The sequence below is a fragment of the Pseudomonas gingeri genome, assembly GCF_013386165.1.
GTDB lineage: Bacteria > Pseudomonadota > Gammaproteobacteria > Pseudomonadales > Pseudomonadaceae > Aquipseudomonas > Aquipseudomonas gingeri_C.
Genome location: NZ_JACAOS010000001.1, coordinates 512,418 through 568,509 on the forward strand (window position 1 = coordinate 512,418; position 56,092 = coordinate 568,509).

At 60.3% G+C, this 56,092-nt stretch carries 56 protein-coding genes, 2 tRNA genes and 1 pseudogene (2 of these 59 only partly in view); 38 read left to right on the top strand and 21 right to left on the bottom strand.

Going from position 1 to position 56,092, the window contains the following annotated elements; genetic code table 11:
* From HX866_RS02195 to rimO, 3 genes are all read right to left on the bottom strand, one after another.
* Positions 1 to 51, bottom strand: partial view of an rRNA pseudouridine synthase gene (locus HX866_RS02195; protein WP_177092933.1) — the 5' portion only. The gene continues 660 nt to the left of window position 1, outside the view; 51 of the gene's 711 nt are visible here — the first part of the coding sequence; its start codon is at positions 49 to 51; its stop codon lies off the left edge, out of view.
* Positions 52 to 126: 75 nt separating this feature from the next.
* Positions 127 to 576, bottom strand: coding sequence for a GNAT family N-acetyltransferase (locus HX866_RS02200; protein WP_177099640.1), 450 nt, complete (start codon positions 574 to 576; stop codon positions 127 to 129).
* 102 nt (positions 577 to 678) lie between these two features.
* Complete coding sequence (rimO, locus tag HX866_RS02205; protein ID WP_177099642.1) at positions 679 to 2,016, bottom strand: 30S ribosomal protein S12 methylthiotransferase RimO; 1,338 nt, start codon at positions 2,014 to 2,016, stop codon at positions 679 to 681.
* A gap of 300 nt (positions 2,017 to 2,316) precedes the next feature.
* On the opposite strand from rimO, the gene HX866_RS02210 reads away from it, so the two are divergent.
* Positions 2,317 to 4,218: a potassium transporter Kup gene (locus HX866_RS02210; RefSeq protein ID WP_177092930.1), complete on the top strand. Its 1,902-nt coding sequence runs from the start codon at positions 2,317 to 2,319 to the stop codon at positions 4,216 to 4,218.
* Positions 4,219 to 4,402: 184 nt separating this feature from the next.
* On the opposite strand, the gene HX866_RS02215 is transcribed toward HX866_RS02210, so the two are convergent.
* From HX866_RS02215 to HX866_RS02230, 4 genes are all read right to left on the bottom strand, one after another.
* The gene (locus tag HX866_RS02215; protein ID WP_177099644.1) at positions 4,403 to 5,683 is read right to left on the bottom strand and encodes a virulence factor family protein; all 1,281 of its coding nucleotides are present in this window, start codon (positions 5,681 to 5,683) and stop codon (positions 4,403 to 4,405) included.
* Positions 5,683 to 8,325, bottom strand: coding sequence for a bifunctional lysylphosphatidylglycerol flippase/synthetase MprF (mprF, locus tag HX866_RS02220; RefSeq protein ID WP_177092928.1), 2,643 nt, complete (start codon positions 8,323 to 8,325; stop codon positions 5,683 to 5,685). The genes HX866_RS02215 and mprF overlap by 1 nt, the downstream gene beginning before the upstream one ends.
* A gap of 278 nt (positions 8,326 to 8,603) precedes the next feature.
* A tRNA-Met gene (locus tag HX866_RS02225) sits at positions 8,604 to 8,680 on the bottom strand.
* Positions 8,681 to 8,875: 195 nt separating this feature from the next.
* Positions 8,876 to 8,952: transfer RNA gene (locus HX866_RS02230), tRNA-Met, on the bottom strand.
* Between the two features lie 294 nt (positions 8,953 to 9,246).
* Between HX866_RS02230 and dinB the strand changes: the two genes are divergently transcribed.
* Positions 9,247 to 10,308: a DNA polymerase IV gene (gene dinB, locus HX866_RS02235; RefSeq protein WP_177137892.1), complete on the top strand. Its 1,062-nt coding sequence runs from the start codon at positions 9,247 to 9,249 to the stop codon at positions 10,306 to 10,308.
* 166 nt (positions 10,309 to 10,474) lie between these two features.
* On the opposite strand, the gene HX866_RS02240 is transcribed toward dinB, so the two are convergent.
* From HX866_RS02240 to HX866_RS02255, 4 genes are all read right to left on the bottom strand, one after another.
* Positions 10,475 to 11,428, bottom strand: a complete 954-nt coding sequence (locus HX866_RS02240) for a hypothetical protein (RefSeq protein WP_177137894.1) — start codon at positions 11,426 to 11,428, stop codon at positions 10,475 to 10,477.
* 17 nt (positions 11,429 to 11,445) lie between these two features.
* The gene (locus tag HX866_RS02245) at positions 11,446 to 13,161 is read right to left on the bottom strand and encodes a proline--tRNA ligase (RefSeq protein ID WP_177092925.1); all 1,716 of its coding nucleotides are present in this window, start codon (positions 13,159 to 13,161) and stop codon (positions 11,446 to 11,448) included.
* Positions 13,162 to 13,278: 117 nt separating this feature from the next.
* Positions 13,279 to 14,823: an AmpG family muropeptide MFS transporter gene (locus HX866_RS02250; protein WP_177092924.1), complete on the bottom strand. Its 1,545-nt coding sequence runs from the start codon at positions 14,821 to 14,823 to the stop codon at positions 13,279 to 13,281.
* Positions 14,824 to 14,866: 43 nt separating this feature from the next.
* Positions 14,867 to 15,217, bottom strand: coding sequence for an MGMT family protein (locus HX866_RS02255; protein WP_177137895.1), 351 nt, complete (start codon positions 15,215 to 15,217; stop codon positions 14,867 to 14,869).
* Between the two features lie 171 nt (positions 15,218 to 15,388).
* On the opposite strand from HX866_RS02255, the gene HX866_RS02260 reads away from it, so the two are divergent.
* The 8 genes from HX866_RS02260 (at position 15,389) to HX866_RS02295 (ending at position 22,580) form a co-directional block, all read left to right on the top strand.
* A complete protein-coding gene (locus HX866_RS02260; protein ID WP_177124078.1) occupies positions 15,389 to 16,396 on the top strand; it encodes a DUF481 domain-containing protein in 1,008 nt (335 codons plus the stop codon).
* A 112-nt stretch (positions 16,397 to 16,508) separates the two neighbouring features.
* A complete protein-coding gene (locus HX866_RS02265) occupies positions 16,509 to 17,240 on the top strand; it encodes a HugZ family pyridoxamine 5'-phosphate oxidase (RefSeq protein ID WP_177137897.1) in 732 nt (243 codons plus the stop codon).
* Positions 17,241 to 17,305: 65 nt separating this feature from the next.
* Positions 17,306 to 17,779: an FxsA family protein gene (locus HX866_RS02270; protein ID WP_121137260.1), complete on the top strand. Its 474-nt coding sequence runs from the start codon at positions 17,306 to 17,308 to the stop codon at positions 17,777 to 17,779.
* A 250-nt stretch (positions 17,780 to 18,029) separates the two neighbouring features.
* A complete protein-coding gene (locus HX866_RS02275) occupies positions 18,030 to 18,323 on the top strand; it encodes a co-chaperone GroES (RefSeq protein ID WP_152740251.1) in 294 nt (97 codons plus the stop codon).
* A gap of 49 nt (positions 18,324 to 18,372) precedes the next feature.
* Positions 18,373 to 20,016, top strand: coding sequence for a chaperonin GroEL (groL, locus tag HX866_RS02280; protein ID WP_177099657.1), 1,644 nt, complete (start codon positions 18,373 to 18,375; stop codon positions 20,014 to 20,016).
* Between the two features lie 166 nt (positions 20,017 to 20,182).
* Positions 20,183 to 20,866, top strand: coding sequence for a two-component system response regulator ColR (gene colR, locus HX866_RS02285; protein WP_177092919.1), 684 nt, complete (start codon positions 20,183 to 20,185; stop codon positions 20,864 to 20,866).
* A complete protein-coding gene (locus HX866_RS02290) occupies positions 20,856 to 22,136 on the top strand; it encodes a sensor histidine kinase (RefSeq protein WP_177092918.1) in 1,281 nt (426 codons plus the stop codon). The genes colR and HX866_RS02290 overlap by 11 nt, the downstream gene beginning before the upstream one ends.
* A gap of 219 nt (positions 22,137 to 22,355) precedes the next feature.
* Complete coding sequence (locus tag HX866_RS02295) at positions 22,356 to 22,580, top strand: hypothetical protein (protein ID WP_177092917.1); 225 nt, start codon at positions 22,356 to 22,358, stop codon at positions 22,578 to 22,580.
* Between the two features lie 517 nt (positions 22,581 to 23,097).
* Here HX866_RS02295 and fdxA read toward each other — a convergent pair.
* From fdxA to HX866_RS02310, 3 genes are all read right to left on the bottom strand, one after another.
* On the bottom strand, positions 23,098 to 23,421 hold the full coding sequence (fdxA, locus tag HX866_RS02300; protein ID WP_100938647.1) for a ferredoxin FdxA: 324 nt from the start codon (positions 23,419 to 23,421) through the stop codon (positions 23,098 to 23,100).
* 142 nt (positions 23,422 to 23,563) lie between these two features.
* Positions 23,564 to 26,143 carry a DNA mismatch repair protein MutS gene (gene mutS, locus HX866_RS02305; protein WP_177092916.1) on the bottom strand — a complete coding sequence of 860 codons (2,580 nt, stop codon included), beginning with the start codon at positions 26,141 to 26,143 and terminating at the stop codon, positions 23,564 to 23,566.
* Between the two features lie 238 nt (positions 26,144 to 26,381).
* A complete protein-coding gene (locus tag HX866_RS02310; RefSeq protein ID WP_177092915.1) occupies positions 26,382 to 27,116 on the bottom strand; it encodes a carbonic anhydrase in 735 nt (244 codons plus the stop codon).
* 215 nt (positions 27,117 to 27,331) lie between these two features.
* On the opposite strand from HX866_RS02310, the gene HX866_RS02315 reads away from it, so the two are divergent.
* The 25 genes and pseudogenes from HX866_RS02315 (at position 27,332) to recX (ending at position 47,170) form a co-directional block, all read left to right on the top strand.
* On the top strand, positions 27,332 to 28,075 hold the full coding sequence (locus HX866_RS02315) for a LexA family transcriptional regulator (protein ID WP_177092914.1): 744 nt from the start codon (positions 27,332 to 27,334) through the stop codon (positions 28,073 to 28,075).
* Between the two features lie 603 nt (positions 28,076 to 28,678).
* The gene (locus HX866_RS02320) at positions 28,679 to 29,026 is read left to right on the top strand and encodes a phage holin family protein (protein ID WP_177092913.1); all 348 of its coding nucleotides are present in this window, start codon (positions 28,679 to 28,681) and stop codon (positions 29,024 to 29,026) included.
* A gap of 137 nt (positions 29,027 to 29,163) precedes the next feature.
* Positions 29,164 to 29,748 (top strand): phage tail terminator protein, encoded by a 585-nt coding sequence (locus tag HX866_RS02325; protein WP_177092912.1) that lies wholly within the window; start codon positions 29,164 to 29,166, stop codon positions 29,746 to 29,748.
* Positions 29,745 to 29,927, top strand: a complete 183-nt coding sequence (locus HX866_RS02330) for a DUF2635 domain-containing protein (RefSeq protein ID WP_040064837.1) — start codon at positions 29,745 to 29,747, stop codon at positions 29,925 to 29,927. The genes HX866_RS02325 and HX866_RS02330 overlap by 4 nt, the downstream gene beginning before the upstream one ends.
* A complete protein-coding gene (locus tag HX866_RS02335; RefSeq protein WP_177092911.1) occupies positions 29,927 to 31,423 on the top strand; it encodes a phage tail sheath subtilisin-like domain-containing protein in 1,497 nt (498 codons plus the stop codon). The genes HX866_RS02330 and HX866_RS02335 overlap by 1 nt, the downstream gene beginning before the upstream one ends.
* A 66-nt stretch (positions 31,424 to 31,489) precedes the next feature.
* Positions 31,490 to 31,837, top strand: a complete 348-nt coding sequence (locus HX866_RS02340; protein WP_177092910.1) for a phage tail tube protein — start codon at positions 31,490 to 31,492, stop codon at positions 31,835 to 31,837.
* Complete coding sequence (locus HX866_RS02345) at positions 31,834 to 32,130, top strand: phage tail assembly protein (RefSeq protein ID WP_177092909.1); 297 nt, start codon at positions 31,834 to 31,836, stop codon at positions 32,128 to 32,130. Before HX866_RS02340 ends, HX866_RS02345 begins: the two co-directional genes overlap by 4 nt.
* A 130-nt stretch (positions 32,131 to 32,260) precedes the next feature.
* Entirely contained in the window at positions 32,261 to 34,297 is a 2,037-nt protein-coding gene (locus tag HX866_RS02350) for a phage tail protein (protein WP_177092908.1), read from the top strand.
* Positions 34,287 to 35,573: a DNA circularization protein gene (locus HX866_RS02355; RefSeq protein WP_177092907.1), complete on the top strand. Its 1,287-nt coding sequence runs from the start codon at positions 34,287 to 34,289 to the stop codon at positions 35,571 to 35,573. The genes HX866_RS02350 and HX866_RS02355 overlap by 11 nt, the downstream gene beginning before the upstream one ends.
* A gap of 3 nt (positions 35,574 to 35,576) precedes the next feature.
* Positions 35,577 to 36,620 carry a phage baseplate assembly protein gene (locus HX866_RS02360; RefSeq protein WP_177092906.1) on the top strand — a complete coding sequence of 348 codons (1,044 nt, stop codon included), beginning with the start codon at positions 35,577 to 35,579 and terminating at the stop codon, positions 36,618 to 36,620.
* Between the two features lie 161 nt (positions 36,621 to 36,781).
* Positions 36,782 to 37,291: a phage baseplate assembly protein V gene (locus HX866_RS02365; protein ID WP_177092905.1), complete on the top strand. Its 510-nt coding sequence runs from the start codon at positions 36,782 to 36,784 to the stop codon at positions 37,289 to 37,291.
* Positions 37,291 to 37,689 carry a phage GP46 family protein gene (locus HX866_RS02370; protein ID WP_177092904.1) on the top strand — a complete coding sequence of 133 codons (399 nt, stop codon included), beginning with the start codon at positions 37,291 to 37,293 and terminating at the stop codon, positions 37,687 to 37,689. Before HX866_RS02365 ends, HX866_RS02370 begins: the two co-directional genes overlap by 1 nt.
* Positions 37,679 to 38,719, top strand: coding sequence for a baseplate J/gp47 family protein (locus HX866_RS02375; RefSeq protein WP_177092903.1), 1,041 nt, complete (start codon positions 37,679 to 37,681; stop codon positions 38,717 to 38,719). Before HX866_RS02370 ends, HX866_RS02375 begins: the two co-directional genes overlap by 11 nt.
* Entirely contained in the window at positions 38,707 to 39,306 is a 600-nt protein-coding gene (locus tag HX866_RS02380; RefSeq protein ID WP_177092902.1) for a YmfQ family protein, read from the top strand. The genes HX866_RS02375 and HX866_RS02380 overlap by 13 nt, the downstream gene beginning before the upstream one ends.
* A gap of 11 nt (positions 39,307 to 39,317) precedes the next feature.
* The gene (locus HX866_RS02385; protein ID WP_177092901.1) at positions 39,318 to 40,688 is read left to right on the top strand and encodes a gp53-like domain-containing protein; all 1,371 of its coding nucleotides are present in this window, start codon (positions 39,318 to 39,320) and stop codon (positions 40,686 to 40,688) included.
* Positions 40,689 to 40,701: 13 nt separating this feature from the next.
* Positions 40,702 to 41,130 carry a tail fiber assembly protein gene (locus HX866_RS02390; RefSeq protein WP_177092900.1) on the top strand — a complete coding sequence of 143 codons (429 nt, stop codon included), beginning with the start codon at positions 40,702 to 40,704 and terminating at the stop codon, positions 41,128 to 41,130.
* A 69-nt stretch (positions 41,131 to 41,199) separates the two neighbouring features.
* On the top strand, positions 41,200 to 41,658 hold the full coding sequence (locus HX866_RS34040) for a DUF2514 family protein (RefSeq protein WP_218179613.1): 459 nt from the start codon (positions 41,200 to 41,202) through the stop codon (positions 41,656 to 41,658).
* 6 nt (positions 41,659 to 41,664) lie between these two features.
* Positions 41,665 to 42,063, top strand: a pseudogene (locus HX866_RS02405) (phage tail protein); the annotation flags it as partial.
* An 11-nt stretch (positions 42,064 to 42,074) separates the two neighbouring features.
* The gene (locus HX866_RS34045; RefSeq protein WP_218179636.1) at positions 42,075 to 43,379 is read left to right on the top strand and encodes a hypothetical protein; all 1,305 of its coding nucleotides are present in this window, start codon (positions 42,075 to 42,077) and stop codon (positions 43,377 to 43,379) included.
* Between the two features lie 12 nt (positions 43,380 to 43,391).
* On the top strand, positions 43,392 to 43,763 hold the full coding sequence (locus HX866_RS02415) for a tail fiber assembly protein (RefSeq protein ID WP_177137900.1): 372 nt from the start codon (positions 43,392 to 43,394) through the stop codon (positions 43,761 to 43,763).
* A gap of 91 nt (positions 43,764 to 43,854) precedes the next feature.
* Positions 43,855 to 44,286, top strand: a complete 432-nt coding sequence (locus tag HX866_RS02420) for a lysozyme (protein ID WP_177137902.1) — start codon at positions 43,855 to 43,857, stop codon at positions 44,284 to 44,286.
* On the top strand, positions 44,283 to 44,792 hold the full coding sequence (locus HX866_RS02425) for a DUF2514 family protein (protein WP_177092896.1): 510 nt from the start codon (positions 44,283 to 44,285) through the stop codon (positions 44,790 to 44,792). The genes HX866_RS02420 and HX866_RS02425 overlap by 4 nt, the downstream gene beginning before the upstream one ends.
* A 253-nt stretch (positions 44,793 to 45,045) precedes the next feature.
* Positions 45,046 to 45,546: a CinA family protein gene (locus HX866_RS02430; RefSeq protein WP_177092895.1), complete on the top strand. Its 501-nt coding sequence runs from the start codon at positions 45,046 to 45,048 to the stop codon at positions 45,544 to 45,546.
* 83 nt (positions 45,547 to 45,629) lie between these two features.
* Entirely contained in the window at positions 45,630 to 46,694 is a 1,065-nt protein-coding gene (gene recA, locus HX866_RS02435) for a recombinase RecA (protein WP_177092894.1), read from the top strand.
* 8 nt (positions 46,695 to 46,702) lie between these two features.
* Positions 46,703 to 47,170 carry a recombination regulator RecX gene (recX, locus tag HX866_RS02440; RefSeq protein ID WP_177092893.1) on the top strand — a complete coding sequence of 156 codons (468 nt, stop codon included), beginning with the start codon at positions 46,703 to 46,705 and terminating at the stop codon, positions 47,168 to 47,170.
* A 101-nt stretch (positions 47,171 to 47,271) separates the two neighbouring features.
* On the opposite strand, the gene HX866_RS02445 is transcribed toward recX, so the two are convergent.
* Both HX866_RS02445 and HX866_RS02450 read right to left on the bottom strand, forming a co-directional pair.
* Positions 47,272 to 48,384, bottom strand: a complete 1,113-nt coding sequence (locus HX866_RS02445; RefSeq protein WP_177137904.1) for an LOG family protein — start codon at positions 48,382 to 48,384, stop codon at positions 47,272 to 47,274.
* A gap of 238 nt (positions 48,385 to 48,622) precedes the next feature.
* Positions 48,623 to 49,048 (bottom strand): PA3611 family quorum-sensing-regulated virulence factor, encoded by a 426-nt coding sequence (locus HX866_RS02450; protein ID WP_177092891.1) that lies wholly within the window; start codon positions 49,046 to 49,048, stop codon positions 48,623 to 48,625.
* A gap of 228 nt (positions 49,049 to 49,276) precedes the next feature.
* On the opposite strand from HX866_RS02450, the gene HX866_RS02455 reads away from it, so the two are divergent.
* On the top strand, positions 49,277 to 49,987 hold the full coding sequence (locus tag HX866_RS02455; protein WP_177092890.1) for a tRNA-uridine aminocarboxypropyltransferase: 711 nt from the start codon (positions 49,277 to 49,279) through the stop codon (positions 49,985 to 49,987).
* Positions 49,988 to 50,040: 53 nt separating this feature from the next.
* Positions 50,041 to 50,691, top strand: a complete 651-nt coding sequence (gene erdR, locus HX866_RS02460) for a response regulator transcription factor ErdR (RefSeq protein WP_177092889.1) — start codon at positions 50,041 to 50,043, stop codon at positions 50,689 to 50,691.
* Between the two features lie 32 nt (positions 50,692 to 50,723).
* On the opposite strand, the gene HX866_RS02465 is transcribed toward erdR, so the two are convergent.
* A complete protein-coding gene (locus tag HX866_RS02465) occupies positions 50,724 to 51,650 on the bottom strand; it encodes a LysR family transcriptional regulator (RefSeq protein ID WP_177092888.1) in 927 nt (308 codons plus the stop codon).
* 122 nt (positions 51,651 to 51,772) lie between these two features.
* Between HX866_RS02465 and fpr the strand changes: the two genes are divergently transcribed.
* Entirely contained in the window at positions 51,773 to 52,552 is a 780-nt protein-coding gene (gene fpr, locus HX866_RS02470; protein ID WP_003443014.1) for a ferredoxin-NADP reductase, read from the top strand.
* Between the two features lie 221 nt (positions 52,553 to 52,773).
* Here fpr and tsaA read toward each other — a convergent pair whose 3' ends face one another.
* The 4 genes from tsaA to HX866_RS02490 all read right to left on the bottom strand — a co-directional run.
* Positions 52,774 to 53,469, bottom strand: coding sequence for a tRNA (N6-threonylcarbamoyladenosine(37)-N6)-methyltransferase TrmO (tsaA, locus tag HX866_RS02475; protein ID WP_177137906.1), 696 nt, complete (start codon positions 53,467 to 53,469; stop codon positions 52,774 to 52,776).
* 10 nt (positions 53,470 to 53,479) lie between these two features.
* Positions 53,480 to 55,093: an NAD(P)/FAD-dependent oxidoreductase gene (locus tag HX866_RS02480; protein ID WP_177092886.1), complete on the bottom strand. Its 1,614-nt coding sequence runs from the start codon at positions 55,091 to 55,093 to the stop codon at positions 53,480 to 53,482.
* Between the two features lie 108 nt (positions 55,094 to 55,201).
* Positions 55,202 to 55,876 carry a COG3650 family protein gene (locus HX866_RS02485; protein ID WP_177093360.1) on the bottom strand — a complete coding sequence of 225 codons (675 nt, stop codon included), beginning with the start codon at positions 55,874 to 55,876 and terminating at the stop codon, positions 55,202 to 55,204.
* 97 nt (positions 55,877 to 55,973) lie between these two features.
* A protein-coding gene (locus tag HX866_RS02490; RefSeq protein ID WP_177099687.1) for a short chain dehydrogenase crosses the window boundary here: on the bottom strand, positions 55,974 to 56,092 show its final stretch. 481 nt of this gene lie beyond the right edge of the window; the window shows 119 of its 600 coding nt (coding positions 482-600); its start codon lies off the right edge, out of view; it ends in the stop codon at positions 55,974 to 55,976.

Consider the following 56,092-nt stretch of genomic DNA (forward strand, 5'->3'; position numbering starts at 1 on the left):
GCAGCCGACCAGCTCGATCAGGCGTTTGGAAAGGCGAGTGGGTTCAGACATGACGGCGGCCGTAAAAAAGGGGGGCGGCTATTGTACCTGCCTGGCGCCGGTTAAGCCCGGCAACATTTGTCGCACTCAGCGCTTCAGGCGCAGATGCAGCAACGGATAGGGCTGGCCCATGCCATCCATCTCCGAGCGCCCGATCACTTCGAAGCCCTGTTTGAAGTAAAAGCCGATGGCCTGGGGATTCTGTTCGTTGACGTCCAGCTCATCGGCGTTCAGGTGTTCGATGGCATAGCTGAGCAACTGCTTGCCGAGGCCCGTGCCTCGGGACTTGGGGGCGATGAAGAGCATTTCGATCTTGCCCGCCGCGACCCCGGCAAACCCGGTGATGCGCTGACGCGAGTCGCGGGTACAGATCAGCATGACCGCATCCAGGTAGTGGGTCAGCAGCATGTTCTTCAGCAATTCGATGTAGCTGTCCGGGAGGAAGTCATGGGTGGCGCGCACCGAGGCTTCCCAGAGTTCGGCCATTTCCGGGTAGTCGCCGGGCCTGGGGGTGTGGATGACCTGGAGCTGGCGCATGCAGCAGATTCCTTCCATCGCAGTGGTTCACACGCCAGACTATAGACGTAAAAAAGCCCCGCATCTCGTTGAAAGTGCGGGGCTTTTCAGTTTATTTACAGCTTAGAGGGTTTCGGCCCAGAGGTCGTATTCGTCGGCGTCGGTGACGCGGCACCAGACTTTGTCGCCAGGCTTGAGGTCGCCGGCACCTTCGATGAACACGTTGCCGTCGATTTCCGGGGCGTCGAAGAAGCAACGGCCGACCGCGCCTTGCTCGTCGACTTCGTCGATCAGCACTTCGATATCACGGCCGATGCGCAGTTGCAGGCGCGCGGTGCTGATGGCCTGCTGGTGGGCCATGAAGCGATCCCAGCGGTCCTGCTTGACGTCATCCGGGACCACGTCCAGGCCGAGGTCGTTGGCCGGTGCGCCTTCGACCGGCGAGTACTGGAAGCAGCCGACACGGTCGAGCTGGGCTTCGGTCAGCCAATTGAGCAGGTACTGGAAGTCCTCCTCGGTTTCACCGGGGAAGCCGACGATGAAGGTCGAACGGATGATCAGGTCCGGACAGATTTCCCGCCAGTTCTTGATCCGCGCCAGGGTCTTGTCTTCGAACGCCGGTCGTTTCATCGACTTGAGCACTTTCGGGCTGGCGTGCTGGAACGGGATGTCCAGGTACGGCAGGATTTTGCCGGCGGCCATCAGCGGGATCAGTTCGTCGACATGCGGGTACGGGTAGACGTAGTGCAGGCGCACCCACACACCCAGGCTGCTGAGGGCTTCGCACAGTTCGGTCATGCGGGTTTTCACCGGCGCGCCGTTCCAGAAACCGGTGCGGTACTTCACGTCGACGCCGTAGGCGCTGGTGTCCTGGGAGATCACCAGCAGTTCCTTGACCCCGGACTTGACCAGGCGCTGGGCCTCGTCGAGGACGTCGCCGACCGGACGGCTGACCAGCTTGCCACGCATCGACGGGATGATGCAGAAGCTGCAGCTGTGGTTGCAGCCTTCGGAAATCTTCAGGTACGCGTAGTGGCGCGGCGTCAGCTTGATGCCCTGTGGCGGTACCAGGTCGATCAGCGGGTTGTGATCCTGGCGCGGCGGCACGACTTCGTGCACGGCGTTGACCACCTGCTCGTACTGCTGCGGGCCGGTCACGGCCAGTACGCTGGGGTGCACCTTGCGGATGTTGCCTTCTTCGACGCCCATGCAGCCGGTGACGATCACCTTGCCGTTTTCCTTGATGGCTTCGCCGATCACTTCCAGGGACTCGGCCTTGGCGCTGTCGATAAAGCCGCAGGTGTTGACCACCACGACGTCGGCGTCCTGGTAGGTGGACACGACGTCATAGCCTTCCATGCGCAGTTGCGTAAGGATGCGCTCGGAGTCGACCAGAGCTTTCGGGCAACCCAGGGATACGAAGCCGACCTTGGGGTTGGCTGGCGCGGTAGGGGTGGACATGTCTAACCTCGGTATTAGGGTGTCGAGCCGCTTGGGACAAGGGCATCGCGTGGGCGCTGATGCGCCTCTGATCAAAAAGTGCGCAATTCTAGCGATGGCGGAGTCACTTGACCAGCTTTATGCAGGGAAATGCGACGAGTGCTGCGCTATGCTTCGCCCGATGCGAGTCACTGTCATTTTTTGTCTCAAATAACCGATGACATATAAATCGTCGGCAACTGTAAGAAAAACAGCGCATGCTGCGTGAAAAAGCATAGTGCTTCTTGAAAGAAGCCTTAGTCCGGGGTGTAGGAGTAGTTGATGGGTGGTCAGGCAGTGAGTGAGGGGCAGGTCGGGCACTCGACGGCAAAACCGTTGGGTATGCTGGTAGCGGCGGTAGGGGTGGTGTACGGCGACATCGGCACCAGCCCGTTATATACCCTCAAGGAGGTGTTCACTGGCGGTTACGGGGTACAGGTCAACCATGACGGTGTCTTCGGGATCCTGGCACTGATTTTCTGGTCGCTGATCTGGGTGGTCTCGATCAAGTACGTGTTGTTTATCCTGCGGGCCGACAACCAGGGCGAGGGTGGGATCATGGCCCTGACCGCGCTGGCGCGGCGGGCCTCGGCGTCCTATCCGAAATTGCAGTCGGTGCTGGTGATTCTCGGGCTGATCGGTGCGGCGCTGTTTTATGGCGACAGCATGATCACCCCGGCGATTTCGGTACTCTCGGCGGTCGAGGGTCTGGAAATCGCCTTCGACGGGCTGGAGCACTGGGTGGTGCCGCTGTCGCTGGTGGTGCTGGTGGCGTTGTTCCTGATCCAGAGACACGGTACCGCGAGCATCGGCAAGCTGTTCGGGCCGGTGATGGTGGCGTGGTTCGTGATACTCGGGGTGATGGGGGTCTACGGTATTTCCCTGCACCCTGAAGTGTTGAGCGCGCTGAACCCGATGTGGGGCGTGCACTTCTTTATCGTCCATCCGGGCATGGGTGTGGCGATTCTCGGTGCGGTGGTGCTGGCATTGACCGGTGCCGAAGCCTTGTATGCCGACATGGGCCACTTCGGTCGCAAGCCGATTGCCCGTGCCTGGTTCGCCCTGGTGCTGCCGGCGCTGGTGCTGAACTACTTCGGCCAGGGTGCCTTGCTGCTGGGTAACCCGGACGCGGCGCGCAACCCCTTCTACCTGCTGGCACCGGACTGGGCCTTGATACCCTTGGTGGTGCTGTCGACCCTGGCAACGGTGATCGCTTCCCAGGCGGTGATCTCCGGGGCGTTCTCGTTGACTCGCCAGGCGATCCAGTTGGGCTACATCCCGCGCATGCATATCCAGCACACCTCGAGTGCCGAGCAGGGGCAGATCTACATCGGTGCGGTGAACTGGACCCTGATGATCGGCGTGATCCTGCTGGTGATCGGTTTCGGTTCGTCCAACGCCCTGGCTTCGGCTTATGGCGTGGCAGTGACCGGGACCATGCTGATCACCAGTATCCTGGTGGCGGCGGTGATGTTGCTGCTGTGGAAATGGTCGCCGATCCTGACCGTGCCGATCCTGGTGGGCTTCCTGTTGGTGGACGGGCTGTTCTTCGCCGCCAACGTACCCAAGATCGTCCAGGGCGGTGCCTTTCCTGTATTGGCGGGGATCGTGCTGTTTATCCTCATGACCACCTGGAAACGCGGCAAGGAGCTGCTGATGGACCGCCTCGACGAGGGTGGCCTGCCGTTGCCGATCTTTATCGGCAGTATTCGCGTGCAGCCGCCCCATCGGGTGCAGGGTACGGCGGTGTTCCTCACGGCGCGGCCGGATGCGGTGCCCCACGCGCTGTTGCATAACCTGCTGCATAACCAGGTGCTGCACGAGCAGGTGGTATTGCTGACGGTGGTCTATGAGGATATCCCGCGGGTGCCGGCACAGCGGCGGTTCGAGGTCGATGCGTATGGCGAGGGGTTCTTCCGGGTCATCCTGCACTTCGGCTTTATCGATGAGCCGGACGTGCCTGAGGCGCTGAAGTTGTGCCATCTGGACGAGTTGGATTTCAGCCCGATGCGCACCACCTATTTCCTCAGTCGCGAGACGGTGATCGCTTCGAAGATTGTCGGTATGGCGCGTTGGAGGGAGAGCCTGTTCGCCTTCATGCTGAAGAATGCCAACGGTAACCTGCGCTTCTTCAAGCTGCCGGTGAACCGGGTGATCGAGCTGGGGACGCAGGTCGAGATCTGATTGTCTCGGGTATGAAAAAGCCCCTGTTGCCGTAAGGCAGCAGGGGCTTTTTCTTTGGGGTGTAGGAGCGAGCTTACCGGGAGTATCGCCGGGGCTGGGACCTTGTAGGAGCAAGCTTGCTCGCGATGGCGGTGCTGGATTCACTGACGCTATCGCTGGCAAGCCAGCTCCTACAGGGCTCGCATTACTCGCTTTTAACCTGCCGCTTCTGAATCGCATCCACCAAACGCTTGGCCAACGCCGGGTAGTTCTCGTCGAAGTGATGGCCCCCTGGCAACTTGACGGCTTCTCCCACCGCCGTAGTGGTGGTGCAGCCACTTTCCTTCACTTCGTCCTGCCCATAGATGCACAGCACCTTGGCGGCCGGCAGTTTGGCCATGTCCGGACCGGTGTCGAGTTCGATCCCGGCCTTGCCCAGCCAACCGTCTACGTGGATCTCGAAACTGCCGCTGCGGGCGAAAGCCAGCAGGATGATCGCGTCGACCCGCTGCTGCTCGTTTTCCGGCAGGCGGTTATAGATCGCCGGCAGGACGTCGGCACCGAAGGAGTAACCGGCCAGAACGAAGCGCTTGGCGCCCCATTTTTGCCGATAGTGCTGCATCAGTTCGGTCAGGTCGGCAGCGGTCTGTTCCGGGCTCTTGTGCTGCCAGTAGTAGCGCAGGGTATCGATGCCCACCACCGGGTAGCCCATCTTCGCCATATAACCCGCCGCGTCCCGGTCCAGGTCGCGCCAGCCACCGTCGCCGGAGAGGAACAGGGTCACGGTGTCGCTGGGTTTCTCCGACGGCACGTCCACCACGGGAATCGCCAGGCCGCCGTTGTCCGTACCCACCAGCATCTTGCGCAGTTCGTTGTTCAACACCTGGGGCAGGTGGATGTCATAGTCGCTGATGCTGGTTTCGGCATTCGCCTGGTCGCGCACGAACGCCGCGCTCGGATCATCCGGGCCGTCGTTCCAGGCCACCAGCCAGTGGCCGTGGGCCGCTGTCTTCGGTACCGGGGTCTTGCAATCCGGTTGATCGAGGACAAACCCCACCGAGATCGCCTGGGCCTTGTCGCTGGTCTGGGAGGCCAGCCAGTTCCAGGCCAGGGACGCGCCCGGGCCGATGCCGCTGACCAGGGTCGCCGGACCTTTCAGTTGTTGCAGGGCGCCGTCCAGGGTCTTTTGTTGCAGCGTGCAGTCGTCTTTGGGCAGGATCACCTGGACGATCAGCGCCGCGCCACTGCGACTCAGGGCGGACAATTGAGCGTCGCTCAGGGCGTCTTCGGCGAGGGTCGCCACAACGACCTGGGCCTTGGGCGTGGTGCCGGGTGTCAGGCGAGTCAGGGTCGAACCGTCGGCCTGGCTCAAGTGTTCAAGCGTCGGTTCCGGCGGGGGACGGTTCCAGAACCAGTAGCCGCCTCCCGCGAGCGCGGCCAGGAGCAGCACGATTACCAGTAATAACCGCCAGGAGCGTTGAATCATCAGCGTTTCACCAATCCAGTCAAGCCGCCCGCAATGAGGGCGGCGGTATCGGCCAATGCGACCAGCGGATCAAGTCCTGCCGGCACGGCCATGTAACGTGGTTCCCAATCAGGCTGGAACTTGTCCTTGAAGCGACGCAGGCCCTGGAAGTTGTAGAGCTGCTCGCCGCGCTGGAACACCATCGAGCCCAGGCGCTGGGTCAGTGGTGCGCCGCGCCGCGGTTGCAGGCCCGACAACGGCACCATCCCCAGGCTGAAACGCGCATATCCGTGAGCCTTATAATGCTGAATCAGGCCAACCATCAAGAACTCCATGGTCAGCTTGGGGGCTTCGGGGTGCGAACGCATCAGGTCGAGACTGGCCAGTTCATGGCTGTGGGTCTCGAGCAGGTTGGCGAACGCCACCGGGCGCCCTTCGAAATGCACGATCGCGACGCGGAAATGGTTGATGTACTCGGGGCTGAAACGGCCCAGGGAGAAACCTTTCTCGCGCACGTTCTTGCCGGTGAGCCAGGCATCGGAGATGACCTTGAGCTCATCCAGCGGGGCTTGCCCCGGCTCATAGATTTCCAGCGACAGACCATCACGGCTACCCCGGTTCCAGGTGTAGCGCAGGTCCTTCATTTCCTTGCCCTTGGACTCGAGGTCAAAGCGCAGCAGGTCGACCCGGGCTTCTTCACCGAGCTTGATGGCGGTCAGGCCGATGTCCATGTAGTACGGCAGGTTTTCCGCACGCACCTGGTAGAACACCGGACGGGCGTGGTGGGTGTCGCAGAGGTCGCGGAATTGCCAGATCAGTTCGGCGCGCTGGCGCGTCGGTCCGATCGGATCGTACAGCGCCACCAGGCTGCGGCCACGGCGGGCGTACATCAGGAAAGCGGTGTCGGTGGGGTGGAACAGGAATGCCTTGTCACCGGTGAGAGCCAGGCCGCCGTCAGGCTGGTCCGAGGCCATCAGCACCTTGAATGCCCGCTCCATTTCATCGCTGGTGGGCTGGTGGATCACCGGGCGCGCGGTACGCAGCAGCCAGGTCAGCGAAACGGCGACCAGGACCACGGCGGCCCCCAGCAGCGAACGCAAGCCACGGGGCGCATCGCCATCCAGCGCGAACTGCCACCAGAGCTCGTGGCTGTAGGGCACGTCCTGGTAAGCGAACAGCAGCAGCCAGACCGAAGCCCCGAGCACGCACAGACTGGCCACCAGGTACAGCGGCGAGAATGGCAGTTCGGTCAGGCGGCTGGGTCTATAGAAGGAGCGACGGAAAATCCCCAGCAGACAGGCGGTGGCCGTGAGCATGCTGGCTTCTTCCCAATCGAAACCCTTGAGCAGCGAGAGCAGGGCGCCCACCAGCAGCAAGGTCATGGTCAGCATCCAGGCGGCGGACAAGCGTCGACGCAAGCCCTGGGCCAGCAGCAGGCACAACACGCCTACCAGGCTGGCACCGAAGTGCGAGGCGTCGATCAGGCGATCCGGGACCAGGAAGTCGATGCCTTCCAGGCGCGTGTCGATTTCCGGGGTCGCGCCGGAGAACAGCAGGACCACACCGGAGAGGAACACCAGCACGGCGAGGATCGGCGCCGCGAGGCCGGAGGCGACCCGCATGCTCTGGCGGGTGGTCATCAGGCGCTGGGCTTCGGTGCTCAACAGGGCCAGACAGGCCAGCAGCAACGGTAACAGCACGTAGATCAGGCGATACAGCAGCAACGCAGCGGCCAGGGGCGCGGCGCCCAGTTCATTGGCGAAGGCCGCCAGCAGAATGGCTTCGAAGACACCGACGCCGCCAGGCACATGGCTGAGTACACCGGCGGCCAGGGCCAGCAGGTAGACCAGCAGGAAGGGGCCGAACGGTGGGGCGACGGGCAATAGCAGATAGAGCACGGTCGCCGCAGCGGCTACGTCCAGGGCGGTGATGACCAGTTGCAGCAGGGTCAGGCGGGCACTCGGCAGGCGCAGGGTGCGACGTCCGACCTTGACCAGCAGGTTGTCCTTGATCGGTTGTTCCGGCAGGCGCCGACGGTAGATGCCGATCGCCAGCAGGGCGGCCAGGGCCAACACGACCACGGCGATGCCACCGAGGAGGTAGGCGGGCAGGTGCAGGGCTTCGGATGCCGCGGGCAGGTTGCTCAGGGTCGCCAGGGCCGCCAGTGGTGGCAGTGCGCAGCCCAGCGACAGGCTGGCGAACAGGGTCATCCGCGCGACTTCGGCGGCCCCCAGGCCAAAACGGGCATAGAGTCGATAGCGTACCGAACCACCGGAGAGCAGTGACAGGCCGATGGCATTGCCGATGGCGAAGGCAGTGAAACCGCCGAGTACCAGGGTGCGCTTGGGCAGCTGCACGTCGGCGTAGCGACTGGCAGACCATTCATAACCCAGGAGGATAATGAAGCCGATGGCGGTCGCTGCCAGGGCGCCGCCCAGGGCCGGTTTGGGCACGCTGAGAATCGAATCGTGCAGGGCGTCCAGGTCGAGTTCAATCAACAGGTGACGACAGGCGATCAAGGCGATGGCGAACAGAAACAGGGTGACGGCCAAGCCGACGGACTGCCGGTACTTGCTCAACAGATCCAGCCAACGGAGACGGTTGGCGGTGATCGGGTGTGTCGCTGTAACAGTATCGTGTGGTTCGGACGAGTTGGCGCGCATCAATCACCTCGAGGATTGTGCGCGACAGGATGGGGGTATCCAGCCAAGTTACCAATCCCTATGGACAAAATAAGTGCAAATATTAACGTGTCTGGCCGTTGTACGGCGACCCACGCCCCGGGCTGTTGTAGAGGAAGTTTGTTGCGGATTCAGCTTAGCCTGTGCAGCCATTGACTGCGGTATCCGTCGAGGGTTCGATCCTTACTGTAATGATCGGATGAAAGTTTTTTCGGCGGATACAAAAAAGGCCACTCTTTCGAGCAGCCTTTTCTGATATTTGGTTGCGGGAGCCGGATTTGAACCGACGACCTTCGGGTTATGAGCCCGACGAGCTACCAGACTGCTCCATCCCGCGTCTGTGTGGCGGCATTCTACAGCCGAACGGCGAGGTGTCAACCGTTAATGGTCCATTTGGTCAAAATAATGCGCAAAGCCTCGATTTGGCCGGTCGCCTTCAGTAAGTGTCCGACAATCAAGGTTTTTTAACTCGGGGTGGAAAAACAGGCACGCACAAAAAAGGCCACTCTTTCGAGTAGCCTTTTTTGATGTTTGGTTGCGGGAGCCGGATTTGAACCGACGACCTTCGGGTTATGAGCCCGACGAGCTACCAGACTGCTCCATCCCGCGTCTGTGTGTCGGCATTCTACAGAGAAACGCCAGGCTGTCAAACCCTAATTAAGAAAAACCTCTTTATTGTTCAAATGCTTAGCGTTCAGAACGGACCCTGCGGCGAGCCTCCGGGCCATGCCGTGCAAGGCTTACAGCTCTATCAGGGACCGGGTTTCGATTGAGAAACTAAATTCAAAAGGGTGTTTTCCTACGGCTAAAGAGGAAGAATCAAACTACTGGTGCTATATACAGGTGCTGGTGAGATACTGTCGGCCTGTAGCGTTTCCGCTCCCTGAATGAACCCGTGTTTTCATGACGCAACGCAAAATCATCCACGTCGACTGTGATTGCTTCTACGCCGCCATCGAGATGCGTGATAACCCGAGCCTGGCCGGCAAGCCCATGGCTGTGGGGGGATCGGCGGATCGGCGCGGGGTGATTGCCACCTGCAATTACGAGGCGCGGGCCTTTGGTGTGCGTTCGGCAATGTCGTCGCGGCATGCCTTGAGCCTGTGTCCGGACCTGGTCATCGTCAAGCCGCGCATGGATGCCTATAAGGAGGCGTCGAAGGATATCCAGGCGATCTTTCGCGACTACACCGACCTGATCGAACCCTTGTCCCTGGATGAAGCTTACCTGGATGTGTCCGACAGCCCGCACTTTGCCGGCAGCGCGACACGTATCGCCCAGGACATCCGGCGTCGGGTGTCGAAACAATTGCACATCACCGTTTCTGCCGGAGTGGCGCCGAACAAGTTCCTGGCCAAGATCGCCAGCGACTGGAAAAAGCCCAATGGGTTGTTTGTGATCACGCCGGACCAGGTGGAGGATTTTGTCGCCGGCTTGCCGGTCAAGAAACTGCACGGGGTGGGCAAGGTCACGGCGGACAAGCTCGGGCGGCTGGGGATTGTCGATTGCCTGCAATTGCGCGAGTGGGGCAAGTTGGCCCTGGTCCGTGAGTTCGGCAGTTTTGGCGAGCGACTGTGGGGGCTGGCCCGTGGGATCGATGAGCGGCTGGTGCACAACGACAGTCGGCGGCAGTCGGTCAGTGTCGAAAATACCTACGATGCCGACCTGCCGGACCTTGCCAGTTGCCTGGAAAAACTCCCCGAACTGATGGAAACCCTTGCCGGACGCATTGCCCGGCTCGACAGCAGCTATCGACCGGGCAAGCCGTTCGTCAAAGTGAAGTTCCACGACTTCACCCAGACGACCCTGGAGCAGGCTGGGGCAGGGCGGGATCTGGAGAGTTATCGGCAGTTGCTGAGCCAGGCCTTTGCCCGAGGGGAGCGGCCGGTACGGTTGCTGGGGATCGGCGTGCGTTTGCAGGATTTGCGCGGTGGTCATGAGCAACTGGAGTTGTTCAGTCAGTGAGGCGGTCCTGTCGATACCGTCCTGCTCGTTAACGTACCACGATGATCGACGCGGTCCCTGTAGGAGCTGGCTTGCCAGCGATGAGGCCCTTGAGTCTTGCGGTGTTCTTGCTGACGCCATCGCCAGCAAGCCGTCTCCCACAGATTTTGTCTTCTTTCCGAGTGCCTTAGTGGGCCTCGGGATCCGCGACCAGTCGCCCGGTTTTTCTGGTCAGGGTCTTGAGAAACTCACGCTGCAACTCGGGATCGTTGCGGGTCAGTTCGATCAGGCTCTGTTCCAGTTCGCTGGCTTCGTCTTCCAGCCCCAACTCTGACAAGCGCTTGACCCGATGCACCCATTGGTTGACGTCGTCACCCTCCAGGTCGTTGTAGATCAGGTCGTGGGCTTCCAGCAGTTTGCCGCGCAGGGTGCTGCTGATGGACAGGCTTGAATCCGAATGGATTTGCCCCTGGGCATCTTCCACGCGGATCTGCAGATTGCCGATGCGATACAGGTCCTGCTCGGCAAACGGGCTGTCCAGCAGGTTGAGGCGCAGCACGCCGTTGCGGTCGGTGGTCAGTTCCGCGGTCTGCTTGCCGGCGACGACTTCCACCGGTCGTTCCGACCAGGGCGGGCTTGAGTATTCCGTGCGTTTGTCACGCTGGACGTCCTCGACCCCGGCAAGGTTACGCTGGGCACGCCCGCCGGACTCGACGTTCATGAACGGATTGAGGCCGTCGATGCCGTCCTTGAGCCAGCCATGGGTCATGCTGTCCGGCAGGTGACCGAGGGCAAAGATATTCGCCACATTGGCGCCGACGCCGCCGACCAGTGCCACGGCGCCCAGGGGCATTTCATAGACCTTGCGCCAGCCTTGATACGGCGTGTAGCGGTCATAGCGACGGGTGACGTCGAACTCGGTGACTTCGAAGGTCTTCTGCTCGTGAATCCGCACGCGGCGTTGCGGCAGCTCAAGGATCTTGGGGTCGCCGACATCGATCTGCAAATTATGCGCGAGCAGTTTGCGCTCGATGCGCTCTTCATGCTCGCTGCTTTGTGACATGTGATTGGCGCAGCCGCTGACCAGCAGGGCGCCGCACAGTGCGGCGCCCCCGAGGGCTAAGGTACTTCGATTGAACATGGGCGCTCTATCTGGACTCAGCGACGGATACGGGCCTGAAGGAACGACAGCACTTCGGCGACCGGCAGCGCGTGCGCCTCGGCCTCGGTGCGGCTCTTGTATTCCAGGTTGCCTTCGGCCAGGCCGCGGTCGCTGACCACGATCCGATGGGGGATGCCGACCAGTTCCATGTCCGCAAACTTGATGCCCGGGCTGGTTTTCTTGTCGCGGTCGTCCAGCAGCACTTCGAAGCCGGCGGCCGTCAGTTCGGCGTAGAGCTTGTCGGTGGCTTCGCGAACCAGTTCGGTCTCGTAGCGCAGCGGTACCAGGGCGATTTGGAACGGCGCGAGGGAGTCGCTCCAGATGATGCCGTTGGCGTCGTTGTTCTGTTCGATGGCGGCGGCGACCACGCGGGAAACACCGATACCGTAGCAGCCCATGGTCAGGGTGACCGGCTTGCCGTTCTCGCCCAGGACCTGGCACTTCATTGCTTCGCTGTACTTGGTGCCCAGCTGGAAGATATGGCCGACTTCGATGCCGCGCTTGATCTCCAGGGTGCCCTTGCCGTCCGGGCTCGGATCGCCGGCCACGACGTTACGCAGGTCGGCCACGGTCGGTACGGGCAGGTCACGTTCCCAGTTGACGCCGAAGTAGTGCTTGTCGTCGATGTTGGCACCGATACCGAAGTCGCTCATCAGCTCGACCGAACGGTCGATGATGATTGGCAGCGGCAGGTTCAGCGGGCCGAGGGAACCGGCGCCAGCGCCGATGGCGTCACGCAGTTCGGCGTCGGAGGCCATGACCAGCGGGCTGGCGACGCCTGGCTGGTTGCCGGCCTTGATTTCGTTCAGTTCGTGGTCGCCACGGATGATCAGGGCAATCAGCTTGCCGGCTTCTTCGGCGTGGACGATCAGGGTCTTGACGGTCTTTTCGATCGCCAGGTTGTAGCCTTCAACCAACTGCGCAATGGTTTTCGCGTCAGGGGTGTCGACCAGGCGCAGCGCTTCGCTCGGTGCCGCGCGGGAGGTTTCGCGAGGCACGGCTTCGGCTTTCTCGATGTTCGCTGCGTACTCGGAGCCGTTGCTGAAGACGATATCGTCTTCGCCGGACTCGGCCAGTACGTGGAACTCATGGGAACCGGCGCCACCGATGGAGCCGTTGTCCGCTTCCACCGGGCGGAACTTCAGGCCCAGGCGGGTAAAGACATTGCAGTACGCCTGGTGCATGCGGTCGTAGGTGACCTGCAGCGAGGCCTGGTCGGCGTGGAAGGAGTAGGCGTCCTTCATGATGAACTCGCGACCGCGCATCAGGCCGAAGCGTGGACGGATTTCGTCACGGAATTTGGTCTGGATCTGGTACAGGTTGATCGGCAGCTGCTTGTAGCTGCTCAGCTCGTTGCGGCACAGATCGGTGATCACTTCTTCGTGGGTCGGGCCGGCGCAGAAGTCACGATCGTGGCGATCTTTCAGGCGCAGCAGCTCAGGGCCGTATTGTTCCCAGCGACCGGATTCCTGCCACAGTTCAGCCGGTTGGATACCGGGCATCAGCACTTCCAGGGCACCGGCGGCGTTCATTTCCTCGCGCACGATGGCTTCGACCTTGCGCATTACGCGCAGGCCCATGGGCAGCCAGGTGTACAGGCCGGAAGCGAGTTTGCGGATCATCCCGGCACGCAGCATCAGCTGGTGGCTGATCACGACCGCATCGGAAGGCGTTTCTTTCTGTGTGGCGAGCAAATATTGACTGGTGCGCATGGTTGGCCGTTGTCGCTTGCTGATGACTGAAAATGACTGGGCATTGTACGGGTGTGATTCGGCGACGTACAGGCGTGTCGCCGCGCCGCCCTGGGGAAGGGCGGTGGCGTCCAGTGTTTACGGGGTTTCTTCGCCGACGGCGGCGGGCATCGCGCCTTCGCCACGACTGGATTGATACCAGTGGATGGCAATCAGGATCAGGGTCGGGATGCCCATCACGGCGGTAATGATGAAGAACTTGTGGTAGCCGAACTTTTCCACCATCACCCCGGAATAGCCGCCGATCAAGCGCGGCAGCAGGAGCATGATCGAGCTGAGCAGGGCGTACTGGGTCGCGGAGAACTTCAGGTTGGTCAGGCTCGACAGGTAGGCGACGAAGGCCGAGGTCGCCATGCCTGAACTGAAGTTGTCCAGGGAGATGGTGACGATCAGCATCTTCAGGTTCGGGCCCATGTCGGCCAGCAGCATGAACAGCAGGTTGGTCGCCGCCGAGGCCGCACCACCGATGAACAGGATCGGCAGGATGCCAAAGCGCACGATCAGCAGCCCGCCCATGCCGGCCCCCAGCAGGGTCATGATCAGGCCGAAGATCTTGCTGACCCCGGCGATCTGGTCCTTGGTGAAACCCTGGTCGATATAGAACACGTTGGCCATCACGCCCATCACCGTGTCCGACATCCGGTAGGTGGCGATCAGCCCCAGCAACAGCAGGGCCTGCCAGCGATAACGGACGATAAAGTCATTGACCGGTGTCAGCACCGGAGCCAGGCCGCGGCGGCCCATGCTCGACAGGCAGAGGGTAGTGAGGATGGTGTAGAGGATGGCCCGCAGGAAGGCGCGGTCTTCCAGCAGCAGGTCGAGCATGCTCCGGCCCTGGAACAGCACGCTGGCGAAATCGGTGTTGTAGAGCTGGGTGAACATCGCCGGCACCGAGACCAGCAGGATGATCAGCACGAAGACCGAGGACAGCTGGTGGACGAAACTGTAGCGCCCGGCGGACAGCTGGGTTCGCAGCGGCACTGGCGGTTCGCGCATGAAGAAGGTAGTGAGCAGCGCCGGGATCATCAGCAGGCCGAACAGCACGTAGGTGCCGGTCCAGGCCGAGTGTTTATAGCTGAAGCCGGTGGAGCCGAAACCCTCGGCGAAAAACAGCGCGCCGGCGGTGGCCAGCAGGGCCGCGACCCGATAGCCGGACATATAGCTGGCGGCGAGGGCGGCTTGCTGGCTGTCGTTGGCGATTTCCAGGCGATAAGCGTCCACCGCGATGTCCTGGGTCGCGGAGGCGAATGCCACGATCACGGCAATGGCGATCAGCCAGGACAGGTGTTTCTGTGGGTCGCAGAAACCCATGCCGATCAAACCGAGAACGATCAGGATCTGCGCCAGCACCAGCCAGGAGCGTCGCCGTCCGAGTTTGCCGAGCAGGGGCAGGCGCCATTGGTCGAGCAAAGGCGACCAGACCCATTTGAAGGCATAGGCCAAGCCGATCAGGCTGGCATAACCGATGGTCTCGCGTGCGACGCCGGCTTCACGCAGCCAGACGGAAAGCGTGGAGAACACCAACATATAAGGCAGACCGGCGGCGAAACCGAGCAGCAAGAGCACGAGTGTCGATGGGCTGGCATAAGCGGCGAGCGCGGCGCGCCAGGTTTTACGGGGCATGGGCTGGAATCTGCCTCAGGTTAGCGGAAACAAAGCGCGCACTCTAACCGCTGTGCTCTATCGGGCGCCAGCCATGGCGCTTGATATCGACACGATTGTTCAGGACCGTGAGGCCTTCAGTCCGCAGCCGGGCGCGTTGTTCGTCACCGGATGGGCTGCCGGCCGGCAGGCTGATCCGACCACCGGCACCCAGTACCCGGTGCCAGGGCAGGCGCGTGTCGGCGGGTAATTGGCTCAAGGTCCGACCGACCCAGCGCGCGGCACGCCCCAGGCCCGCCAGCTCGGCGAGCTGGCCATAGGTCACGACCCGTCCTTCGGGGACTTGCGCCAGGGTCAGGTAGAGGGCCGTGCGGCGCATCTGCGCAGGGCTTTCGACGGCGCTGTCTTCGTTCATTGGGGGCAGTCCTGTTCAGGGATCTGGCTGCTGATGTAGGTCATTTCTGCAAGTTGAGAGTGATTATTGAACTAGGACGTTGTTCAGTCGGTCCCTCCTTGGTCAAGGCATTACCCTACCCTGAGGGATAATGCCGGTTTTTTTCCGCAAACCCGAGTCCTCTCTCTGCTTATGTTATCCAGAACCCTGCTGTGCCTTGCTGTTGTCAGCGCCTCGACGCCGTTGCTGGCCGATACCGTCTGGCTGAAGAACGGCGATCGCCTGAGCGGAAAGATCACGCTGTTCGACGGTGGCAAGCTGCTGATCCAGACCGACTACGCCGGGGCGATCCCGGTGGACTGGAAGCAGGTCAAGACCCTGGAAAGCGACCAGGAACTGCTGGTCAAGCAGTCTGCCTACACGGGCGAGAAAGCCAAGTCCCTGCGCGCAGCGGCCGATGGCAAGGTCACGCTGATCAATGGCGAGGCGCCGAAAACCGTCGATCTCGCGAGTATCCAGCAGATCATCAAGCCCAAGCCGGTGATCGAAGACCTGGTGTGGAAGGGCAATGTCGACCTGGCCCTGGACTACAAGCGGGCGGACCAGGACACCGACGACTACGACATTGCTTTCAAGACCACCGCTCGCCACGGTGCTTGGCGACATAACGCCCAGGGGGAGTACAACCGCGAGTTGCAGACCGGTGTCGTGACCACCAACAACTGGAACGTCGAGTATGCCCTGGACCGCTTTATTACCGAGAAGTGGTTCTGGCAGGGGCGCCTGACCTACAAGCGTGACCTGGTGGAAGACCTGTCGCGCCAACGCATCGTCGGTACCGGCCCGGGCTACCAGTTCTGGGACGATGAGCTGGGGGCTTTTTCCCTCGGCTCGCTGCTCAACAATACCGACTACGAATACTCTGATGGCGAGAAGAAGAACTTCTATTCCCTGGGCATGAAATGGGACTACAACCGTTATCTGGTGGGCAAGACCGTGCAGTTCTTCACCAACGGTGAAGTCGGCAGACCGCTGAGCGGGCCTTCGCAGTATTCCCTCGACGCCCAGATGGGCCTGCGCTACAAGATCACCGACTGGGCCTCGCTGAACCTCAAGGCCGAACGCAACGTCGTCCAGGGCGATGCCGAAACCAGCCTGAACAAGACCCGCTACACGGCAGGCTTCGGCGTGGTCTGGTAACGCACGGAACCTCGCCGACCCTGGCATCCGTCGTGGATAACGTTTACTTTGTCATTGATTTTCATTCGCAAGTCTCAAGGCTTGCCGACGGTGTCTGACGAGGAGTCAAAAGGTGAGCGTTGAAGTTGCCAAGAATGCCCGCGAGCTGCTGCTCAAGGAGTACCGGGGTGTGTTGTCCACGCACTCCAAGGCCATGCCCGGTTTCCCGTTTGGCTCCGTGGTGCCTTATTGCCTTGACGACCAGGGGCGGGCACTGATCCTGATCAGCCGGATCGCCCAGCACACCCATAACCTGCAGAAGGACCCCAAGTGTTCCCTGCTGGTGGGAGAACGCGAAGCCGCGGATATCCAGGCGGTCGGTCGCCTGACCTACCTGGCCGAGGCCGAAAAGCTCAGCGATCCCGAAGCGATTGCAGCCGCGGCCGAGCGCTACTATCGCTACTTCCCAGACTCGCAGAGCTACCATGAGGCGCACAACTTCGATTTCTGGGTGCTCAACCCGGTGCGGCACCGCTACATCGGCGGTTTCGGCGCGATCCACTGGCTGGATCAGGTGACCCTGGCCAACCCCTTCGCTGGCAAGGCCGAAATCAGCATGGTCGAGCATATGAACAGCGACCACGCCAAGGCCATCGCCCACTACGTCGCCCTGGCCGGCCTGCCGGATGCGGTACCGGCGCAACTGGCGGGTATCGACACCGAAGGTATGCACCTGCGCATCGGCCAGGCGCTGTACTGGTTGCCCTTCGAAGCGTCTTGCAACACGCCGACACAAGTTCGCGAAGCCTTGGTTTCCCTGGCTCGCGCCGAGCATTGGCCAAAAAAGGAAGTGGCTTCAGCTTGAATTCACGAACGGTTGACGTCATCTAAGGTTAAGTGGAAGGTATTCTTCCGTAGAGGAACCATTTGATGCGCGCTTTTCTATTGCTCTTTCTGCTGTTTCCGGTGCTAGAGCTGTATGTATTCTTCCAGGTCAGCACCGCGATCGGGTTTTTCCCGGCCCTGGCGCTGATCATTCTCGGTTCGATGCTGGGTGTGCTGGTCCTGCGGGTCGCGGGGATCGCCACGGCGTTGCGGGCACGGGAAAGCCTGAGCCGTGGCGAACTGCCGGCACAGACCATGCTCGAGGGCCTGATGCTGGCCCTGGGTGGCGGCTTGATGTTGTTGCCGGGCTTTATCAGCGACATCATCGGCCTGGTCCTGCTGTTGCCGATGACCCGCCGCCTGCTGGCCGACCGCATGCGTCGGCGTGTCGAAGAGCAGGCGCTGCGTCAACGGGCTTTTGCCGACGACCTGCAGCCGCGTGGTCCGTCGGGGTCGGCACCGGCCACCAGCCGGCAACCCCAGGTGATCGAAGGCGAGTTTGAACACCGCGATTCCTGATCGTCACTGGATCGACACGGCACCTTCGGGTGCCGTGTTGGTTTTCGGCGCTCCAAGGTAAAAAAAACGTCACTCTGCCCTTGAAATAGCCTTTGGTGACCTTATGTAACGGTCACCGCAAGGTTTTGGCGAAAATCGCCAGACAGTCTTTCGCGGTTCGCTTGGCGAGCCGCAACCGGCAACGCCGGATTTGCTAAACCGGTCGGTATCGACATCGACCCTTGAAAACCATAATTAGGAGAGATCGACAATGAAGCTTCGTCCTCTGCATGACCGCGTCGTCATCCGTCGCAGCGAAGAAGAGAAGAAAACCGCAGGCGGTATCGTGCTGCCAGGTTCGGCTGCCGAGAAAGCCAACCACGGTGAAATTCTTGCTGTAGGTACCGGCCGCGTGCTGGACAACGGTGAAGTCCGTGCGCTGGCTGTGAAAGTGGGTGACAAGGTTGTGTTCGGCCCTTACTCCGGCAGCAACACTGTGAAAGTAGACGGCGAAGACCTGTTGGTAATGGCTGAGAACGAGATTCTCGCTGTTATCGAAGGCTGATTCCCGCTCATTTTTCCCGCTACGACAAAGTATTCAAGGAATTACGATCATGGCTGCTAAAGAAGTTCTGTTTGGCGACTCCGCTCGCAAGAAAATGCTCAAAGGCGTCAACGTCCTGGCTGACGCGGTAAAAGCGACCCTGGGCCCGAAAGGCCGTAACGTGATCATCGAGAAGAGCTTCGGCGCTCCGACCATCACCAAGGACGGCGTTTCCGTTGCCAAGGAAATCGAGCTGAAAGATCGCTTTGAAAACATGGGCGCGCAGCTGGTCAAGGACGTTGCTTCCCGTGCCAACGATGACGCAGGCGACGGTACCACCACCGCCACCGTACTGGCTCAGTCGATCGTCAACGAAGGCCTGAAGGCTGTCGCTGCCGGCATGAACCCGATGGACCTGAAGCGCGGCATCGACAAGGCGACCATCGCCATCGTCAAAGAGCTCAAAGCCCTGTCCAAGCCTTGCGCTGACACCAAGGCCATCGCTCAGGTCGGCACCATCTCCGCCAACTCCGACAGCACCATCGGCGACATCATTGCCGAAGCCATGGAAAAAGTCGGTAAAGAAGGCGTGATCACCGTTGAAGAAGGCTCGGGCCTGGAAAACGAACTGTCGGTTGTAGAAGGCATGCAGTTCGACCGTGGCTACCTGTCCCCGTACTTCGTCAACAAGCCAGAGACCATGACCGCCGAACTGGACGGTCCACTGATCCTGCTGGTCGACAAAAAGATCTCCAACATCCGCGAAATGCTGCCAGTGCTGGAAGCCGTTGCCAAAGCCGGCCGTCCACTGCTGATCGTGGCCGAAGACGTTGAAGGCGAAGCCCTGGCGACTCTGGTTGTGAACAACATGCGCGGTATCGTCAAGGTCGCAGCCGTCAAGGCTCCGGGTTTCGGCGATCGTCGCAAGGCCATGCTGCAGGACATCGCTGTCCTGACCGGCGGCACCGTGATCTCCGAAGAGATCGGCCTGAGCCTGGAAAGCGCCACCCTGGAGCACCTGGGCAACGCCAAGCGCGTGACCCTGTCCAAGGAAAACACCATCATCGTTGACGGTGCTGGCGTACAAGGCGATATCGAAGCGCGTATCACCCAGATCCGTGCCCAGGTTGCCGACACTTCCTCCGACTACGACCGTGAAAAACTGCAAGAGCGTCTGGCCAAGCTGTCCGGCGGCGTTGCAGTGATCAAGGTTGGCGCCGGTTCCGAAGTTGAAATGAAAGAGAAGAAAGCCCGCGTTGAAGACGCCCTGCACGCTACCCGTGCGGCCGTTGAAGAAGGCGTGGTACCTGGCGGTGGCGTGGCTCTGGTTCGCGCTCTGCAGGCAATCTCCGAGCTGAAAGGCGACAACTCCGATCAGAACGTCGGTATCCAGTTGCTGCGTCGCGCTGTTGAAGCGCCACTGCGCCAGATCGTTGCCAACTCCGGTGACGAGCCAAGCGTTGTGGTCGACAAGGTCAAGCAAGGCGCGGGTAACTTCGGTTACAACGCAGCGACCGGCGAATACGGCGACATGATCGAAATGGGTATCCTGGACCCGGCTAAAGTGACTCGTTCGGCTCTGCAAGCGGCTTCGTCGATTGCCAGCCTGATGATCACCACCGAAGCCATGATCGCCGAGATCAAGGAAGACGCACCAGCTGGCGGCGCTATGCCAGACATGGGCGGCATGGGCGGTATGGGCGGCATGATGTAAGTCGGCCCCACCCCTGCAAAAAGAGCCCTGGCCATTGGCCGGGGCTTTTTTATTGGGGCTGGGCAGCGGCAAGCTGTAAGCTTCGAGCCGCAAGCTTTTAGCTCTGTTGCTTTTAGCTTGCAGCTTGTGGCTTGTTTGACCGCTACCGCATACAGAGAGAGTACCCATGCGAATTCTACTGGTTGAAGACAACCGCGATATCCTCGCCAACCTGGCTGATTACCTGGGGCTTAAAGGCTATACCGTGGACTGTGCGCAGGATGGCTTGTCGGGCTTGCACCTGGCCGCCACCGAGCACTACGACCTGATCGTGCTGGACATCATGTTGCCCGGGATCGATGGCTTCACCCTGTGCAAGCGCCTGCGTGAAGATGCCCGGCGCGATACCCCGGTGATCATGCTCACCGCCCGCGACCAGCTGGATGACCGTCTGCAGGGCTTCAAGTCCGGTGCCGACGACTACCTGCTCAAACCGTTCGCCTTGTCGGAACTGGCCGCGCGGATCGAAGCGGTGCTGCGTCGGGCCCAGGGCGGTGGCCGTCGGGCCCTCCAGGTCGGCGACCTGAGCTACGACCTCGATACCCTGGAAGTGACCCGCGAAGGGCGCCTGCTCAAGCTCAACCCCGTGGGCCTGAAGCTGCTGGCGGTGCTGATGCAGAAAAGCCCCCATGTGTTGCGTCGTGAAGTCCTCGAGGAAGCCCTGTGGGGTGACGATTGCCCGGACAGCGACAGCCTGCGCAGTCACGTCCACCAATTGCGCCAGGTGATCGACAAGCCTTTCGAAAAACCGTTGCTGCAGACCGTGCATGGCGTCGGCTATCGCCTGGCCGAAGGCCGCGATGGAGTTTAAACAGAGCCTCGCCCAGCGGATCATCATCGCTTTTGCACTGATGAGCGCCCTGGTGGCGGGGACGTTTGCCCTGGGCATCGTGGCAACGGTTCACCTGGTTGAGGAAAAGCTGATTTCCGCAGGCCTGGGGGGCGATCTCCAGCGTCTGTTGCTGATGGACAGCGTCAACGACTGGAATCACCGGCCCGAGCCCGACCAGCTGTTCTATTTCAGCGGCGGCCCGGGGGATTTCGCCCTGCCCAGGGATCTGCGTCATCTGGACGCCGGGTTCCACGAGGTCTTTCGCGACCAACTGTCCTACCACGCGATGGTCGAAGTGGTCGACGGACGGCGTTATGTGCTGTTGCAGGACCAGAGTGATTTCGAAGAGCGTGAGCGGGTACTGTTTGCCGTGGTGCTGGTGGGTTTTGTCCTGGCCCTGGCCCTGGCGGTGTTCCTCGGCTGGATCCTCGCCCGGCGGGTGATGGCTCCGGTGGTGCGGCTGGCCCGTCAGGTGCGCCATCGCGACCAGTTGCTCGGCCTGGCACCGCCCTTGGCGCCCGACTATGCCGCCGACGAAGTGGGCGAGCTGGCGGTGGCGTTCGACGCCACCCTCGGCCGCTTGCGCGACGCCCTGACCCGCGAGCGTCTGTTCACCAGCGACGTCAGTCATGAGTTGCGTACACCGCTGATGGTGCTCGCGACCTCCTGCGAACTGCTGCTGGAAAACCCGGCCGTCGACCAGCGTGGACGCAATCAGGTAGAGCGCATCGCCCGGGCTTGCGAGGAAATGCGCGAGCTGGTGCAGACCTTCCTGATGCTCGCCCGGGCTCAGCGCGAGGATGCCAGTATGTCGCCGCAGGTCTCCTTGAGCCGGGTGGCGGACGACCTGATCGGCCTGTGGCGAACGCCGATTGAAGAGAAAGGCCTGCAACTGATCGTCGATCCCGGTAACCCACCGGATACCCGCTATAACGCCACCTTTCTGCAGGCCGTGATGGGCAACCTGCTGCGCAATGCCCTGCACTATACCGACCAGGGCTTTATCCGCCTTACCCTGGAGCCCGCCGGATTCGTGGTGGAAGACAGCGGCGTGGGGATTCCCGAAGAGAAGCGTGAAGCCATGTTCCAGCCTTTTGTGCGCGGTAATGAACAGCGCGGTGAAGGCCTCGGGCTGGGTCTGTCGCTGGTCCAGCGGATCTGCGAAAACCAGGGTTGGCACGTTAGCCTGACCACCATGGAACCCAGTGGCTGCCGTTTTCATGTCGATTTGGGCCGGGCCGATATTTGAGCGGATACAAAATTCAACTGGGGATGAGCCGTCAGCAGGTCCCCCTGGACTGCTCTGCGCGGTATGCTGCGTGGCGTATCGGCATGCTGCACACGCGCTGAGACAGGCAAAATGATCTCAAACGGCTACGACGCCACTCGTCGTTGAGTGCCACGGCACAGGGAAAACTGAGCTATTTTGAGGAGAGATGTTCAGCAATACCATCAAAGGCTTATGGTAATGAAGTTAGAAGTCGCTCGAGGTTTGTTTTTGGTCAGCGCATTGTCTGTGGCTTCTCTGGCCCTGGTGGCCTGGGAGCAGCCCGGTCCTCAAGTGCTGACTGCAGCGGTCGGTGCCGGGCATTGTCCTTTGCCACGTGCGGCCAAAGCGGCCGACGCCAAACCCGATCACGATCTGCTGTTGTTCATGTTCGGCCTTTCCCAAGGGCTCAAGCCGCAAAGTTGAAATCGTCCTGTCCGTCTCCCAGGCCTCGCATTGATCGAGGCCTTTTTTATGGGCGCCGTTTGCTCGATTCAACATCGGCTTTCGGACGCCATGGACCAGGATTGGATCCATAAGTTCTTGTTTACCTGCTTGGGCGTGTAAGCCATTGCTTACATCTTGCGTAAGCGATCGAGGATAATTTTCCGTCTCGATTACTGAGTATTTCAATTAAACAATTGAAATATATGGTTTTTTTATACTAATAATGGATCCAATGTGGGGGAGATGGCACTTTGGATCCTGTTGCAGCCGCTCAGAAAGTCTTTAATATCGCCCCTGTGTCGACGGATAGACACGGCGATCAAGGACAGATTGCTGGAAGGAACATCGCGGGATGCGATTCATCAGGATGATGAAAGGGAAAAAAGGGACTAGGGAAAAAATGTGGGCGGGTCATACCGCCCCTTTTTTTTGCCTGTAGAAAAGTGAAAACACAAAAAAAGGCCCGCAAGGGGCCTTTTAGTCGAACGCAATCCAATCAGCGTTCGAGATCCTTGATCTTGCCTTTTTTGCCATCCCACTCTTCAGCGTCCGGCAGCGATTCTTTCTTTTCAGTGATGTTGGGCCAGATCTCGGCCAGCTCAACGTTCAACTGAATGAACTCTTGCATGTCCTCCGGGACTTCATCCTCGGAGAAAATAGCCACAGCAGGGCATTCCGGCTCGCAAAGCGCGCAGTCGATGCACTCATCCGGGTGAATGACCAGGAAGTTCGGGCCTTCGTAAAAGCAGTCCACCGGACAGACTTCTACGCAGTCGGTGTACTTGCACTTGATGCAGTTGTCGGTGACGACGAAGGTCATTTCTAATTCTCTCCTCAGGCGGCGGCAGCGAAACCCGATCGAAATGGGCTCGCCAGGTTCAGGAGCGATAGTCTGCGAACCAGGCTAATAGTTCGCAGCATCCCAAACCGCGCGAGATTCTAGCAGCTTGCAGCCCGCTGCGTTAGATCCGTGTCTTTAATGTATAGAGCATTTCCAATGCACGACGCGGCGTCAGGTCATCGAGGTTGAGTTTGGCCAGTTCATCCAGGACCGGGTGAGGCAGGCTGGCAAACATGTCGCTTTGCATCGGCGCGGCCGGTTTTCCGGGTTTGGCCACCGGGACTTCATGGGGCAGGCTGGTGGTTTCCAGGCGGCTCAGGTGTTCGCGGGCACGGGTGATCACATCACTCGGCACGCCGGCCAGCTGCGCCACCGCCAGGCCGTAGCTCTGGCTGGCTGGGCCGGGGAGCACGTGGTGGAGGAAAACGATGCGCTCATTGTGCTCGGTGGCATTGAGATGCACGTTGGCCACCAATGGCTCGTTTTCTGGCAGCACGGTCAGTTCGAAGTAGTGGGTGGCGAACAGGGTGTAGGCCCGCAGTTGCGCGAGACGTTCCGCCGCCGCCCAGGCCAGGGACAGGCCGTCGAAGGTGCTGGTGCCGCGCCCGACTTCGTCCATCAGCACCAGGCTGCGCTCGGTGGCGTTGTGCAGGATGTTGGCGGTTTCGCTCATTTCGACCATGAAGGTCGAACGTCCACCGGCCAGGTCATCACTGGAACCGATCCGGGTGAAGATCCGGTCTACCAGGGACAACTCGCAACTGGCTGCCGGCACGAAGCTGCCGATATGGGCCAGCAACACGATCAGGGCGGTCTGACGCATGTAGGTGGATTTACCGCCCATATTCGGACCGGTGATCACCAGCATGCGGGTATTGTCGTCGAGTGCCAGGTCGTTGGCCACGAACGGTGTAGTCAGCACCTGCTCGACCACCGGGTGACGTCCCTGGCTGATGCGCATGCACGGTTCATCGACAAAGCGTGGGCAGTTCAGGTCCAGGTTCAGTGCCCGTTCGGCCAGGTTGCTCAACACATCCAGCTCGGCCAGGGCCGCGGCGGTGTCCTGCAATGGCGGGAGTTCGCCGATCAGGGTTTCCAGCAAGGCTTCGTAGAGCATCTTCTCCCGGGCCAGGGCGCGGCTCTTGGCCGACAGCGCCTTGTCCTCGAACTCCTTGAGTTCCGGGGTGATAAAGCGCTCGGCGCCCTTGAGGGTCTGGCGTCGGATGTAGTCCGCCGGTGCCGATTCGGCCTGTTTGCTCGGCAATTCGATGAAATAGCCGTGGACCCGGTTGTAGCCGACCTTGAGGTTGGCCAGGCCGGTGCGGGCTTTTTCCCGGGCTTCCAGGTCGATAAGGAACTGCCCGGCGTTTTCGCTCAGCGACAGCAACTCGTCCAGTTCTGCGTCGTAGCCGGTTTTCAGGACGCCGCCGTCGCGGATGATCGCCGGCGGGTTATCGATGATGGCGCGCTCCAGCAGGATTGCCAGCTCCGGGTAGGTCTTGGTGGTGACAGCCAGTTGCTTGAGGTGTGGGGCGTCCAGTTCGAGCATCGCATCCTGCAACTGCGGCAGGGCGCCGAGGGCGTCGCGCAGGCGCGCCAGATCGCGAGGCCGGGCGTTGCGCAGGCCGATCCGCGCAAGGATCCGCTCGATGTCGCCGATTTCCTTGAGCTGCGGTTGCAGTTTTTCGAAGCGGTAGCTTTCCAGCAGGCACGTGATGGAGCTCTGGCGTGCTTGCAGGACCTTGAGGTCGCGTAACGGGCGGTTCAACCAGCGGGTCAGCAGGCGGCTGCCCATGGCGGTCTGGCAACGGTCGACCACCGATTGCAGGGTATTTTCGCGGCCGCCGGCGAGGTTGGTGTCCAGTTCCAGGTTACGGCGGCTGGCACCGTCGAGCACCACGGTGTCGTCCAGGCGCTCATGGCGCAGGCTGCGCAAGTGCGGCAGGGCGGTGCGCTGGGTTTCCTTGGCATAGCTGAGCAAGCAGCCGGCAGCGCCGATGGCCAGGGTCAGGGTCTCGCAGCCGAAGCCTTTGAGGTCTTGCACGGAAAATTGCTGGCAAAGACTTTTATGCGCGGAATCCCGTTCGAAATCCCACGGCGCGCGACGACGGGTCCCACGACGTTTCTCCGCAGGCAAGCCTTGCGGCCAGTCGTCCGGGATCATCAGTTCGACCGGATTGATCCGCTCCAGCTCCGCCAGCAGGTTTTCCCAGCCCTTGATTTCAAGGACCGTGAAGTTGCCGCTGGTGATGTCCAGCACGGACAGGCCGAACAAGCGCTCGTCACCGAGCACGGCGGCAATCAGGTTGTCGCGGCGCTCATCGAGCAGGGCTTCGTCGCTGACGGTACCGGGGGTGATGATCCGCACCACCTGACGCTCGACCGGCCCCTTGCTGGTGGCCGGATCGCCGATCTGTTCGCAGATCACCACCGACTCGCCGAGCTTCACCAGCTTGACCAGATAGCCCTCGAGGGAGTGGTAAGGAATCCCACACATCGGAATCGCCTGTCCGGCCGACTGCCCACGGGCGGTGAGGGTGATATCGAGCAGCTTGGCGGCCTTCTTCGCATCTTCATAGAAGATCTCGTAGAAGTCGCCCATGCGGTAGAACATCAGCTGGTCGGGGTGCTGGTTCTTCAGGCGCCAGTATTGCTGCATCATCGGGGTGTGGCTGGACAGGTCGGGGCTATTTTTACTCATCGGATACTTAGGCGGATTCGTTTTGAGTGGAGAGCAGAGTCGAGCGCCTGGCGCGGGACTTTTTCGATGGGAGCAAGGTTAACACGGGTGGTCGGATATCCGCTGAAGTGGCCTGTTGCAGACTGTGCGCGGAGGAAGGGATGAAGCCGGTGTCGGACTTCGTTCCGGCTGCGCTGAGGAACCGGATGCGGCGTCTTGCTCAGATCCGGTCCACACATTTTTCAGATATTACCGACGATCAATCACTGGACTCGATAACCCTCGAGTTCAGGGGTTGGACAGGGCGTGCGTTCATTGGATAAAGCCTTTGAAAGGCGGCGATCTGATCATGGGACAGCTCGACCGGTGTCTTCATGACTAGCCAGGTGACACCGCTACTGCAAGGTGGTGTCGTCAATGAGCCCTGGTATTTGTAATAGCTGCTGTGAGGCGGGAGGACGCTGGCGGGATTGAAGGCCACAACTTCCGTGATTTTGCCAACATCCGGCAGTGTGTTGAAAACAGCTTCCAGGTTCTGGTTTTTTCTTCCCTCCTTGAATAGAACCGCCACGACGACAATCTGGCCGTCGTCAGAGTTGTGGACAAAATGCGCGTCCATCGGAAAGGACTTGCCGTCTATTTCCTCTTCGCTTGGGGTATGGAAGTGAAACTGCCTGAGTTCGAAGTCTTCATCGTCAAAGCGCAGCAGGCTGCCGCGGGCGACATTGATTTGAATCGTATGCCCGTTATTGGTTATTTCAGCGGCTTGAGGGGTGTACTGAAAAGACAGGCCGGGGAGTTTCGAGCTTTTCGCATGGTGGGTTTCAATGTTGACCGGTGACTGCTGCTTGCCAGTGCTGCAACTGATGTATTCCGGATCCACCTGACCCCAGTGGGTGGGGCCAACATTCCCCTCGTAACCCCAGGAGGCGGCGTGGCTGTTCAACGACAGGATGGCGAGTATCACGGATACGGCCACATTGGAGGTGTTCATGATGGTGGGTCTCGAGCAATGTCGAGACCCGAGCTTAAGATTCGGAAAAATAAGTAACTACTGTCAGAAATGACAGTTTTTAATACGGATTTGCGATGGGACTGATCGCTATTGGGCGGAAATAACGCTCCCGTCGCCCTTGGTGCGCATCGTGCGACTGTCTATGCATAAAATATGCAAATCAGCATTTGCCATTCCAGAAAAGCGCAAGCAATATGCGCCTTATGCAAATACGCAACGTTTCTACCGTCCTACGAGCGCAGCTCGATCGTCACGGGATCTCCCCCACGGAGCTTCACCGTCGTACCGGCGTGCCCCAATCCACCTTGTCGCGCATCCTCAGCGGGAAGATTGTCGATCCTTCGGACAAGCATATCTCGAAGATCGCCGAGTACTTCGGCATCAGCACCGACCAGTTGCGCGGACGCGCACCCGTGGCTGTTGCCCGGGATCAGGAACAGGGCACACCGCACTCCGAACTCAAGGATATAAGCCTGTGGGACGACGACACTCCCGTCGATGAAGACGAAGTGTCCGTCCCCTTTCTTCGCGAGGTTGAATTGGCTGCTGGATCAGGAAGATTCGTCATAGAAGAAAGCGAGAAGGCCAGCTTGCGCTTCGGTAAGCGCAGCCTGCGCCACAACGGCGTGCAGTTCGACCAGGCCAAGTGCGTGACCGTGCGCGGCAATAGCATGTTGCCGGTGCTACGCGACGGGGCCACGGTCGGGGTCAACGCGGGCAAGAGCGCCATCGGCGATATCGTCGATGGCGACCTCTATGCCATCAACCACAATGGTCAGCTACGGGTGAAGCAACTCTATCGCCTGCCAACCGGGATCCGCCTGCGCAGCTTCAACCGCGACGAGCATCCGGACGAGGACTACAGCTTCCAGGAGATCCAGGAAGAGCAGATCACCATCCTCGGTCACGTCTTCTGGTGGGGCATGTACGCCCGCTAACCCTCCCTGATTCAGAAAAAACCCACAGCGATGTGGGTTTTTTTTCGTCCGTAAAAAAGATCAAACCCTTGATCGGCGTGGCTTTCATGCGTCAGTGCATTTCTTGCGCATAAATAAATGCATTTGTGCATTGACTGTATATGCATACATGCATATTCTCTGTCCCAAGCCGGCCGGAAAGGTCAGCCAAAGGCAGCGATGCCGGGGGTAACCCGAAGCTCTTTAGTCGTACCGCTTCAAAGAACAGGCAGCGATGAACCGGCCTTAACGGTTCAGAGGGTTGGCAACTGACCCGGGTGTGCAGCGTAAAGCACCGTAAGCAGTTATCCGGCGGACAGGGTCGCGGTCGGAAGAACAATTTGAATCGATCCGTACCGCGCCAGTAGCGCCGAAAGATCAGGTGTCCGGCCACAGCCGCCATCGCCGAAAACGCGAGCGGCTCCAGGGCGGGGCATCAGGACCGCATTACTGAAAAGCCTGGGCGACCGGGCTTTTTGGAATGCCCACCGAACGCGGGCTCTCACGAGAACCCTTCACCTTGAACAACAAGCCCAAACCATCACCGGCCAATGAATGGCCTTTTTCTATTGCAGGAGGCGTGAGATGACGAACGAGCAACAAGCGTTGGTGGACATGCCTATCTGGCTGGTCATCTTGCTGGCCGTGGTCGGCGGGGTTTCCGGCGAAATGTGGCGCGCCGACAAGGACGGTGCCCGTGGCTGGGTACTGCTGCGGCGCCTGGTGCTGCGCTCCGGGGCCTGCATGGTCTGCGGTGTGTCGACCATCATGCTGCTGTATGCCGCCGGCGTGTCGATCTGGACCGCGGGTGCCTTTGGTTGTTTGACCGCCATGGCCGGAGCGGATGCCGCCATCGGTCTTTATGAACGCTGGGCGGCCAAGCGCCTGGGGGTGGACGAAGTGCCTCCCCCGGAGACCCGGCCGGAACAATAGCCGGATTATTGCCAACGGACTGGAGCCAGCGGGCCCGAGAGTAGGGCCCAGCCCGCAAGGACGCGGGCTTTCAGGAGGCGAATGATCGCCTGTCGAACCCGTCAATCGACGGGTTTTTTATTACCCGGTGAACCCCCATGAACATCACCCCGATCCTCACGCAACTGCGTGCTCAATGTCCCAGTCTTGCCCAACACATCTCGACCGGCCTTGATCTCGATCTGCTGCAAAGCAACACCACGCTCCAGACCCCGGCGGCATTCGTCACGGTGATCACCGACCTGGCAAGCACCGACGCCTCACAAAACGTCACCCGCCAAACCCTGACCGACCGCCTGGAACTGACCCTGGTACTCGACGCCAGCAATGGCACCCAAGCCTTCGACCAAGTCCACAGTCTGCGCGCCGAACTCTGGCGTGCCCTGGTCGGTTTCAAACCCGACACCTTCTACAACCCCATCGAATACGACGGCGGCGAACTGATCTCGGTCAATGCCAGCCGCCTGCTCTATCGCCTGCATTTCTTCGCCGAGTTCCAGCTGGGGCGCAATCGCTCCACGGACCCGGCCGAAACCTGGCACGAGCGTGAATTGGACGGCTTGCCGTCTTTTACCGGGGTCACGGTGAAGGTCGATGCCATCGACCCCGCCGACCCCAATCTGCACCGCCCAGGCCCCGACGGGCGCCTGGAGCTGACTTTCTCTGGAGACGTAACGCAATGACCCAACGCATCACCGTAGTGCCGGCCCCAGGCCGTGCCGTACCGGACCCGGAAGCCGGCGACCTGCTACCGCTCGAAGGCCGTGAAGTCGCCGACAGCGCCTGGTGGCGCCGTCGTCTGGCTGATGGCGATATCACCCTCAACGCCGTGCAAGCGGCACAACCACAGGATGCCCAATAATGGCTATCGGATTCAGCAACATCCCCGCGGACCTGCGTGTTCCGCTGTTCTACGCCGAAATGGACAACTCGGCGGCCAATAGCGCGTCGTCGGCCCTGCGTGGCCTGATCGTTGCCCAGGTCAATGACAACGTCACCAGCACCGAAGTCGGTAGCCTGGTGCTGGTGTCCAGCCTCGCCCTGGCGAAAAGCATTGGCGGTCAGGGCTCGATGCTCGCCTCGATGTACGACACCTGGCGCAAGACCGATTCGATCGGCGAAATCTGGTGCCTGCCGTTGCAAAGTACCGTGGGCAGCATCGCCAAGGCCGATCTGAAGCTGACGGGTACCGCCACCGAAAGCGGCGTGCTCAACCTGTATGTCGGTGGTGTTCGAGTCCAGGCCACCGTGGTCAACGGGGCGACCGCCGCCCAGGCAGCCACCACCCTGGCGCTGCAAGTCAACGCCGCGACCGACCTGCCGGTGAGCGCTATCGCCACTGACGGCACCGTCAGCCTGAGCTGCAAATGGACCGGTGACAGCGGCAACGACATCAGCCTGCAGTTCAATCGCCTGGGCAAGAGCAATGGCGAGCAGACTCCAGCCGGCCTGACCATCGTTTCCGCAGCAATGGCCGGTGGCACCGGTGTGCCGGACCAGGTTGCGGCACTCGCGGCACTCGGTGACGAGCCGTTCGAGTTCATCTGCCAGCCCTGGTCCGATGTGGTGACCCTGAATGCCTGGCAAGCGGCGATGGACGACAGCGTCGGTCGCTGGTCCTGGTCCAAGCAGCTGTTCGGCCATGTCTACAGCGCCAAGCGCGGTACTGTCGGCACCCTGGTAGCTGCCGGTCAAACCCGTAATGACCAGCACATGACCATCCTGTCCATGGAGCCGGGTGTGCCGCAACCGTTCTGGGTCCAGGCCGCTGCCTTGGCTGCGCGGACTTCGGTGTTCATCTCCGCCGATGCCAGCCGTCCGACTCAGAGCGGTAGCCTGGCAGGCATCGATCCGGCCGTGGCCAGCGAGCGCTTCACCCTGACCGAGCGTCAGTCGCTGCTCAGCTACGGTCTGGCTACTGCCTACTACGAAGGCGGTTATGTACGCATCCAGCGTGCGATCACCACCTACCAGAAAAACGCTTACGGTCAGGCCGACAACTCCTACCTGGACAGCGAGACCATGCACCAGTCGGCCTTTATCGTGCGCCGCCTGCAAAGCGTGATCACCAGCAAGTACGGTCGCCACAAGCTGGCGGACGACGGCACCCGTTTCGGCGCCGGCCAGCCGATCATCACCCCGAGCACCATCCGCGGTGAGCTGATCGCCCAGTACGCCAAGCTCGAACTGGAAGGCCACGTGGAGAACGCCGAGATGTTCGCCGAACACCTGGTCGTCGAGCGTGACAGCCAGGATCCGAGCCGGGTCAACGTGCTGTTCCCGCCGGACTACATCAACGGCCTGCGTGTGTTCGCGCTGCTCAACCAGTTCCGCCTGCAGTACGACGCGGCGGCCTGATCGCCTGCCCACACTGCGTAACCCCAGCCCGCTCGATGCGGGCTTTTTATTGCAAGGAGATACACCATGGGTCAACTGATTGCGGGCACCTGCTACGTCAAAGTGGACGGCGCTCAACTGACTATCAATGGCGGCTGTGAAGCCCCGCTGATGTTCGTCAAACGGGAAACGGTCGTGCCGGGTTTCTACAAGGAAACCGACGTCGCCCCCACTTTCGCGGTCACCGCGCTGTACACGCCGGACTTCCCGCTCAAGCAACTGGTCGCCGGTGTTGATATGACCGTCACCTGCGAATTCAGCAACGGCAAGGTCTACGTGCTGGCCGGTGCCTATCTGACCGACACCCCGTCTGCCAAGGGTGATGACGCGACCATCGCGCTGAAATTCGAAGGCATCAAGGGGACCTGGCAATGACTGATCCAGTGAAGCTGCAGGTGCCCATCGAGGCCCACGGCGAGCCATTGACCGAACTCACCCTGCGTCGTCCGACGGTGCAGGAAGTGCGGGCGATCAAGGCGTTGCCGTACAAGATCGACAAGGGCGAAGACGTCAGCCTCGACATGGATGTCGCGGCCAAGTACATCGCGGTCTGCGCCGGCATCCCGCCGTCGTCGGTCAACCAGCTGGACCTGTCCGACCTCAACACCTTGAGCTGGGCGGTGGCGGGTTTTTTCATGAGTGCGGCATCGCAGCCATCGGCGAGCTGATTGCGGTCGCCTATGACCTGGCCTGGTTCTGGAAGGTTGACCCCGAACAGATGATGGCCAGGCCACTGGATGTGCTCCGGGAATCCCTGGAGCACGCGCAACGGATCAATGCGATGCAGCAGGTGCAGTGATGGCTACGACAAATAACGCGCTCACGGCGATCAATACCCAGACCGTTGTGAACATGGCCGTTGTCGTGAACGGCGTCCAGAAGATGGACGATGACATGGCAAAGGTCACCACAAAAGTCGGGAGTTTCAAAAAGAGCCTGGAGGATAGCGGCCTGGGCAAACTGGACATCTCCGCTGTGCTCAAGGGCGGTGGTTTGGCGGAGCATTTTGTCGCGGGGGTCCAGGCGGCGATCAAGGAAGAAAACAAGCTGGCCGAAGCCCGAAAAGGGGCTGAGGGCCCTGAGTTGCCGGATGCGAAGTTGGGGGATACGGCGAAAAATCTGGCGAAGTTGAGTGAGGCGGTCGACAGCATTTCGGTGAAGTTCGGCCAGGCACTGTTGCCCGTAGTGAACTCCGTAGTGACGGCGCTGGTACCGCTGGTGAGTACCGTCGCCGAGTTCGTGGCGGCCAATCCGAATCTGGTTCAGGGCCTGGCAGCGGGGGCGTTGGCGTTTACCGTCATGCGGGGAGCGGTGACCGGTGTAATGGGCGCGATGGAGTTGCTCAAAGTCGGTTTCCTGTCTTCTCCTATTGGTCTGGTTGCGCTGGGCATCGCCGTTGTGGCGGGGATTATCATTGCTTACTGGGAACCGATCTCAGGCTTCTTCAAGGGGCTTTGGGACGGCATCAAGAGCATGGCGGCCACCTTCATGACGGGGCTGCAGGCAGTGCTCGACTGGTCACCGATGCCGATTATTACGGCGGGTTGGGAGACCATCAGCGTATTTTTTGCCAGCCTCTGGGACTCGATCACGACGGCAGCCGTTTCGGTGTTCGACTTCTTCAAGGAGCTGTTTTCCTGGACACCGGTGGGTCTGGTCATGGACAACTGGGTACCGCTGACGGGGCTCTTCGATTCGATCTGGCGATTGCTCAAAGCTTTGGCCGTGCCCGTAATGGCCTTTCTCAAAAGCGTGTTCGACTGGTCGCCGCTGGGGCGGGTCGTCAATAACTGGGGGGCGATCAGCGCCTTTTTTGAACAGCTCTGGGATTCGATCAAGATCGCCAGCGCATCGCTGGTGGGTTTTCTCAAATCCCTGTTCGACTGGTCGCCGCTACAAATGATCCGCAGTGGTTGGGAGGCGGTCAGCGCTTTTTTCGAACAGCTCTGGGACAGGATCAAAATCGCCAGCGCACCGCTGGTGGGCTTTCTCAAAAGCGTGTTCGACTGGTCGCCATTGGGGCTGATCGTCAACAACTGGGGAGCGATCAGCGCCTTTTTCGAACAGCTCTGGGACACGATCAAAATCGTCAGCGCACCGGCGGTGGACTTTCTCAAGGAGGTGTTCGACTGGTCGCCGTCGGGGCTGGTCATCAATAACTGGGGGGCCATCAGCGCATTTTTCGAAGGCGTCTGGAACTCGATCAAAACGGTGACCGCACCGGTGGTGGATTTTCTCAAGAGCGTGTTCGAGTGGTCCCCCATTGAGCAGATTGTCGCTATCTGGGGCCCCATCAGCAAGGTCTTTTCGGACTTGTGGGATGTCCTGCGAAGCCTGGCGGTCCCGGTCATGGACTTTTTCCAGACGATGTTCGACTGGTCACCACTGGCGATGGTCATCAGGAACTGGGATCCGATTGTTGCCTGGTTCGCGGGCTGGTGGAGCAAGTTGCAGACCTTTATCACACCGATCAAGGAATTGTTCAGTGGTGGTTTCGGTGAGTTTGTCGCCAAGGTCACCGGTAAGGTCGATGGTCTGGCGCAGCAACAGGAGGCCGCGAATGCCAAGGCGGCCAGTGGCGGCGGTTCTTCTTTCTGGAATTGGGGCGACTCGTCGAGCAGCTCTGACTCCGGCCTGACGAGCAACTCCAGCAACCTTGTCCAGCAAACCGCCGCCAACAACCGCACGCAACTCGAAGGCGGCTTGACCGTGAACTTCAAAGATGCGCCAGCGGGCTTGCGCGTCGATCAAGCGCAAACCAATCAACCGGGCCTGGACCTGACGCCTCGCGTCGGCTACCGCTCGCTTTCCTACGGAGGTGCCTATGGCAACTAACTGGCGTGATCGTTTGTTGCCGGCGTCGTTTCGCGGCGTACCATTCTGGGTCGACCAGGCAAAAAACCCGGTCGGCCAGAAAGGCCAGTTGCATGAATACCCGCAGCGCGACCGGTCGTTTTTTGAAGGTCTCGGCCAGCAGTCGAAGATCTATGACCTGACGGCTTTTATCGTTGGCGCCGATTGCCTTGATAAGCGCGACGCGCTGCTCAAGGCATTGGAGGAGGGCAGCGGCGAACTGGTTCACCCGTGGCAGGGGCGGATGCAGGTCAAGGTCGGCGAATGCGAGATGACCCAGACCCGCCAGGATGGCGGGTTGGTGACCTTCAGCCTGAAGTTTTATCCAGACGAGCCGCTGCCGTTCCCCAAGGCAGTCGTCAATACCCAGAAGCAATTGCAGGTGGCGTCGGACAAATTGCTCGACACTTCGGTGATACGTTTCGATGGGGCGATGTCGCAGATCAACAAGGCGCGGATCAGCCTGGAAAACCTGCGCCAGGGGATCGACACGGCGTATCACGTGGTTGAACAGGAGTTGCAGCCGCTGATCAACACGTACGCAAACATCTATGCCATGGTTCGCACGGTCAAGGAGTTTCCTCAGCAAGTGAGTGCCGCAGTCAAAGGGGTGCTAGGCCAATTCAATGGGTTGGTGGGCGAAGTCAAGAGTGTTGTGGGTGAAGTCCGGGGCTTGAAAGACTATGCCCTCAAGGGCTATCACGGAATGCTGGCCGACCTCTCGAAACAGGTCGAGGACGCCAAGTCCCTCGACGCCTCCAAACTGACTATTGGCAAGGACACCGCCGCGGCCTCACAGGCTACGGTGAACCTGATCCAGGATGCGTTGCTGGTACAGATCTCCCAGTTTGTATCAATGATTCCGGTCGCGACGCCGGCGGTGAAACTGACGAGCACACCGTCGCTGGCCCAACAAGCCCAGCAGCCGGTGCAACGTGCCGATGTGCCAGTGGTCGACGATGTGCTGGCGCTGCGCGACGGCCTCAACGATGTGATCTGGCAGGCGGCGCTCAAGGCTGATGCGGTGCAATACGACGCACTCAGTACGGTACGCCAGGCGCTGACGCAGCATCTCAACGCGGTGGCGTCCAATGGGGTGCGGCTGGTTGACCTGACGCCCAAGAGCACCCAGCCGGCCCTGCTCGTATCTTACGATAAGCTTGGTGATGCCACGCGAGTGGGTGAAGTGGTGCAGCGCAACCGGATTCCGCACCCCGGTTTCATACCGCCGACGCCGTTGCAGATCTCCCAGGAGTAAGCCATGACCGACATCGACAATGCCGTCGTCCTGTTGGTCGACGGCCTGAGTTATGAGGGCTGGAAGACCATCGAGATCAGTGCTGACCTCGAGCGTCAATTCCGTACCTTCAAGCTCGGTATCACCTGGAAATGGCCCGGGCAGACCCAGGCCCTGCCGATCAAGGCCGGTGCCCGCTGTTCGGTCATGATCGGCTGCGATCAGGTCCTGACCGGTTACGTGTTCAAGGCCCCCATCAGCTATGACGGCAATCAGATCAGCCTGACGGTCGAGGGCAGTTCGCTGACCCAGGACCTGGTGGATTGCGCGGCCGTCAACCAGCCGAGCCAATGGCGTGAACAGAGCCTGCTGAAGATCGTCGAGGCACTGGCCAAACCCTACAAGATCAATGTGCGCAGCGAGATCCCGGAAACCACCAAACTGCAAACCCACAGCATCGTGCCGGGTGAGACGGTGTTCAAGTCCATCGATCGGTTGCTGACCTTGTATCGGGTGTTCTCCACCGACGACGCGGCCGGCAACCTGGTACTCGCCAAACCCGGAAGTGCCGGGCGGGCGACGGATGCACTGGAGCTGGGCAAGAATATTCTTTCGGCCAATACGGCGAGGGACTACAGCGCGGTGTTCTCCGAGTACCGGGTGATCGGCCAGCACAAGGGCAGCGACCAGAGCAGCGGCAGTGCAGTGAGCGAAGTCTCCGGGGTGTCCAGCGAGACCAGTCCGGATCGCAAGCGCGTCACGGTGATCAGTGAAAGCGCGCAGCTTACTCCGGTGCTGGCCCAGCAACGGGCTGACTGGGAGCGGGCGACACGCCGCGCCAGGGCCCTGACGACCACCTACACCGTGCAGGGCTGGCGACAGTCCAACGGTGATCTGTGGCGACACAACCTGACCGTGCGGGTGAAGGATCCAGTGCTGGATGTGGACCAGGACATGCTCATCTCCAAGGTGACTTATTCGTTGTCTGCGCAGGGCTCGATCACCACCCTGGTCGTGGCGCCACCGCAGGTCTTCGATGCCACACCGGCACCTGCCAAGGCCAAGTAGCCCGCCTCATCTGTTGCGTCTGTTCTGCCGCTATCGCCAGCCAGCTGGCCCCTGCAGTGTTCGTGTCCAACCCGCATTTTGCATACGACCCAAAACCTGCAGGAGTCAGCTGGCTGGCGATAGCGGCCTCCCTGACACACCGCTCGCCCAAGGAACACACCATGAGCCTACTGACACGCCTACTGGCGCGCGGCACTGTCGTGCTCGCCAACTCGGCCAACAAACTGCAATCGCTGCAAATGCGCCTGACCGCCGGTGAAGTGAACGACGACATGGAGCACTTCGAACCCTACGGCTTCACCAGCAACCCGCTGGCCGGCGCTGAAGGCATCGCCACCTTTCTCGGCGGCGACCGTTCCCACGCGATCGTCCTGGTGGTCGCCGACCGCCGCTACCGCCTGCAGAACCTCGCCCCCGGCGAAATCGCCCTCTACACCGATGAAGGCGACAAGATCCACTTTCAGCGCGGCCGGATCATTGATATCGAAACCGGCACCCTGAATATCCGTGCCACTACTGCGGTGAACATCGACAGCCCGAGCCTGACCCAGACCGGCAAGATCGTCTCCCAGGGTGACCAGATCGCTGGTGGCATCAGCCAGATGAAGCATGTGCACGGCGGCATCCAGCCGGGTAACGGCCAGACCGGCGCGCCGACGGGAGGTGCCTGATGTTCGTTTCCAACGACCTCAAGACGGCGCTGACCCGTTCAGTGCTGATCAGCCTGTTTAGCTGGCGCCGCGCCAACACCGATGACCCGATCGATGACGACGAGCGTTTCGGTTGGTGGGGTGACAGTTTTCCCTCGGTGACCGATGACCGTATCGGCTCGCGGCTGTGGCTGTTGCGGCGGGTCAAGCTCACCGCGCAGACCCAGCTCGACGCCGAATTCTATGCCCGGGAAGCCTTGCAATGGCTGCTCGACGACGGCCATTGCAGCGCCATCGACATTCAAACCGAACGGCTCGACGCCCAGCGACTGAACCTGCGTACGGTTCTGACCCTGGCCAGCGGCGAGCGCCTGGACATCAACCCGAACCATAGTTGGCAGGTGACTTATGCCGTTTGAAACCCCTTCGCTACCGGTGTTGATCAATCGCACCCAAGGCGACCTGGCCGGCGATTCGCTGCGCCAGTCCGATGCACAGGTCCTGGCCCGCACCCTGAGTGGCGCGGCCTTCGGCCTCTACGGCTACCTCGACTGGATCGCCGATCAGATCCTGCCCGACACCGCCGATGACACCACCCTGGAACGTATTGCCACATTGCGTTTGCGTCAACCCCGCAAGGCGGCGCAAGCGGCTATCGGCAGTGTCAGCTTTACCGCTGCGGCAGGGGCAGTGCTTGATGCCGGGACCTTGCTGCAGACCAGTGACGGACGCAGTTACACCGTGACGGTTGGCGGCACCACCAGCGGTGGGACCAATACCGCGCAGATCCAGGCGCTGGATGCCGGCAGCCTGGGCAATGGTGATACCGGCCTGACGCTGTTTCCGGTGCAGCCGGTGCAAGGTATCGGCAATACCTTCACGGTGCTGGATCCGGGCTTGAGCGGTGGTGTCGCGGCGGAAAGTACCGAATCGTTGCGGGCTCGGGTGATCAGTTCCTATCGCATTATTCCCAACGGCGGTTCGGCGGCTGACTACGAAACCTGGGCACTGGAATGCCCGGGGATTACCCGGGCCTGGTGTCGCGGCAGCTACCTGGGGCCGGGCACCGTCGGCTTGTTCGTGATGCGTGACGATGATCCTGTGCCGTTGCCGGATGACGATCAACTGGCATTGGTCCAGGCCTATATCGACCCGCTGCGCCCGGTGACCGCCGAGTTGCATGTATTGGCGCCGGTGCTGGTCCCGGTGACCTACACCTTGCGCCTGATCCCGGATACCACCGCCATCCGCGCCGCCGTCGTGGCCGAGTTGCAGGACCTGCATGATCGTGAGGGCGGCCTGGGTGAAACCTTGCTGCTGACTCATATCGCCGAGTCCATCAGCAGTGCCAGCGGCGAGCAGGATCACCTGCTGGTCTCTCCATCCGCCGATGTGCCAGCCGCCACCAATCAGTTGCTGACCTTCGGGGGGTGTGTATGGCTGCAGTAAGAACGGCTGAGCAATACCAGGAGCAACTGCGCAGTTTGATGCCGGCCGGTCCCGCCTGGGACCCGGAGCAGGTGCCGGAGATCCAGCAGGTGCTGCTGGGGATTGCCCAGGAGCTGGCACGGGTTGATGCCCGGGCCGTGGACCTGATCAACGAAGTTGACCCGGTGACGGTCAGTGAGCTGGTGCCGGATTGGGAGCGGGTTATGAACCTGCCCGATCCGTGCCTGGGGCCGACGCCCTTGTTCGACGACCGTCGGGTGGCGGTGCGTCGGCGATTGCTGGCGGTGGGTGACCAGAGCATCGGTTACTTCATCGATATCGCCCGCAGCCAGGGGTATCCGAATGCCAGTGTTACCGAGCTACAGACCCCGCGCATGGGGCGGGCTCGGTTCGGCAAGGCGCGCTTCGGCACCTGGCAGGCGCAGTTCATGTGGACACTCAATACCGGTGGCCGATTGCTGCTGGGCCGGCGTTTCGGCGCGAGTTACTGGGGCGAGCGTTTTGGTGCCAACCCCGGTAGCGCCTTGGAATGTCTGATACATCGCAGTGCCCCGGCTCATACGCTGGTGCATATCAATTATGACTAGAGGGTAGAGACGTGGATTATCCAAAAAGCGTGCCCAGCGTTGGGCTGGTGAATGGAAAGTTTGTTGATGAGAGCCCGGTGAATGGAACACCGGGGTCATTGATTCCTTCCAGTTGGGGGAATGCGGTGACTGACGAAATCTTGTCGGTCATTCGTTCAACCAATGCTGTTCCGACAGAAAGTAATAATGCGCAGCTGACAGATGCCATCGTCAGTATCGCTGATTTGCGAGCCTCTCAAGCGGTTTCAAAAGCAGTATCCCAATCGACTGAAAACGCTTCAGGTGTGGCGAAAATCGCCACGCAGGTTCAGACCAACTTGGGGGTTGATGATACGACTATTGTCACGCCTAAAAAGATGGCTGGCGCAGTGCAGGGCCAGGCGTTGGTTGCTTTCACAACTACTGGCGCTGCGCCCCAGTTCGCTCTGGCTCCTGTGCCAGCGGCCAGTGCATATACGGTGAATCAGCGGTTTCAGGTAAGTTTCAACGCGGCTGGTGGTGCAGCACCAACACTTAATATATCTGGGTTGGGCGTAAAGAACCTAAAGCAATATAATTCTTTCGGGGGGAAGGTCGCGGCAATTATTGTGTCTGGTCAGGTTTCTGACGTCGTTTACGATGGCACTGATTTTGTGGTTCTTGATGCGTTACCAAACTTGACTGGCATAACTTCAGCGCAGTTTGATAACTCCGCAAATCTTGCGACAGCTGCGTTTGTTAATCGTGTTGGGGTTCAGTTTAGTACCATCCGCAGTATTGTATTGTCAGCTACTACCGTCACGCTTACGGCGGCGGACGCGGGCTCTCTTGTGAACGTAACCGGATCCGGTGGCGGAATCTTGGTCTTACCTTTGGCTTCGACGGTGCCCTCAGGTGCAGCGATAACCGTTCGAGCATCAAATACATCGGTGTCTGCAAATACGATTTCTTCCCAAGGTGCTAATACGATATCTGGGTTGCTAGCAGCAGATGCCACTAATCCATTGGTCATGCGTAGTGGTGATTCGGCGGTATTTGTTTCTGATGGGGTGTCAGGGTGGATTGTTTCTGCGGACACTACTTACAATGCGGCAATTGCACAGATGTCGAATTACTTTACGGCTTCGCAGCTTAAAGCGTGGAATGGCTATCAAACGCTGCCCGGTGGCTACATAATTCAAAAAGGTCTGTTGTTGTGTACGTCGGCAAATACATTTTATACATTCACGTTTCCTAAAGCGTTTCCCAGCTCTGCGGGAAGCACTACGATTTTGATCAGTCCTACCAACGGTAGTTTGTCAGGGAGTATTATTGCTTACCCTACTACACCAACGGGCACATCGGTACAGGTGTTGTGCAATACCGGCGGTGCATATATTCAAATACTCGCGATCGGTTACTAATAGGGGTAGATAAATGCTGATGTTTAGCGCGTTTACGGCCGGGTTTTATCCGGCAGATGAGAAGGATATTTATGTTGCGGCTGGCACATGGCCGGTCGATGCGATTGAAATGTCTGAAGCCGAAGTGTCTGAATTCTGGTGTGTGCAAGCCCCTGACGGCAAACTTTTAGGCGCTGACGCTGGAGGGCGCCCCGCATGGGTTGATATCCCTGCACCTTCGGTTGAAGAGCTGACTAGTCGAGCAGTTGCTTTGATGAATCAGTACATTTCCGCAGCGACGGTGGCAATTGCCCCGCTGCAAGATGCTGTGGACCTTGATATTGCGACTGACGCCGATACGGCAAACCTGAAGCTCTGGAAACAGTACCGGGTGGCCATCAACCGTGTATCCGAGCAGCCGGGATACCCCGCGACGATCGGCTGGCCCACGCCGCCGGTCTGATAGCCTTCCCCATGCCGCATTGAGCGGTTTTTTACGCCTCCTGACCCCGGCGTTTTCATTATCTACAACTTGGGCGCGGCGAACCTCGGTTCTTCGACGTTGTTGAAGTTGCTCAATGCCGGCGACTATGTCGGTGCCGCAGCCCAGTTCCCGCGTTGGAGCAAGGCCGGTGGCCAGGTATTGGTCAGGCTCACTGCCCGCCGTGCCGCTGAGCAGCAGATGTTTTTGGGGCATCGTGAGTCTACCGGGTCGGTTCATGCCGGACCTGGTTGCCCTGCTAGTGCTGGCGCCGGTGCTGCTGACGGGCTGTGCAGCCGAGTGCAAGTCCTCCTACGCACCGCCAGTAGCGGCAGCGGCCATTCCGGAACTTGCACCGGCGGCCCGACAGTCACCAATCCCGGCAATCTACTCGTCGTTGTGCTCGACCAATCTGTCCAGCGAAATCGAGAGCTGGCAGCGGTCGCTGATACTGCCCGAGTGAAGGTGCTCGCCTGCGAAGTCCAGTTTGATGCGTTGAAGGCACAATAAGCGAAGGATCGGGAGCAGGTGATGGACTTGCCCGATCCGTGCTTGGGACCGACGCCCTGGTTCGACGATCGCTGTGTAGCGGTGCGTCGGCGATTACTGGCGGAGGGTGACGAGAGCATCGGTCATTTCATCGATATCGCCCGTAGCCAAAGCTATCTGAATGCCGGCGTCACTGAACTGCAAGCCTTGCGCATGGGCTGGTCTCGGTTTGGCAAAGCGTGCTTCGGCTCTTGGCAGGCACAGTTCATGTGGACGCTCAATACCGGTAGCCGATTGCTTTTGGGTCGGCGTTTTGGCGCGAGCTACTGGGGCGAGCGCTTTGGGGTCAATCCTGGCAGCGCCCTGGAATGCCTGATACATCGCACTGCACCGGCGCATACGCTCGTGCACATCAATTATGATTAGAGGATAAAAACGTGGATTACCCAAAAAGCGTGCCCAGCGTTGGGCTGGTGAATGGGAAGTTTGTTGATGAGAGCCCGGTAAATGGAACACCGGGGTCGTTGATTCCCTCCAGTTGGGGGAATGCAGTGACTGACGAAATTTTGTCGGTTATTCGTTCAACCAATGCTGTTCCGGCTGAAAGTAATAATACCCAGCTGACAGATGCTATTGTTAGCATCGCTGATCTGCGAGCCTCTCAAGCGGTTTCAAAAGCAGTAGCCCAAGCGACTGAAAACGCTTCAGGTGTGGCGAAAGTTGCCACGCAGGTTCAGACCAACTCGGGTGTTGATGATACAACTATCGTCACGCCTAAAAAGATGGCTGGCGTAGTACAGGGCCAGGCGCTGGTTGCTTTCACAACGGCTGGCACTGCTCCCCAGTTCACGTTGGCTCCTGTGCCTGCGATCACTGCATATACGGTGAATCAGCGGTTTCAGGTGAAATTTCATTCGAGCGGCGCCGGCTCTGACAAGATGAACATCTCGGGCCTCGGCGCGAAGAGCATCATGCAATACGATACCAGTGGCAACAAAGTTGCGGCGGTTATCCAAAGCCAGCTAACGGATGCTGTGTATGATGGTACTGATATCGTTCTGCTCGATCAATTGCCAAGTGCACTTGGTGCAACTCCCCCACAATTCGACAACTCAAGTAGACTGGCGACCACCGCATTTGTTCAAGGGGTTGGACTTCAGTTTAGCAGTATTGTCGCTCTCACCGCGAATGCAACGCTTACTGCCGCACATGCAGGGGCGTTGATTGTTGGTACTAGCACTACATCAGTAATTGGCGTGAGTTTGCCACTGAGTTCTACTATGCCTGTGAAGAGTGTGATCAGGTTTTGGAACTATGGTAATGCAACGATGACTTTGACCTGTGCCGGATCAGATACTGTTTTAACCCCGTACCTTGGGACAACGCTTTCTGTTCCGACTGGTGCTTCAGTGACATTGGTCAGCGCTAATGGGAATTGGTTTGTTATTGATCTACCTAGTATTGGGCGCTCACAAACATGGCAGAATGTCGCGGCTAGTCGAGTGGCTGGCGCAACTTATGTAAATTTAAGTGGTAATCCAATTATGGTTACGGTCAGTGTTTCGGGGAATCCTTACCAGAATTTTGCTATGTTGGTCAATGGCGTTGCAATGGCGTTAAGTAATTCAGGAGGGCCTGCTTACAGCCAGGTGGGGTGTGTTTCTGTAATTGTTCCGCCTCTTTCTAGTTACTCTGCTAGCGTTAGTACTGGGTCTATTGCTACTTGGTTTGAACTTCGTTAAGGTGATGAAAAAATGAAATATTATATTAATCGTGCAACGGGTGAGATTTTTGCCTTTGAGTCTGACGGCTCGCAAGACTCGTATATCAGTCCTGGGCTTGAGTTGCTCGACGAGAAAGGTTTGGCAGAGGCGCGTGCAGCACAAGAAGCCGCATTGCGTACGCCTGAGGTGGTTTTGCAGGAAGCGAATGCCCAGCGTTCTGCATTGTTGGTGTCCGCTGCGCTGCACATTGCACCCTTGCAATATGCAGTCGATCTGGGTGAAGCGACCGATGCGGAAAGTGCCAGCTTGCCGCTCTGGAAACGCTACTACTTGGCTGTCAACCGTGTGTCCGACCAGGCTGGGTTCCCTGCAACCATCAATTGGCCCACCCAACCGGCCTAACAGCAATTTTCCCAATACCGCCTAGAGCGGTTTTTTTTCGCCTCCTAAACGCCGGCCTTGTGCCGGCGTTTTCATTTCTGGAGTTTGAGCCATGCGCACATCACAAAATGGCGTGAATCTGATCAAGTCTTTCGAAGGTCTTCGTCTGAATGCCTACCAGGATTCGGTCGGGGTGTGGACCATCGGCTACGGCGCCACTCGGAAAGTGTCGGCCGGCATGACCATCACCGCTGGCCAGGCCGAGCAGCTGTTGCAGGATGATATCGCTCGATTCGAGCCCGAACTCAGCAGTTTGGTAAAGGTGCCGCTCAACCAGGGCCAGTGGGATGCCCTGATGAGTTTTATCTACAACCTGGGCGCCGCGAACCTCGGTTCTTCGACGCTGTTGAAGTTGCTCAACGCCGGCGACTACGCCGGTGCCGCCGCCCAGTTCCCGCGTTGGAACAAGGCCGGTGGCCAGGTATTGGCCGGGCTCACTGCTCGCCGGGCCGCTGAGCAGCAGATGTTTTTGGGGGCATCGTGAGTCTACTGGGTCGGCTCGCGCCGTACCTGGTTGCCCTGCTAGTGCTGGGGGCGGTGCTGTTCGGGGCCTATCACCATGGCGAGACACTGGCCAATTCACAGTGGCAGGCGCGCTGGAACAAGCGCGATGCCGATGATCAACAGACCAGGGCCGATGCCGAAGCGCAAGCCCGGGTCCTGGAACAACAACGGCAACAACAAGCCGAGCAGGTGCAGCGCGATGCGACTCAAAGACTGGAACAGGCCCGTACTGATGCTGCTGGCGCCGGTGCTGCTGCTGACGGGCTGCGCAACCGGGTGCAAGTCCTCCTACACGCCGCCAGTAGCGGCAGCGGCCATTCCGGAACTTGCACCGGCGGCCCGACAGTCACCAACCCCGGCAATCTGCTCGCCGTCGTGCTCGACCAATCTGTCCAGCGAAATCGAGAGCTGGCAGCGGTCGCTGATACTGCCCGAGTGAAAGGGCTCGCTTGCGAAGCCCAGTTTGATGCGTTGAAGGCGCGATAAGCGAAGGTGCGTCGATGGCTGTTACAGCCTGTTGCGCTGACATCCTGATGCAACTGTTGGCTTGAAAGCCCGATCCGCTCGTGTAGGGTGTTCCCTTGACTCAAGCATCGGCGACACCGCCCCCTTGTAGGAGCGATGGTCGTCAACGATAACGCGGGGTATCTGACGCCCTGCGGTGTCCCGGCTATTTATCGCGAGCAAGCTCGCTCCTACAAGGGATGCGGGGGACTGGCCGTATCAAGTGGAGAGGAACGTGGACGAAATCACCCGGCTTGCCGTTGAACTCGGCAAACGCTTGCAGACGCTGAAAGCCCAGGTCACCACCGCCGAGTCCTGTACCGGTGGCGGCATCGCCGAGGCCATCACCCGGATTCCCGGCAGTTCGGCCTGGTTCGAAGCCGGTTATGTCACCTATTCCAACCAGCAGAAAACCCGGCAGTTGAATGTGCCCGAGGCTTTGTTCGGCCAGGTCGGCGCTGTCAGCCTCGAAGTGGTCGAGGCCATGGCGCGCGGCGCCCAGGCCAACAGCTCGGCGCATTTCGCCGTGGCGGTCAGCGGCGTGGCCGGGCCGGACGGCGGTTCCGTCGAGAAACCGGTGGGCACGGTGTGGCTGGCCTGGGGCATCGGCGACGAAGTCAGCAGCGAGCGCCGGCACTTCCCCGGTGACCGCGATGCCGTCCGTCGACAAACGGTTCTGGCTGCGCTGGAAGGCCTGTTACGACGGGCGGATGCAGAAATCGCAAATCAGGGGTAGGCGATCCGTCAACGCTGTGGAATAATACTGGCTACTTATACAGGTTTTGGCCGCCAGGCCTTATTGATTACGTGAGGACTTTAATGGACGACAACAAGAAGAAAGCCTTGGCTGCGGCCTTGGGTCAGATCGAACGTCAATTCGGCAAGGGTGCCGTGATGCGTATGGGCGATCATGACCGTCAGGCGATCCCGGCTATTTCCACCGGTTCCCTGGGGCTGGACATCGCGTTGGGCATCGGCGGCCTGCCGAAAGGCCGTATCGTCGAGATCTACGGTCCGGAATCCTCGGGTAAGACTACCCTGACGCTTTCCGTCATCGCCCAGGCCCAGAAAGCCGGTGCGACCTGCGCCTTCGTCGACGCCGAACACGCCCTGGACCCAGAGTACGCCGGCAAGCTGGGCGTCAACGTCGACGACCTGCTGGTGTCCCAGCCGGACACCGGCGAACAAGCCTTGGAAATCACCGACATGCTGGTGCGTTCCAACGCGGTTGACGTGATCATCGTCGACTCCGTGGCGGCCCTGGTGCCAAAAGCGGAAATCGAAGGCGAAATGGGCGACATGCACGTCGGCCTGCAAGCTCGTCTGATGTCCCAGGCACTGCGTAAAATCACCGGTAACATCAAGAACGCCAACTGCCTGGTGATCTTCATCAACCAGATCCGAATGAAGATCGGCGTGATGTTCGGCAGCCCGGAAACCACCACCGGTGGTAACGCGCTGAAGTTCTACGCCTCGGTGCGTCTGGACATCCGTCGTACCGGCGCGGTGAAGGAAGGCGACGAAGTGGTCGGCAGCGAAACCCGCGTCAAGGTTGTGAAGAACAAGGTGGCTTCGCCGTTCCGTCAGGCCGAGTTCCAGATTCTTTACGGCAAGGGCATCTACCTCAATGGTGAGATGATCGACCTGGGCGTGCTGCACGGCTTCGTCGAGAAATCCGGTGCCTGGTACAGCTACAACGGCAGCAAGATCGGTCAAGGCAAGGCCAACTCGGCCAAGTTCCTGGCGGACAACCCGGAAATCGCCGCGACCCTCGAGAAGCAACTGCGTGACAAGCTGCTGACTCCAGGCGGGGATACCAAGGCTAACTCCGGCACGGCGGCTGTCGTCGAAACCGAAGATGACCTGGCTGACGCTGACCTCTGAGTAAAGCAATGAGCGCCGTACTGGATACCCCGGTCGCCGTGCGGCGCACTGCCATGGACCTGCTCGCGCGACGCGAGCACGGTCGAGTCGAGCTGACGCGTAAACTGCGTCAGCGCGGCGCCCCGCCTGAAATGATCGACACAGAACTCGACCGCTTGACGGAAGAGGGGCTGCTGTCCGAATCTCGTTACCTCGAAAGCTTCGTGTCCTACCGCGCCCGTTCCGGCTACGGCCCTTTGCGTATTCGCGAAGAGCTGAGCCAACGCGGTCTGCAGCGTGCCGACATCGAGCTGGCCCTGCGTGAAAGCGGTTTCGACTGGCAGGCCCAGTTGCAAGACACCTGGCGCCGAAAATTCGCCGGGCATCTGCCTGTTGATGCACGTGAGCGTGCCCAACAGGGACGCTTCCTGAGTTATCGGGGTTATTCCATGGAAATGATCGGCCGCCTGTTCAGCGGCCGTGGGCTGGATGACTGACAGGCGGCAGTTGAATACCGTTCAGACTGCGATCCTTATGTAGGAGCAAGCTTGCTCGCGATCCGCCGTAGGCGGCCATCCGCTGCTCTTTACGGGATTCCTTACGTCGCCTTGATCGGCTCGCGCGTGCGCTCTTGTGCCGGCGCCTTGGCCTTGCTCCAGTTTTCCGTCCGGTTGATAAAGTCCACCAGCGCTCGCAGGCGGCCCTGATCTCGGGCTGTGAAGGCGAACGACAAGCGCGTCAAATGACTGAACTGTGGCTCTTCGTATTCCTGATCACCGCTACCCTGATAAAAGTGCCCACTTAGGCACAGGTCGGCAAACTCGTCCTGCATCTGCGTCATCGCCCGCTCGCTGAGCGGATGATTCATACGAATCACAAACTGCTTCTTCAACCAACGGCTGGAGTGGAAGTTGCTGTAGAACTGCTTGATCTCTTCCACGGCCTCATCGGCACTGTAGACCAGGCGCATCAGCCTCATGTCATTGGGCAGGATGTAATGATTGGCTTCCAACTGGTTGCGGATAAAGTCCAGCGCACCCTGCCAGAAGCTGCCCCCTGGGGCATCCAGCAAGATCACCGGGACCAGCGGGCTTTTGCCGGTCTGGATCAGGGTCAGCACTTCCAGCGCTTCATCGAGGGTGCCAAAACCGCCGGGGCAGAGCACCAGCGCATCGGCTTCCTTGACGAAGAACAACTTGCGGGTAAAGAAGAAGTGGAAGGACAGCAGGTTCTGCGTGCCATCCACGGTTGAATTGGCATGTTGTTCGAAGGGCAGGGTGATGTTGAAACCGAGGCTGTGTTCCAGGCCGGCCCCTTCGTGGGCTGCTGCCATGATGCCGCCACCGCCGCCGGTGATGACCATCAGGTTGGAACGTGCCAGGGCCGTGCCCAGTGCGCGGGCCTGGGCATAAAGCGGGTGTTCGGTGGGCGTTCGCGCCGAGCCGAACACGGTGACCTTGCGCCGTCCCTTGAACTGGTCCAGCACGCGAAAGGCATTCTCCAGCTCACGCAGGGTTTGCAGGACGATCTTGGCATTCCAGCGGTTGCGGTCGTCCTGGGCCATGCGCAGGACGGTCAGCATCATGTCTCGGTAAAGCGCAAGATTCGGACTGTCGGGAGCAACCTGATTGAGTTGTTCTTCGACCCGGGTCAGGTCGATACCGTTGCTCTGGAAATGGCGGGATAACTGGTCATTCGGTTCGTAAGGCATTCAACGTCTCCTTCTGCACGGAGCCCTTGGCGTGGCCGAAAGAAACGTTCGCCAAGGCCGCGTCACTGCATGTGTCGCATAGGTGCCATGTCGATTTGATGATGAGCCCATAAAGTCATGGCTGGCAATCGCTTATTGCCCCTTTGCAAAGGACTTTAGCAGCCCGTCAGGTGCACTGCGCGGGCGAGGAAGGGAATGGCGCGCCGATGCTGAAGAGCGGCGCGCGACGCGAGCGAGGTTACTTTTTCTTCGCCGGGGCTTCCTTCGGGCAGTCGCTTTCGACGAAACGGGCAGAGGCCACGGGGCGGTTGGTCTTGTTCTCGGTGAACTCGTAGCGCATGACCGCGCCCTTGGCCATCAACTTGCGGTAGTTGGCGTTACGGCAGACGCTGGCGCCCAGTTGCAGGTAAACCGCCTTGGCGTTGTCGCGCATATTTTGCGCGTAATCGGCCTGGACGCTCAGGTGATCGATCAGTTCGCTGCCTTCAACGGTGTAGCCGACATCGAGGATGTTCTCGTCGATTTCACGGGGCAGGCCTTCGTTACTCTGCTCGGCCACGTCCTTGAGCATTTTGTTCACTTCGAAATCCTTCAGCGACGCCGCCTGGGCACTGAAGGGCAGGGCCAGCAAAAGGGCCAGGGACGGTACGATAAGGCGCAGCATGCAACTCTCCTGATTCGGTAACTGGTGCTTCGACCCCTTGCCGGGTCATGCGTTCAGTGGCCGCGAAGTATAGAGGGCGGTTGTAGGCCCTACTAGGGCGAGACTGACGGAAATGTCGACGGATGAGCGCTCAAACGCTGCCGGGCTCTCTGGTAGACTCCGCGCACTTTTGCCCTTGCGAGTCGTATTGTTCGTGTTCAGCTCTTTCTCCACTCAGTGTTCTTCGCGATGAGCCACGCCGTATCCCGCTTGCGTGCCGAGCGTCTGGCCCGTGCAAAAACGCCTTTCCTTGCTCGCGGTTCGCGGGCCGAGCGTTGCCCGGGTTGCCGTGTGATTCCACAGTATTGCCTGTGCGCCTGGCGCCCCAAAGTAACCTCGAATTCGGCCATGTGCCTGTTGATGCATGATGTCGAGCCGATGAAACCGAGCAATACCGGTTGGCTGATCGCCGATGTGATCGCCGATACCAGCGCGTTCAGCTGGTCTCGGACTGAAGTCGATCCGCAGTTGCTGGCCCTGCTGGACGACCCGCAGTGGCAGCCGTTTATCGTCTTCCCGGGGGAGTTCGTGGCGCCGGAGCGGGTGGTGACGCAGGTGCTGCCGGTGCCAGGCAAACGCCCGCTGTTCATCCTGCTGGACGCCACCTGGACTGAAGCGCGCAAGATGTTTCGCAAGAGCCCTTATCTGGAGCGCTTCCCGGTGTTGAGCCTGGAATCCGAACAGCTGTCGCGCTACAAGCTGCGTCGCTCCAAACGCGATGATCATTTCTGCACCGCGGAAGTCGCGGCCTTGTGCCTGGAGCTGGCCGGGGACACCCGTGCCGCCCAGGGGCTGGATGCGTTACTGGACGTGTTTACCGCGCATTACCTGGGTGCCAAGTTCCAGTTGCCGATCAACACTGAAGATCAAGCCCACGAGCATCTGAAGACTTTCCTGTAATCTATTGGGCGCACAGCGTCGAGCCTGACGCATAAAACAGGATCATTGAAAAAATGACCACGTACGAAATCCTGATTGCCGATGACCATCCTCTTTTTCGTAGCGCCCTGCATCAGGCGTTGACCCTGGGCCTGGGGCCCGACGTACGACTGGTGGAAGTGGCCAGCATTGCCGAGCTGGAAACCCGCCTCACCGAGAAAGCCGACTGGGACCTGGTCCTGCTGGACCTGAACATGCCCGGCGCCTACGGTTTCTCCGGCCTGGTGTTGCTGCGCGGACAATACCCGCAGATTCCGGTGGTGATGGTCTCGGCCCAGGAAGAGGCCTCGGTGATGGTGCGCTCCCGTGAATTTGGCGCCAGTGGCTTCATTCCCAAATCCAGTTCCCTGGAAGTGATTCAGCAAGCCGTGCGCAGTGTCCTCGATGGCGATGTCTGGTGGCCGCCCCAGGCGTTCGAAGCGGTCAGCGTGTCCGCCGAGGCCAAGGCTGCCAGCGCCGGCCTCGCCAGTTTGACGCCCCAGCAGTTCCGGGTGTTGACCATGGTCTGCGAAGGTTTGTTGAATAAACAGATTGCCTACGAGTTGAGCGTTTCCGAGGCGACCATCAAGGCCCACGTCACGGCGATTTTTCGCAAGCTGGGTGTGCGCACCCGGACCCAGGCGGCGTTGCTGCTACAGCAACTTGAGTCAATTTCGAGCCAGTAATTGCGCTTTTATTCGTCTAAACGCAGCCGGCGTCAGGCAATGGTCGGCAAGACGATCTCGTCGCTGCGCTGAACCCCGGCGGTGAAGGAGCGGCACAGTTCGAGGAATTCGCGCATGGCGGAGGTCTGGTATTTCTGTTTGTGCCAGATGAAATAGAACTGGCGCGACAGGTCCAGGTCCGGGGTTTCCACCGGCACCAGGCTGCCACGGCGGAACGCATCGCGCAGGGCCAGGCGCGAAATGCAGCCAATCCCCAGCCCCGACTCCACCGCACGTTTGATCGCTTCGGTGTGTTCCAGCTCCAGGCGGATATTCAGCGCGCTGCGATGATGACGCATGGCCTGATCGAAGGTCAGGCGGGTACCGGAACCCTGTTCGCGGAGGATCCAGGCTTCGCGGGTCAGCTCTTCCAGGCTCGCTTGACCGCGTAGTGCCAGCGGGTGCCGGGGCGCGCAGAACACCACCAGTTCATCCTCGACCCAGGTTTGCACTTCGATGTCCGGGTGGCTGCAATCGCCTTCGATCAGACCCAGGTCAATTTCGTAGTGCGCCACCTGCTGCACAATATTGGCCGTGTTCTGCACATGGAGCTTGACCTGGCTTTCCGGGTGCAACTGCATGAAGCTGCCGATCAACAGGGTCGCCAGGTAGTTGCCGATGGTCAGGGTGGCGCCCACCGCCAGGGAGCCGAAACCGGACTTGCCATTGAGCAGGTCCTCGATTTCCTTGGCCTGGTCCAGCAACGCCACGGCCTGGGGCAACAACTGTTTGCCCAGGGCGTTGAGGCTCAGGCGCTTGCCGGCGCGGTCGAACAACTGACAGCTCGACTGGCGTTCCAGCTCGGTGATCGAGGTGCTCGCGGCGGATTGCGACAAGGCTAGCAGCCCGGCAGCGCGGGACACGCTTTCCTGCTGGGCGACGGCGACGAAGACCTGAAGTTGACGGAGAGTAAATCGCATATCTATATAACCGATAACCCTTATCTTGATAATTCATTTAACAGATATTGTCGCTGCCATTAGAATGCTATGCAATAGCGCTTATTGACGGCGCAGGCCATATTCCCAGGAGCCCTATCTCAATGAGCAACATGAATCACGAGCGTGTCCTCAGTGTTCACCACTGGAACGACACTCTGTTCAGCTTCAAGTGCACCCGCGACCCGGGTCTGCGCTTTGAAAACGGTCAGTTCGTGATGATCGGCCTGCAGCAGCCCAATGGCCGACCACTGATGCGTGCTTATTCCATCGCCAGCCCGAACTGGGAAGAGCATCTCGAGTTCTTCAGCATCAAGGTGCCGGACGGTCCGCTGACCTCCCAGTTGCAGCACTTGAAGGAGGGCGACGAGATCATCATCAGCAAGAAACCTACGGGTACGCTGGTGCTTGACGACCTCAAGCCGGGCAAGCACCTGTACCTGCTCAGCACCGGTACCGGCCTCGCACCGTTCATGAGCGTGATCCAGGACCCGGAAACCTACGAGCGTTTCGAGAAGGTGATCCTGTGCCACGGCGTGCGTTACGTCAACGAAGTGGCCTACCGCGAATTCATCACCGAGCACCTGCCGCAGAACGAGTTCTTCGGTGAAGCCCTGCGTGACAAGCTGATCTACTACCCGACCGTGACCCGCGAGCCGTTCGAGAACGAAGGCCGCCTGACCGATCTGATGCGCAGCGGCAAGCTGTTCAGCGATATCGGCCTGCCGCCAATCAATCCGCAGGACGACCGCGCCATGTTGTGCGGCAGCCCGAGCATGCTGGATGAAACCAGCGAAGTGCTCAACAGCTTCGGCCTGAAAGTCTCGCCGCGTATGCGTGAGCCGGGTGACTACCTGATCGAGCGTGCGTTCGTCGAAAAATAGGCCGAAGGCCTGCTTGTAGGAGCCGGCTTGCTGGCGATCCGGGCGACGCGGTCTGGCAGAGCAGCGCATCGATGCAATCGCCAGCAAGCCGGCTCCCACAAGACCGTGGGGCACTGGGAAGTAGCGTCAAGACAGTTGCTTCCATAGAGAAATATTCGTGCCAAATGAAAAAGCCCGCATTGCCTGGAAAGGCAATGCGGGCTTTTTTGTTTCTGACGTTTCTATCGGACGGGGATCACTTCGAGCACGCGGATCATCCCGGCTTCGGGGTAATGCCAGCGCACATCCAGGTCCCAGAACTGCGCGCCGTATTCCCGTTCGGGAGTCGGCGTCTGGTACGCCGGACGCGGGTCCTGGGCCAGGCATTGCTCGATCAGCTCCACCAGGGGTTCATCCAGGCGCTGTGCGTGGCCATGGGCCTGTTGCAGCGCGTTGTCGCTCCAGTGCACGGGAATCAGCATTGGCGCGGCGCTGGCGATGCCATTGACGGCACCGGGGATGTTGTCCGCGTAGGGCACGTACGGCTTGATATCGAGAATCGGCGTGCCATCCAGCAGGTCGATGCCGGATATCCACAGGCGCTGGGCTTCGACCTTGTCCAGCTTGACCACCGACTGGCCGATACCGTTCGGCCGGTGAGTCGCCCGGGTCGCGAAAACCCCCATGGACTGGTTGCCCCCCAGACGTGGCGGGCGAACCTTCAGCCGTGGCTTGTCCTCCAGCGCCTGATGGAACAGGAACAGCAGCCAGACATGACTGACCTGCTCCAGCCCTTGCACCGCCTCGCCCTGGTCGAACGGCGCGACCAGCTCCAGCACGCCACGCGCCGCCGGTGCCAGCTGTGGCTGGCGCGGGATGGCGAACTTCTCCTTGAAGCAGGAGCGCACGAAACCGACGGGGGAGACGTTATAGCTCATGGTCCGGCCCTCAGGCCTCGATCCCCAGCATGTCCCGGGCCACGGCCTCGGCAATGCGGATACCGTCGACACCGGCCGAGAGGATCCCGCCGGCATAACCGGCGCCTTCACCCGCCGGGAACAGGCCCTTGACGTTCAGGCTTTGCATCGACTCGTTACGGGTCATGCGCAGGGGCGAAGAGGTGCGGGTTTCAATCCCGGTCAGCACCGCGTCATGCAGGGAGTAACCCTTGATCTGCCGCTCGAAGGCCGGCAAGGCTTCACGGATGGCTTCGATGGCGAAGTCCGGTAGCGCCAGGGCCAGGTCGCCCAGGGCCACACCCGGTTTATAGGACGGTTCCACGCTGCCCAGGGCGGTTGAAGGTTTGCCGGCAATAAAGTCACCGACCAGTTGCGCCGGGGCTTCGTAGTTACTGCCACCGAGGATGAAGGCGTGGGACTCCAGGCGCTCTTGCAACTCGATGCCGGCCAGCGGACCGCCCGGATAATCCACTTCCGGGGTAATGCCGACGACGATCCCGGAGTTGGCGTTACGCTCGTTGCGCGAGTACTGGCTCATGCCGTTGGTGACCACCCGGTTCGGCTCGGAGGTCGCCGCCACCACGGTGCCGCCCGGGCACATGCAGAAGCTGTAGACCGAGCGGCCGTTCTTGGCGTGGTGCACCAGCTTGTAATCGGCCGCGCCCAGTTTCGGGTGCCCGGCGTACTTGCCCAGGCGTGCGCGGTCGATCAGCGATTGCGGGTGCTCGATACGGAAACCCACCGAGAACGGCTTGGCTTCCATGTACACGCCACGGCCGTGGAGCATGCGGAAGGTGTCCCGGGCGCTATGACCCAGGGCCATGATCACGTGCCGCGAGTTGATCTGCTCGCCGCTGTCGAGCTGCACGCCGGTCAGTTGGCCGTCGTCGATCAGCACATCGGTGACCCGCTGCTGGAAGCGTACTTCGCCGCCCAGGGCTTCGATCTGCTGGCGCATGTTCTCCACCACGCCGGTGAGGCGGAAGGTGCCGATATGCGGTTTGCTGACGTAGAGGATTTCTTCCGGCGCGCCGGCCTTGACGAATTCGTGCAGGACCTTGCGGCCGTGGTGGTTCGGGTCCTTGATCTGGCTGTAGAGCTTGCCGTCGGAGAAGGTCCCGGCACCGCCTTCGCCGAACTGCACGTTGGATTCGGGGTTGAGCACGCTTTTGCGCCACAGGCCCCAGGTGTCCTTGGTGCGTTCGCGCACTTCCTTGCCGCGCTCGAGGACGATCGGTTTGAAGCCCATCTGCGCCAGCAGCAAGCCGGCGAAGATCCCGCAGGGGCCGAAGCCGACGACCAGCGGACGTTCCGTCAGATCCGCCGGAGCCTGGCCGACCACCTTGTAGCTGACGTCCGGGGCCGGATTGACGTTGCGGTCCTCGGCGAATTTTTTCAGCAGGGCGTCTTCACCACGGGCCGACAGGTCGATGGTGTAGATGAAGCAGAGCTCGGAGGACTTCTTGCGGGCGTCGTAGCTGCGTTTGAACAAGGTGAAGTCGAGCAGGTCATCGCTGGCGATGCCCAGGCGCTGGACGATGGCCGGGCGCAGGTCTTCGTCGGGATGGTCGATCGGCAGCTTGAGTTCGGTGATTCGTAACATGACAGGGTCCAGTGTGCGGGCCACGCGGGCGCGCCGGCTTTATATCAAACTGGTGATTATAAGCCCCAACGGCCAGATTCCGTGAGGCTAAAACAGCAGCTCGTCGAATCAGTCGTTACGGGCGCCGCCGAAATAGCCGCAGCCGCGCTGGACCTGGCCGTTGACCCGCAGTTCGGCGCTCAGGTGGCGCACGCTGCCGGTGCTGCTGTCGACGCAGGATTGCGGCGCGACCCACAGCTCAATGCGCTGGGAGTTGGCTTCGCTGCTCAAGCTGAAGCGCCCGTCACCCAGTTGTTCTTCCAGGTAGGGCAGGGCCAGGGCCGGCTGGTTTTCGCGTTCGAGGATCATGCCGTTGCCGCCGACCTTCAGGCTCCACTCCGGGCTGTGGCCGCTGGCAATCACGGTCTGGAATTTGAAGTTGGGATCGTCGCAACTGGCGGTGCCGCGTTCCAGGCGATAGTACTGCTGCAGGTTCAGTTGGCCGTCACTGCCGTCGGTCGCGCCGTTGGAAAACTTGCCGCGCAGATCGGCGAACAGTTTGCCCGAGGGGCCGGACAGGCTCGCGGCCTGTTGCAGGACGCTGGTGTTGCCGCTGTCGCTGACGACAAAGTGACGCTGTTCCTGGCAGGGCTGGAACATCAGCTTGCCATTGACGCTGCTGAGCTCGCCTTGCATCCGGCTCAGGCCCGCCGTGGAGGTCGAGGTGGCGGCTGGCGCCAGCATCTGGCAGCCGGCGGCGAACAGCGGCAGGGCAAAAATCATCAAGGAACGGGCGGCGCGCATCATGGGGTCTCCTGGCAAGTGTCGCCACGTTACTCAGGCCGGGAGAGCTGCACAAGCTTTCAGGCCAACGTGGCTCCTTTGCAGGAGCCACTTGCCTTCAACCAACCAGATAGGTCTGCCCGGTCTGCAGGCCTTCCACGCTCTTGGCGTAGGCCAAAGCCACGTCAGCCGCCGGTACCGGCTTGAATCCACGGAAGTACGGCGCGTAGCTGCCCA

Excerpts from the sequence above, each read along its gene's own strand:
- HX866_RS02200 (WP_177099640.1), bottom strand. The coding sequence starts at position 576 with ATGCGCCAGCTCCAGGTCATCCACACCCCCAGGCCCGGCGACTACCCG.
- rimO (WP_177099642.1), bottom strand. The coding sequence starts at position 2,016 with ATGTCCACCCCTACCGCGCCAGCCAACCCCAAGGTCGGCTTCGTATCC.
- HX866_RS02210 (WP_177092930.1), top strand. The coding sequence starts at position 2,317 with ATGGGTGGTCAGGCAGTGAGTGAGGGGCAGGTCGGGCACTCGACGGCA.
- HX866_RS02215 (WP_177099644.1), bottom strand. The coding sequence starts at position 5,683 with ATGATTCAACGCTCCTGGCGGTTATTACTGGTAATCGTGCTGCTCCTG.
- mprF (WP_177092928.1), bottom strand. The coding sequence starts at position 8,325 with ATGCGCGCCAACTCGTCCGAACCACACGATACTGTTACAGCGACACAC.
- dinB (WP_177137892.1), top strand. The coding sequence starts at position 9,247 with ATGACGCAACGCAAAATCATCCACGTCGACTGTGATTGCTTCTACGCC.
- HX866_RS02240 (WP_177137894.1), bottom strand. The coding sequence starts at position 11,428 with ATGTTCAATCGAAGTACCTTAGCCCTCGGGGGCGCCGCACTGTGCGGC.
- HX866_RS02245 (WP_177092925.1), bottom strand. The coding sequence starts at position 13,161 with ATGCGCACCAGTCAATATTTGCTCGCCACACAGAAAGAAACGCCTTCC.
- HX866_RS02250 (WP_177092924.1), bottom strand. The coding sequence starts at position 14,823 with ATGCCCCGTAAAACCTGGCGCGCCGCGCTCGCCGCTTATGCCAGCCCA.
- HX866_RS02255 (WP_177137895.1), bottom strand. The coding sequence starts at position 15,217 with ATGAACGAAGACAGCGCCGTCGAAAGCCCTGCGCAGATGCGCCGCACG.
- HX866_RS02260 (WP_177124078.1), top strand. The coding sequence starts at position 15,389 with ATGTTATCCAGAACCCTGCTGTGCCTTGCTGTTGTCAGCGCCTCGACG.
- HX866_RS02270 (WP_121137260.1), top strand. The coding sequence starts at position 17,306 with ATGCGCGCTTTTCTATTGCTCTTTCTGCTGTTTCCGGTGCTAGAGCTG.
- HX866_RS02275 (WP_152740251.1), top strand. The coding sequence starts at position 18,030 with ATGAAGCTTCGTCCTCTGCATGACCGCGTCGTCATCCGTCGCAGCGAA.
- groL (WP_177099657.1), top strand. The coding sequence starts at position 18,373 with ATGGCTGCTAAAGAAGTTCTGTTTGGCGACTCCGCTCGCAAGAAAATG.
- colR (WP_177092919.1), top strand. The coding sequence starts at position 20,183 with ATGCGAATTCTACTGGTTGAAGACAACCGCGATATCCTCGCCAACCTG.
- HX866_RS02290 (WP_177092918.1), top strand. The coding sequence starts at position 20,856 with ATGGAGTTTAAACAGAGCCTCGCCCAGCGGATCATCATCGCTTTTGCA.
- HX866_RS02295 (WP_177092917.1), top strand. The coding sequence starts at position 22,356 with ATGAAGTTAGAAGTCGCTCGAGGTTTGTTTTTGGTCAGCGCATTGTCT.
- fdxA (WP_100938647.1), bottom strand. The coding sequence starts at position 23,421 with ATGACCTTCGTCGTCACCGACAACTGCATCAAGTGCAAGTACACCGAC.
- mutS (WP_177092916.1), bottom strand. The coding sequence starts at position 26,143 with ATGAGTAAAAATAGCCCCGACCTGTCCAGCCACACCCCGATGATGCAG.
- HX866_RS02310 (WP_177092915.1), bottom strand. The coding sequence starts at position 27,116 with ATGAACACCTCCAATGTGGCCGTATCCGTGATACTCGCCATCCTGTCG.
- HX866_RS02315 (WP_177092914.1), top strand. The coding sequence starts at position 27,332 with ATGCGCCTTATGCAAATACGCAACGTTTCTACCGTCCTACGAGCGCAG.
- HX866_RS02320 (WP_177092913.1), top strand. The coding sequence starts at position 28,679 with ATGACGAACGAGCAACAAGCGTTGGTGGACATGCCTATCTGGCTGGTC.
- HX866_RS02325 (WP_177092912.1), top strand. The coding sequence starts at position 29,164 with ATGAACATCACCCCGATCCTCACGCAACTGCGTGCTCAATGTCCCAGT.
- HX866_RS02330 (WP_040064837.1), top strand. The coding sequence starts at position 29,745 with ATGACCCAACGCATCACCGTAGTGCCGGCCCCAGGCCGTGCCGTACCG.
- HX866_RS02335 (WP_177092911.1), top strand. The coding sequence starts at position 29,927 with ATGGCTATCGGATTCAGCAACATCCCCGCGGACCTGCGTGTTCCGCTG.
- HX866_RS02340 (WP_177092910.1), top strand. The coding sequence starts at position 31,490 with ATGGGTCAACTGATTGCGGGCACCTGCTACGTCAAAGTGGACGGCGCT.
- HX866_RS02345 (WP_177092909.1), top strand. The coding sequence starts at position 31,834 with ATGACTGATCCAGTGAAGCTGCAGGTGCCCATCGAGGCCCACGGCGAG.
- HX866_RS02350 (WP_177092908.1), top strand. The coding sequence starts at position 32,261 with ATGGCTACGACAAATAACGCGCTCACGGCGATCAATACCCAGACCGTT.
- HX866_RS02355 (WP_177092907.1), top strand. The coding sequence starts at position 34,287 with ATGGCAACTAACTGGCGTGATCGTTTGTTGCCGGCGTCGTTTCGCGGC.
- HX866_RS02360 (WP_177092906.1), top strand. The coding sequence starts at position 35,577 with ATGACCGACATCGACAATGCCGTCGTCCTGTTGGTCGACGGCCTGAGT.
- HX866_RS02365 (WP_177092905.1), top strand. The coding sequence starts at position 36,782 with ATGAGCCTACTGACACGCCTACTGGCGCGCGGCACTGTCGTGCTCGCC.
- HX866_RS02370 (WP_177092904.1), top strand. The coding sequence starts at position 37,291 with ATGTTCGTTTCCAACGACCTCAAGACGGCGCTGACCCGTTCAGTGCTG.
- HX866_RS02375 (WP_177092903.1), top strand. The coding sequence starts at position 37,679 with ATGCCGTTTGAAACCCCTTCGCTACCGGTGTTGATCAATCGCACCCAA.
- HX866_RS02380 (WP_177092902.1), top strand. The coding sequence starts at position 38,707 with ATGGCTGCAGTAAGAACGGCTGAGCAATACCAGGAGCAACTGCGCAGT.
- HX866_RS02390 (WP_177092900.1), top strand. The coding sequence starts at position 40,702 with ATGCTGATGTTTAGCGCGTTTACGGCCGGGTTTTATCCGGCAGATGAG.
- HX866_RS02415 (WP_177137900.1), top strand. The coding sequence starts at position 43,392 with ATGAAATATTATATTAATCGTGCAACGGGTGAGATTTTTGCCTTTGAG.
- HX866_RS02420 (WP_177137902.1), top strand. The coding sequence starts at position 43,855 with ATGCGCACATCACAAAATGGCGTGAATCTGATCAAGTCTTTCGAAGGT.
- recA (WP_177092894.1), top strand. The coding sequence starts at position 45,630 with ATGGACGACAACAAGAAGAAAGCCTTGGCTGCGGCCTTGGGTCAGATC.
- recX (WP_177092893.1), top strand. The coding sequence starts at position 46,703 with ATGAGCGCCGTACTGGATACCCCGGTCGCCGTGCGGCGCACTGCCATG.
- HX866_RS02445 (WP_177137904.1), bottom strand. The coding sequence starts at position 48,384 with ATGCCTTACGAACCGAATGACCAGTTATCCCGCCATTTCCAGAGCAAC.
- HX866_RS02450 (WP_177092891.1), bottom strand. The coding sequence starts at position 49,048 with ATGCTGCGCCTTATCGTACCGTCCCTGGCCCTTTTGCTGGCCCTGCCC.
- HX866_RS02455 (WP_177092890.1), top strand. The coding sequence starts at position 49,277 with ATGAGCCACGCCGTATCCCGCTTGCGTGCCGAGCGTCTGGCCCGTGCA.
- erdR (WP_177092889.1), top strand. The coding sequence starts at position 50,041 with ATGACCACGTACGAAATCCTGATTGCCGATGACCATCCTCTTTTTCGT.
- HX866_RS02465 (WP_177092888.1), bottom strand. The coding sequence starts at position 51,650 with ATGCGATTTACTCTCCGTCAACTTCAGGTCTTCGTCGCCGTCGCCCAG.
- fpr (WP_003443014.1), top strand. The coding sequence starts at position 51,773 with ATGAGCAACATGAATCACGAGCGTGTCCTCAGTGTTCACCACTGGAAC.
- tsaA (WP_177137906.1), bottom strand. The coding sequence starts at position 53,469 with ATGAGCTATAACGTCTCCCCCGTCGGTTTCGTGCGCTCCTGCTTCAAG.
- HX866_RS02480 (WP_177092886.1), bottom strand. The coding sequence starts at position 55,093 with ATGTTACGAATCACCGAACTCAAGCTGCCGATCGACCATCCCGACGAA.
- HX866_RS02485 (WP_177093360.1), bottom strand. The coding sequence starts at position 55,876 with ATGCGCGCCGCCCGTTCCTTGATGATTTTTGCCCTGCCGCTGTTCGCC.